This is a genomic window from Herbidospora yilanensis (genome assembly GCF_001570565.1).
Taxonomy (GTDB): Bacteria; Actinomycetota; Actinomycetes; order Streptosporangiales; family Streptosporangiaceae; genus Herbidospora; species Herbidospora yilanensis.
The window spans coordinates 1-56,430 of sequence record NZ_BBXE01000022.1 but is presented as its reverse complement, the minus strand read 5'-3'; the positions used below and the strand labels follow the sequence as shown (position 1 = coordinate 56,430).

The following is a 56,430-nucleotide window of genomic DNA, read 5'->3' as shown; positions in this document are numbered from 1 at the left end:
CCGGTCTGATGCGGGGCGAGTAGGCCGCGACGATGGTCGCGCCCCCGGCGCGGGTCGAATCGAGGAAGACCTTGCCCTCCCGGTCTTCGCGGATGAACGCGGTCGTCGCGATCTCGGGTCCCAGCCTCTCGGCCCGGACCGCCAGGGCGCGCGTGGCGGCGGCCACGTCCTCGAACGACGGGGCGCCGGCCAGCGGCACCAGGATGTGCACGCCCTTCGAGCCGCTCGTCTTCACCGCCGCTTCGAGGCCGTCGTCGGTGAGCGCCTGGCGTACCAGCGAAGCGGCCTTCACCACCACGTCGAAGCCCGCACCCTCGGGCGGGTCGAGGTCGAGGACCAGGTGGGTCTGGTGCGGCTCCCCCGACGACCGGTAGAGCTGCGCGTGGTATTCGACGGCGCGCTGGTTGCCGAACCAGAGCAGGGTGCGGCGGTCGTCGCAGACCGGATAGCGCACCTCGCGCTTGGACGCCTCAGCCCAGATCTCCTCGGTGCGGATCCACGCGGGGGCGTACTTGGGCAGGTTCTTCTGCATGAAGGGCGGCTGCCCCGGCCTGACCCGCATGACCGACAGCGGCCGGTCGCGCAGGCCCGGCAACATCCGCGCCGAGACGGCGTCGAGGTAGTCGATCAGGTCGCGCTTGGTGGCGTTCGCGCCGTCGAAGAGCCCCGCGTCGAGATTGCTCAGCTCGACGCCGTCACGTTCCTCACCCTTGGCCATCCGTCAACACTAGGTCGTCACGCACGCCCGATTCGAGCAGCACCTCCCGGTAGTGCGTGAGAAGTTCCGCGCAGACGGCGTTCCAGGTCCGGTCTTCGACCGACGCCCGCGCCGCCTCGCCCATCCGTCGCCGCGCGTCGGCGTCGGCGACCAGCCGCTCGACCGCGTCGCGCATGGCGGCGGGCTCGTCGGCCTGGTAGAGCAGTCCGGTACGGCCGTCGCGAACCAGGTCGAGCGGTCCGCCCGCGGCCGCCGCCACCACCGGCACCCCGGAGGCGAGCGACTCCTGGACCGCCTGAGAGAAGGTCTCGTTGCCGCCCGGGTGCACGAACACGTCGAACGAGGCGACCAGTTCGTGCAGTTCGGGGCCGGTCCTGAGCCCCGTGAAGACGGCGCGCGGGATGAGTTTCCCGAGCGCCTCCCTGGCCGGCCCGTCGCCGACCACCACGAGCTGCACGCCGGGGATGTCGGCGACCCCGGCCAGCAGGTGCACCCGCTTGTCGGCGGCGACCCGGCCGACGTAGCCGACGACGACCTCCCCGCCGGGCGCCAGCTCCCGGCGCAGCGTGTCGGAGCGGCGGCCGGGGTGGAACCCGGTCAGGTCGACGCCGCGCCCCCAGCGGGCCAGCCGCGGGATCCCGTTGGCGCGCAGCTCGTTCAGCGTCGCGCTCGACGGGGCGAGGGTGCGCGCGGCCGCGCCGTGGATGGCGCGCAGCCGGCGCCAGATGAACGGCCCGGCGACCCGCAACCCGTACTGGCGGGCGAAGCCCACCAGGTCGGTCTGGAAGACCGCGACGACCGGGATGCCGAGGCGGCCCGCGGCCCGGATCCCGGACGCGCCGAGCACCGCCGGGGAGGCGAGATGGATGATGTCCGGCCGGAACCGCTGCAACGTGCGCAGCACCAGGCGGCTCGGCAGCCCGGCGCGGAAGTCCCGGTAGAAGGGCAGGGCGAGGGCCGGCGTGGCCACGACGGGGAACCCCGCGTAGCTGGCCGGCCCAGGGTCGGGAGCCATGACGAGCGCCTCGTGGCCGTTGACGGCGAGGTGGTCGAGCAGGCGGCAGACGGAGTTCGTCACCCCGTTGACCTGGGGCAGGAACGATTCGGAGATGACGGCGACCCTCATGTCGAGTGCACCTTCAAGAATCCGGCCACCGAAGCGGCCCAACTGAAGCGTTCGGCGCGTCGCCGCGCCAGATCCCGGCGGTCGCCACGGCCGAGCAGATCCTGCACGGCGTCGGCGTAGGCCCCGGGATGACCGGAGACGCATCTCCCCGCGAGACCGATGACCTCCCCGAGGGCGCTGCGCCGATCGGCCACCACCGGGGTCCCTGAGGCCAGCGCCTCCAGGGCGGCCAGGCCGAACGTCTCGGCGGGGCCCGGGGCGATGGCGATGTCGGCGGTCGCCAGCAGGGTGGCGAGACCGGCCCGGTCGGCGAGATGACCGAGGAACCTGACCGGCAGTCCTTCGGCCCGGCGTTCCAGCCGGGCCCGCAGCGGTCCCTCGCCCGCCACCGCGAGCACCGCGTTCACCCCGCGGCGCCGCAACTCCGCGAGGGCGTCGACGGCCCGGTGGGGTCTCTTCTCGATCGACAACCGGGAGCAGACGACCAGCAGCACCTCGTCGGGGCGCGCCAGCCGGTCGCGGGTGGCCTGATCGAAGTTGTCGGGGGTGAACCGGTCGAGGTCCACGCCAAGGGGGACATGGGTGATGTTCGGCGCGCCGATCCGGCGAAACTCGGCCGCCGCCCAGTTGGTCGTGCAGACGACGGTGTCGTACGACCGCGCGGTCGCCCTGTTCAGCGGATCGGCGAGCGGCGGCAGCAGCGCGGCCAGGCTCTCGTGCGAGACCATGACCGACCCGACGCCGCGCTCCCGCGCCCAGCGCCCGGTCCACCGCAACGTCGACCGGTCGGAGACCTCGATCCGGTCGGGCTTGATCTGTTCGAGCACACGCCGGACCGCCCCGCGCGCGGTGATGACCTGATAGCCGCCGGTCCCCGGCACGATCCGTCCGGGGAGGGTGATGACCAGCCCCGCCTCCGACTCCCGGACCGACGCGATCGACCCGGGGACGACGAGGAACGGCTCATGACCCGCGGCGGCGTAGCCCGCCCCGAGCTCGGCCAGTGCGGTACGCAGCCCACCAGAGGTTGCCGTGACGAAGTTGGCGAGCCGCACGATCTTCACGGCAGAAGTGTGGCAATCGCGAGTAAATCACCCGAAAAGGGCGAATGACCGCAGCGAGGCTAAACGCCGGGTTTCTGGGCGAGCTGATCGAGCGCCTTCGCCATGTGCTTGACGTGGTCGTCGGTGAGCTCGTCAGGGGACATGCCGCCGGCGTCGAGCTTGTCGACGAGGGTCTGCTTCGTGACCACGACGGCGGCGTGGTGGGCGTGCTCTTCACTGACGATGCGCACCCGACCGTCTTCGACGACCAGCGCGGCGTCGGGAATCTCGGAGGCGAGCAGGGACCGGATGTCGTGGGGCTCAACCATGGCCATGATCCGATCTGTGCCCGACGGAAGCGCCGACGAACGTGGGAGACCAGCCGGAGGGGGAACACGCAGGCCATGGCGATGGTCCATCCGAACACTAAGTTCTTCTTGACAATAAAAGTTGTCGGTGAAAGGCTACGGACATCGGCCCCCGCAACGGGGACCACCTCTCAAGGAGCAGACATGCGGAAGATCGTCTCGGGCCTCTTCATCTCCCTCGACGGCGTCGTCGAGGCCCCCGACCAGTGGCACTTCCCCTACTTCAACGACGAGATGGGCGAAGCGGTCGACGCCACCGTCGCCAACGCCGACGCGGTCCTGTTCGGCCGCCGCACCTTCACCGACTTCCAGAGCTACTGGCCCGATCAGGGCCCGGAGGTGCCGTTCTCCAGCTTCATCAACAACGTCCGCAAGTACGTCGTGTCGACGACCCTGACGGAGACGACGTGGGCCGACTCGTCGATCATCTCGGGTGACGTGGCGGCTCAGATCCGTGAGCTGAAGGCGTCGGAGGGGAAGGACATCTCGATCACCGGGAGCGGGACGCTGGTGATGTGGCTGCTGCGGCAGGGGCTGCTCGACGAACTGCGGCTGCTGGTGCACCCGATCATCGTGGGCGAGGGGAAGAAGCGGCTGTTCGACGACGGGGAGCGGCTGGGGCTGGAACTCGTTGACCTGAAGGTCTTCAAGAACGGCGTGACGCACCAGATTTACGCCAAGGCAGACATTCCGGAGAACCCGATGGAGTTCTGAGCATGAGGACGAGCCATGGGTGGCGGCCGGCGCGGAGGACCTTGAACGGGGCGGCGGGGGTCCGCCCCTGGCGGCGGTGTCGGCCCCGAGCCGTTGAACGCCGCCGCCAGGTCACTCCTCTTTATGCCGGTAACAGCGTCTGGTTCCCGAAGTTCCCCGGCAGCCGTTCGTCGGCGGGCCCCTGGGTCACCGCGCGGACCAGCAGTTCACCCCCCACGAACGCCCCCCGCCACGACCCGCCGAACCCGCCGAACAACTCTTCACGGTCACCCCGCGAGCGGGGCGTGTTGTGCCCCACCTTGAAGGCCCGCACCTCGGAGGCGAGTCGTGACGCGGTGCGGATGTCGTCGCACGAGATGGTCGCGACCAGGGCCCCGTTGCTGGCGTTCATCGCCGCGAGCAGCTCGGCTTCGGTGTCGACGAGCACCACCGTGTCGACCGGGCCGAACGGTTCGGCGTGGAACAGCGGTGAGGAGCGAGGCGGCGCGAGGATCGCCACCGGGGCCATGTAGGCCGAGATGTCCTGCCCCGGCAGGAACCGCCCGTCATCCAGCGCTCCCCGGAACAGTGGCACGCCGCCCTTGGAAATCGCCTCGTCGACCTGGTCGGCCAGGTCTTTCACCTTGGCGTTGTTGATCAGCGGGCCGAAGTCGAGCTCCGGCAGCGGGTCGTCGGCCGACTCGACGGCGAGGGGATGCCCGAATCGCACCCCTTGCACGGCGGGCAGGTAGGCCGCCAGGAAGTGGTCGAACGCCGACCGCTGCACGATGAACCTCGGGTAGGCCGTGCACCGCTGTTTGGCGTAGTCGTAGGTCTTGCGGATCTGGCCGGTCAGGGTGGCCCAGTCGCTGTATTCCCAGACCCCCCAGCAGTTGAGGCCCTCCTGTTCGAGGATGTGCCGCCGCCCGAGGTCGGCCAGCGACGTGGCGACCTGGCCGCCGGTGTCGCGGCCGCCGACGAAGGACACGCAGCCGATCTCCTGGCCGCGCACCAGCACCCGCGACAACTCCGACCCGCTCCCCGACACGAGGGTCAGCGGGAGGCCTTCGCGGACGGCGAGCGCGGTCGCGAGGGTCAGGCAGGAAAGGCCGCCGTCAGTGGGGGTCTTGGCGATGGCGGCGTTGCCGGCCAGGACCTGCACCAGCATGGCGTGCATGAGCACGCTCATCGGGTAGTTCCAGCTCGCGATGTTGGAGACCGGACCGGCCAGGGGGACGCGGCCGTCGGTCATGCGGGCGATCTCGCCGACATACCAGCGGACGCCCTCGATGCACCGGTCGACGTCGGCGGTCGCGAGCTTCCACGGTTTGCCGATCTCCCAGACCAGCAGCAGCGACAGCAGGTCGCGGTGGGCCTCCATCGCGTCGAGCGCGGCCGACACCCGGGCGGCGCGTTCGGCCACGGGGGTGTGCCGCCAGCGGCGGTGTTCGTCGACGGCGGCGTGGACGGCCCGCGCGGCGGCCGAACGGTCGAGGCGGGGCGGCCCGGCGATGGACGTGCCGTCGACCGGGGTGACGGCGGGGGTGGTGCGGCCGTCGCGGTGCCAGATGCCTCCCCAGTGGTTGAGCACCCGGTCGTCGTTGAACGCCTCGGGGGCCAGGTCGACGCAGCGGCCGTAGGCGTCGGACCAGGCCGTGCCCGGTTTGAGCATGAGCGGCATGGCTGTCGTCCCTCTCAGTCGGACCAGTCGATGTCTTCGGCCAGCACGGGCAGCGGCTCGAACTCCTTGACGGCGTCGAGCGACGGGCCCATCGCGGCGTTGGCCTCGCGTTCGACCATGACCTCGACCAGCACCGGAAGCCGTGAGCGGTGGGCTTCGGCGGTGGCCCATTCGAGGGCGGGCCGGATGTCGCCGGGCTCCTCGACCCGGCGGGCCGGGCAGCCGAAGGCCTCCATGGCCTTCACGTGGTCGATGCCGCCCTCGCCGTAGTGGAGGTCGACGGCGAAGTTCATGTCGTAGGGGATCTCGGCCTGCCGGATCAGCCCCAGGTATTCGTTGTTGATCATGACGATGACGAACGGGATCTGGTATTGCGCGGCGACCGCGACCTCTTCCATCAGGAACTGGAAGGAGTAGTCGCCGACGACCACGACGACCTCGCGGTCGGGGTGGGCGCACTTCACGCCCATCGCCGCCGGCACCTCCCAGCCCAGCGGCCCGGCCTGGCCGCAGACGAGGTAGCGGCGCGGCAGGTAGGTCTTCTGGAACTGGCCCGACCAGATCTGGTAGAGCCCGATGGCGGTCACGAAGGTCGTGTCGGGGCCGTAGAACTCGTTGAGCTCCCGGAACACCCGCGGTGGCTTGATCGGCACCTCGTCGAAGTCGTCGCGGCGCGGGAGTGTCCGCCGTAGTTCGCCGACCCGGTGGGCCCACGCCGACGCGCGTCTGGCCTTGCCGCGGCTCTGCGCCTCGGTGGCCATCGCCGCCAGCGTCGGCCGGGCGTGCCCGACGACCCCGAGGTCGGGCTCGAAGACCCGGCCGATCTGGGTCGGCTCGATGTCGACGTGGATGAACTGGCGGCCCTTGCGGTAGACGTCGAGGTCGCCGGTGTGCCGGTCGCCGAATCGGGCGCCGACCGCCAGCACCAGGTCGCTCTCGAGGAACGCCGCGTTGCCCCACCGGGTCTGGGTCTGGATGCCGGCCATGCCGGCGAACAGCGGGTGGTCTTCGGGGAAGGCGCCCTTGCCCATCAGGGTGACCTGGACCGGCACCTGGAGGTGTTCGGCCAGCGCCCGCAGCTCGGTCGAGGCGTCGGCGATGACGACGCCGCCGCCCGCGAGGATGAGCGGGCGTTCGGCGGCCGACAACATGTCGACCGCCGCCGCGACGGCCTTGGGTAAGGGTTGCGGCACGTCGACGGGCAGCGGCGCGTCGAGCTCGGGGTCGTAGAGGCAGGTGCCGCGCTGGACGTCGATCGGCAGGTCGATCAGGACCGGCCCCGGCCGCCCCGACCGGGCGATGCGGAACGCCTCGCGGAACACCCACGCGGCCTGCGCGGGCTCTTTGAGCTGGACCGCCCACTTGGTCACCGGCTTGGCGATCTCGACGATGTCGACCGCCTGAAAGGCCTCCTGATGGAGCTTGCTCCGCGCGGCCTGGCCGGTGATGCAGATCATCGGGATCGAGTCGGCCAGCGCCGTGTAGAGCCCGGTGATCATGTTGGTGCCCGCCGGGCCGGAGGTGCCGATGCAGACGCCGACGTTCCCGGTGACCCGCGCCCAGCCGTCGGCGGCGTGGGTGCCGCCCTCTTCGTGGCGGACCGTGATGTGCTTGATCGAACTGTGCTGAAGGGCCGCGTAGAGCGGCAGGATCGCCGCGCCCGGGATGCCGAAGACGGTGTCGACGCCTTCGCTCTCCATCACCGCGACGGCCGCCTCCATGCAGGGGATCCGCTTCACGAATTGATCCTTTCGATCACTTTCAGCAGGGCGGAGTGGTCGAGCGCGCCGTGGCCCTGGGCCCTGGCCGCCGCGATGAGCTGGGCGACCAGCGCCGTCATGGGCAGCGCGACTCCGGCCTCGCGGGCGGCGGCGGTGGCGATGCCCATGTCTTTGTGGTGCAGGTCGACGCGGAAGCCCGGCTGGAAGCTGCGCTCGATCATGGAGTGGCGCTTGAGCTCCAGGATCCGCGACCCGGCCAGGCCGCCCGCGAGCACGTCGAGGCCCGCCTTCGGGTCGACGCCCGAGGCCTCCAGCAGCACGATCGCCTCGGCGACCAGGGCGTAGGTTCCGCCGACGACGAGCTGGTTGGCGGCCTTGACGGTCTGCCCGGCCCCGGCGGGCCCCACGTGGACGATCGTGGTGCCGAGCACCCGCAGGATCTCCCGGGCCGACTCGACGTCTTCGGCCCGGCCCCCGATCATGATCGACAGAGTGCCGTCGACCGCGCCCTTCTCCCCGCCGCTGACGGGCGCGTCGATGGCGTGTACGCCCTTCACCACCGCCGCCTGCGCGACCCGGCGCGAGGTCTCGGGACGGATGGTGCTCATGTCGATCAGGAGCAGCCCCGCCGGGGCGTGTTCGAGCACCCCGCCCTCGCCGAAGACGACCTCTTCGACCTGCGGGGAGTCGGGCAGCATGGTGATCACCACATGGGCCTGCGAGACCGCCTCGCCGATGCTCGCCGCGGCCTTGCCGCCGAGCTCGGCCAGTTCGTCGAGCCGGGTGGTGCTGACGTCGTAGCCGACCACGGTGTGCCCGGCCCGGACGAGGTTGACGGCCATGGGCGTGCCCATGATGCCGAGGCCGATGAAGCCGATGTTCATCCGTTCCTCCAGGCGAAACTGTCGGCGCTCGGGCCGACCGGACGGTATTCGAGGCCCACGTGGCCGTCGTAGCCGGTGGCCGCCAGCCGGGCGAAGATCCGGTCGTAGGGCATGGCGCCGGTGCCCGGCTGCCCCCGCCCCGGATCGTCGGCGATCTGCACGTGACCGAACCGCTCCCACTGGCGGCCGATCAGGTCGAGGACGTCTTCTCCCATGCGGTGCAGGTGGTAGAGGTCGGCCAGGAACCCGACGTTGGCCACGCCCACCTGGTCGAGCAGCCGGAACGCCTCCTCGGACGAGACGATCGGGTAGGCCGGGCTCTCATGGGAGTTGAGCGCCTCGACCAGCACCATCGCCCCGGCCTGGTCGGCCACCTCGGCGGCGTAGAGCAGGTTCTCCACCGCGATGGCCCGGTGGACCTCTACGGACACGTCGGGTTCGGCGTTGCCGTAGAGCGCGTTCAGCCGCCGGCACCCGAGCGACTCGGCCAGCCCCACGGCGACCTCGACGTTGGCCCGGAACCGCGCCGACCCGCCGGGGGAGGAGACCAGACCGCGGTCGCCCTGGGCCATGTCGCCCGCGTCGAAGTTGAGCCCGACGAGCCGGACCCCGGCATCGTCGACGGCCGTGCGCAGCCGGTCGAGTTCGAGCTCGGACGGTTGCGGACCGTCGAACGGCCACCACAACTCGACGGCGTCGAACCCGGCCTTCGCGGCGGCCTCGAACCGTTCGAGCAGCGGCAGCTCGGTGAACAGAATCGACAGGTTGACGTCGAACCTGAGCGTGTTCATGCGGCCTCCAGCAGCGCGCGCATGAGCCGGGCGGTCTCGCTGGGGGTGCGGCCGACGCTGACGCCGACCTTCTCCAGGGCCTCTTTCTTGGCCTGGGCGGTGCCGGCCGAGCCGGAGATGATCGCGCCCGCGTGGCCCATCGTCTTGCCCTCGGGCGCGGTGAACCCGGCGACATAGGCGACGACCGGCTTGGTGACGTGCTGCTCGATGTAGGCGGCGGCGCGTTCTTCGGCGTCGCCGCCGATCTCGCCGATCATGACGATCGCGTCGGTGTCGGGGTCGTCTTGGAAGGCGCGCAGACAGTCGATGTGGGTGGTGCCGATGACCGGGTCGCCGCCGATCCCCACCGCCGTGGAGAACCCGAGGTCGCGGAGCTCGTACATGAGCTGGTAGGTCAGGGTGCCCGACTTGGACACCAGGCCGATGCGCCCGGGCGCGGTGATGTCGGCCGGGATGATGCCGGCGTTGGAGGCGCCGGGCGAGATCAGGCCGGGGCAGTTGGGCCCGATGATCCGGGTCGTGCTCTGCCTGGCCAGGGTCAGGAACTCGAGACTGTCGTGTACGGGCACGCCTTCGGTGATCACCACGCACAACCCGATCCCGGCGTCGACCGCTTCGAGGACCGCGCCCTTGGTGAACCGGGGCGGCACGAACACCACCGACACGTCGGCGCCGGTCGAATCCATCGCCTCGGCGACCGACGAGAACACCGGGATGCCCTGATGGACCAGGCCGCCCTTGCCCGGCGTCACCCCGGCCACGACGTTGGTGCCCGCGGCGACCATGCGGGCGGTGTGCCTGCCGCCTTCGGCGCCGGTCATGCCCTGCACGACGACGCGGCTGTCCTTGCTCAGGAAGATCGACATTCTGGGGGTCTCCTCACGCGGCCGCGTTGGCCAGCCTGGCCGCCTCTTCGGCGGCGCCGTCCATGGTCGGGACCTGCCGGACGGCGGGGTGTGCGGCCTGATCGAGGATCCGGCGGCCCGCCTCGGCGTTGTTGCCGTCGAGCCGCACCACGATCGGGTGGGTCGCACCCTGCTCGCCGAGCGTGGCGAGGGCGGCCACGATGCCGTCGGCCACCGCGTCACAGGCGGTGATCCCGCCGAACACGTTGACCAGCACCGATTTCACGTCGGGGTCGGACAGGATGACGCCGAGGCCGTCGGCCATGACCTGGGCGGAGGCGCCACCGCCGATGTCGAGGAAGTTGGCGGGCCTGGCGCCGGCCTGCGCGACGACGTCGAGGGTGCTCATGACGAGCCCCGCGCCGTTGCCGATGACGCCGACGGACCCGTCGAGCTTGACGTAGTTGAGGCCCTTGGCCTTGGCCCGGCTCTCCAGATCGTCACCGCCCGTGGTTTCGCCGGCGGGGCGTTCGTGCCGGTAGTCGGCGTTCTCGTCGAGCGTGACCTTGCCGTCGAGGGCGAGCACGCGGCCGTCGGCGGTGCGGGCCAGCGGGTTGACCTCGACGAGCACGGCGTCTTCACCGGCCATGACCTTCCATAAGCCGACGAGGATGCCGGCCGCCTCGCCCGCGACGTCGGCGGGCAGGCCCGCCTCGGTGACGATGAAGGTCGCCGTCTCGTGGTCGACCCCGCGCAGCGGATCGATCGGCACTTTGACCAGCGCGCCCGGATCGGTGGCCGCCAGTTCCTCGATCTCCATGCCGCCCGAGGCCGAGCACATCGCCAGGAACGACCCGGCCGCGCGATCGACCAGGAAGGCCGCGTAGTACTCCTCGGCCGGCACGTTGGCCACCTCGACGAGGACCCGCCGGGTCAGGTGACCCTTGATGTCCATCCCGAGGATCGCCCGCGCGGCGTCTTCCGCCGCGGCCGGGCCGGGAGCGGGCTTGATGCCGCCGGCCTTGCCGCGGCCGCCCGTCTTCACCTGGGCCTTGACCACGACCGGCCCGGCCAGCTCGGCGGCTATGGCGCGCGCCTCCTCGGGCGTCGCCGCCACCGCCCCCTCGGGGACGGGAACGCCGTAGCGCGCGAACAGCTCCTTCGCCTGGTGCTCGAACAGGTCCATCGGGCCTCCCTCAACGCATCTTGTAGACGGTATACCGTATGGAACCGAGGTCGTAAACCCCTCTCGACAAGAGGCGATGCTTGGGATATTCCATACGGTATGCAGGATACATTGGAAGTCAGAGACTGGCGCGGACGGCTCTACCAGGTGGGCCCGGCGGCCCCACAGATCACCGGGCGTCCCAGATCGGCGATGGTGTGGCCCGCCATGGCGGCCATGGCCGCGGTCGGCCCGATGCAATACGGCTACGCCGCCCTCGCCCCGTCGATCGCCCGCGCCCACGGCACCTCCGCCGCCGAGGTCCTGCTTCCGCTGGCGGTCTGGCTCACCTGCCAGGCCGCCGTCGCGCTGCCCGCGACCCGCCTGCTCTCGCGCGGGGTCGTCGGCGTCCGCGTCGCCCTCTGGCTGGGCGCCCTCCTCTGCGCCCTGGCGATCCCGTCGCTCACCGCTCCGGGCGTCCCGCTGCTGGTGGGTTACGGCCTGCTCGGCGGCACCGGCGCCGGGCTCGTCTACGCCGCCTGCACCGAGACCATCGCCCGCTGGTATCCCGAACGCCCGGGGGTGCGGGTCGCCTTCGTGACCGGCGCCTACTCGTGCAGCGCGCTTCCGCTCGCCCTCGACCTGCGCTTATGGCCGGTCATGGCCGGCTTCGGCCTGGCCGCGATCGCGTGGGCGGCGGCCGTCCTCCGCACTCCGCCCGCCAATTGGTGGCCTCCGGAGATCGACCCGCGCGCGTGGGCGCTCGACCGGCGGGTCCTCCACCGCCAGCCCCGCGCCGCCCGCCAGTTCTCGCTGGGCGAGGCGGTCCGCACGCCGACGCTGGTCGTGCTGACCGTGATCCTCGTCGGCGCGGGCGCGGTCGCCATCTTCGACGTGATCGCCCTGGCCTTCCTCGGCCCCACGCCGCCGTGGCTCGCCCTGGCCGTCCTGCTGGCCCTGACCGGCGCCGGCCGGGCGGCGGCGGTCCCCCTGGCGGAGCACTTCGGCCGCGTCAAGGTGCTGGCCTCGGCCCTGGTGCTGCTGGCGCTGGCCCAGGGCATGCTGGCCGTCGCCGCCGCGGTCGCCGCGGCCCACATGGTCGCGGTGGCGGCCGCGATCCCGGCGGGCGTGGGCGGCGGCGCGATCTACCCGCTCATCGCGGCGCTGGTGCGGGAGTACTTCGGCGAAGACCGCGTCCACGGGATCCACGGCCTGGTCTACACGGCCAAGGCCGTGGCGGGCCCGGCCGGGGTGGGCCTGACGATCATGGCACTGCCCGGCCTGGCGGCCGGCGCGGGAGCGCCCGTCTTCGTGGCGGCGACCCTCATCGCCGCCACGACCGCCCTGCTCTGCACCACCCTGCGACGGCCGGGAGTGCCGGCCACTCTTCCCGCCCCGTCTCTGTAAAGACCGTTACGAATTGCGACAGGCCGATGTGAGCGATGTCACGGCCAGCGATAATGTCTGGAATGTATGCTGTAGGCAGTCGACGACAAACATTTTAGTGGTCGTTTCCAGGAGTTGAGAAACCCGATGCTCGCCAACCAGGGCTCCACCGCGAAGATCGTTCGTCCCACAACCCTGCGGGAGAGCGTTTTGGAGAGGATCCTCGAGCTCATCATCATCGGCAGCCTGAAGCCGGGTCAGCACCTGGTCGAGAACGAGCTTGCCGACAACCTCGGCGTCTCCCGCCAGCCGGTCAGAGAGGCCCTCCAGTTGCTGAGCGGCGAGGGCTGGGTCGACCTGCGGCCCGGCCACGGCGCCTATGTCCACTCCCCCACGGTCGAGGAAGCCGACCAGCTCCTCGCCGTCCGCACGCTGCTGGAAACGGAGTCGGCCCGCCTGGCCGCCCGCAACCCAGACAAGACCGACATCTCCGACCTGCGCGACATCTGCAACCGTGGCCTCGCCGCCTGCGTGGCCGACGACGTCGACGCCGCCGTCGCCGCGAACAGCGAGCTCCACACCGCCGTGGTGAACATGTCGGGCAACCGCGTCCTGGCCGACCTGACCTCACAGGTCGCCCGCCGGGTGCGCTGGTATCACACCCCCGTGGCCCGCCACCGAGGCCGGGCCTCGTGGGAGGAGCACGCCGCCCTGATCGACGCGATCGAGGCCGGCGACGAGGACGTCGCCGCCGACATCATGCGCCGCCACACCGAGCACACCCGTCAGTCCTACCTGGAGTCCCGCGCCCAGCACCCGGTGGAGGAGCCCCCGGCCCCCATCCGCCGCCGCCGGCCGCGCGCGGTATCCGGCTGAACCGACGTCGAGCGAGCCCGTCCAGGGAGGAAAGAATGGCCGGCCTATAAACCGGCCACTCATTCCCGAACGATGACCTCCAATCGGCGGAAGTGCGCCGAGCGTTCGAGAATGCGAGCTGAGGGCCGAAAGCGATCTGCGGCGGCAGACGCTCATCGGCAAGGCGGTGAGCCGTCCGGGCACCGAACCGCACGGACGGTGCAGCACACCCTGGGACCTCCGAAAGAAATCGTCGCTTGAAATCCAGGCGAACCCTATTCATCAGCACGGAGCGATACGTCGCGGCCGCCGTCGGCGCGTCACTTTCAGTAATCCGTGCCTGACGGAACAAAATCCGGGAATCGTCGGAATCACCGCAGTGTTTCCACGTGTGAAACCCGGCCCTAATGCCACACCGGGAAACTTGGCAGGGATTCCGGATATGGAATACCGCCAAGCCGTTCCGCACCATGACCCGCCGGTCGCCCGCACCGGGCAGCCGGCGCCCCCAGATTCCCCCGGACCTTCCGGGGTAGTGGAGACAGTCCCGAAGGAGGTGTATTCGCATGAAGTCGTTCTTCGAGAAGCTGCGCGCCTTCGAGGGCCCGCTGGGCGCCTCGGCCGACGGCCGCCCGATGGGGCTGGGCCTCGCCAGCGCGCTGCGGAAGGCGCGTTCCGCCGATGGCGTCGAGAGCCACGTCCGCCAGTGGGCCACCGAGCCCGTCAAGGCCGAGCAGCGCTGACCCGCCCCCAGCCTCCGGCGTCATCCGGGGGCGAAACCCAACACTGATGCACTGAGGTGAAGCGGCCCCCGTGGGGAGGAACCCACGGAGGCCGCGTGAAGCCGGGTGAAGCCGGGTGAAACGGGTCAGCCTTCGATGTCGGCCTTCGGGCGGTCCTCCTCGCCCGCGTCGTCTTTGGGGGCCGCGGGCTCGGCCGCGGCGCGGCGGTCGTCCATGCGGGTCTTGATCAGGCTGGCGACGGTGGTCACGATCAGGGTCCCGATGATCACTCCGAGGCTGACCACGATCGGCACCTCGGGCGCCCACGAGACGCCGTCGTGGTGCAGGGCCTCCATGATCAGCTTCACGCCGATGAAGGCGAGCACGACCGACAGGCCCTTGCTCAGGTAGACGAGCCGGTCGAGCAGGCCGCCGATCAGGAAGAAGAGCTGGCGCAGGCCCATCAGCGCGAACGCGTTGGCGGTGAACACGATGTAGGGCTCGCGGGTCAGGCCGAAGATGGCCGGGATCGAGTCGAGGGCGAACAACAGGTCGGTGGTGCCGATCGCCACCATGACGATCAGCATCGGGGTCACCACGCGGCGGCCGTCGACGCGGGCGGTCATCGCGGCGCCGTGGTACTTGTCGGTCGAGGGCAGGACCCGGCGGACCGTGCGCAGGGCGATGTTCTCGGAGAACTCGGCCTCTTCCTCCTCGTGGCCGATCAGCTTCCACGCCGTGTAGATCAGGAAGGCGCCGAAGATGTAGAAGAGCCAGTCGAACCGGGAGATCGCTCCGGCGCCGGCGGCGATGAAGCCGCCCCGCATGAACAGGGCGATGATGATGCCGATCAGCAGGACCTTCTGGCGATACTTCCGCGGCACCTGGAACCGGCTCATGATTATGAGGAAGACGAACAGGTTGTCGACGCTCAGTGAGTATTCGGTGATCCATCCGGCGAAGAACTCTCCGCCGTGGTCGCCGCCCCACAGGACCCAGAGGCCGATGCCGAACACGACGGCCAGGCCCACATAGAACAGGACCCAGCTCACGCACTCGCGGAAAGACGGTTCATGCGGGTTGCGTGCGACCAGCCAGAAGTCGAACGCGAGCACGAGGGCGAATCCCGCGACCGTGGCCACCCAGACCCAGGCGGGAAGGTTCATCGGACTCCTTTCGTCTGGCCCTTTCCACGTGCCTTCCGGTTACGGCGTTGGTGGTCGAGGGCCTCGGCGTGCTCGATATAGCGCTGAAGCAGGGTACGCGCCACGGGGTTGCGTCCTGCCAACCGGATCAGCCAATGGGGCATGAGCCGTTCGTGGAGCCAGACGAAACCGATCGCGAAACCCAGGCTGACCAGCGCCTGATAGGCGAGGAAGCCCGCCACGCCGCCCGCGAGGACGACCTGGCCGTCGATGACGAGTCCGGTGCCGACCTCCTGGGTCAGCCGGGAGAGCGGGAAGGCCAGCAGCCAGAACAGCCCGGCGGGGGCGAACAGGCCCGGCCGGAACGGGCCGCCGAGCCCGCACAGAGTGCTGAAGAGGCCGCCGAACAGGCCCAGCGGGAGGGCGAGCGTGAGCGCCGAGACGGCGGCCCAACCGGCGGGCTGCCCTGCGATGAGGGTCAGCCCGCCGGCCATGGCGCCGCCGACGGCTCCGATCGCGAAGCCGGGGAGGGCGAGCTCCGCGGCGTGCCGGATGGAGGGTCGGTCGGTCGCCATGTCAGCCGACCACGACGCCGTAGGCGAAGAGGCTGTAGAGGAGCATGCCGAGGTAGAAGACGGCGCCGAAGCCGATGATCAGGTTCGACCACCACTTGGGGCGGATCGGTTTCGGCAACATGCGGTTGTTCACCAGGAGCAGTGTCACGCAGTAGGCGCCCATGGCGAACGTCGACAGGAACGCCAGCGTGTCGAGGATGCCGCTCGGTCCGTCGGCCGGGCCGAACAGCAGGATCAGGATGCCGAACGCGATGACGCCCCACAGGAAGGCCGCGTAGAGGTGCGACATGCGCATCTTCTTGGCGCCCTTGACGAAGTGGTAGGTCATGTCGGCCTGGCCGCGCGAGAACGAGTCGAACAGGCCGAGGGTCGCGTTGAGACCGATGAGCGAGATGAAGCCGAGGAAGATGACGCCGAGGACCGAGCTGCCCGCCGAGGCGAACGAGTCGGCCATGGCCGACAGGGCGGCCTCGCGCTCACCGTTCGCGATGATCTCCTTGACGCCCGGCGTCTGCCGCGTCGCCGCCTGCGCGATCACCGTGAACGAGATGGTGACCAGCATGGTGACGCCCCAGAAGAGCAATAAGGCGTCGAAGGTGACCCAGCGGCGCCAGCCGCGCCACTTCTTCATCTCCTCGGGGTTGTTCGTGTCGAACATGAAGCCCCGCGAGGGCATCTGCTCTTCTTCGCCGGCGTGGCGCAGGCCGCGGATCTGCGGAATGTGCGCGCCCATGCCGGCGCCGGAGTCACGCAGGTGCAGGGTGTACCACATCTGCTGCATTCCGGACGGACCGGCGAAGGCGATCGACCCCACGATCACCGGGAACCACGCGGCCGACAACGCCCCGTCGGGGATGTAGCCGATGGCGAACATGCCCGAGACGGTGCTGACGACGTCGCCCCAGGTGCCGACCATGGCGGCGACGATCGCGGTGCCGATGACCAGCGCCCCGATCAGGATCGACAGCAGGCTTTCGAGCAGGCTGTAGATGACCTTGGCGAGGCTGAAGACCACCCCGACCAGGAGCAGGCCGCATACCGCGGTCACTGTCCATGGGATGCCGGTTATCTCCTCGAACGCCGCCGCGCCCGCCGACAGGTGGCCAGGCCAGATGTAGACGGCTATGGCGACGACGAAGAAGAACCACATCAGCGGCTTGAAGACCCGCGCCGCGCCGAAGAAGATGCTCTCGCCGGTCGCCATGGCGTAGCGGGCCATCTCCAGCATGACGACGGCCTGCAGGGTCACGCCGACGAGGAACAGCCAGCGGATCTCCGGCCCGAACAGCAGCACCAACCGGGGCCACATGTACGACTCGCCCATGCCCACGCCGAGCGCGACGAGGAACACGGTGGGTCCGAGGATGTGCACCGACGGGGGCGCGTCGGGCAGGGTGCGGATGGGCATCGGCTCCAGCTTGCCCGCCCGCCACACTTTCTCTTCTTGTCCTGCGGTGGCAGCCGTGGGTTCGGTCGCCGGTGTACTTGACGTGTCCACGTATGGACCTCCTCGGGAGTTGATTGGTCCCGCCTGTCCCCGATTCGCCCCCCTCTTGGGTCTCCGGCCCTGGTCACCGGAGCGTCGTGCGCCGGCCCGCCGTGCTCAGGTGCGGCGGGCCGCCGCGGTGGTGGTGCGGGTGGTGCGTCAGCCGGGCATGAGTCCCGCCGCCCTGGCCCAGCGGTATTTCGCGCCGAGCACGGCCACGGGCTTCTCCGTGGTGTAGGGGTAGGCGACCACGCCGTGGTCGAAGAGGTATTCGCAGGCCTCTTCGACCTCGGTGTCACCGGCCAGTGAGGCGACGACCGGCTTGTGGTTGCCCTTGGCCCTTTCCTCGGCCACGACGCGCGCGACCAGTTCGGCGAAGACCATCGGGGGGGTGACGATGGTGTGCCAGTAACCGAGCACGAGCGCGTGGATCCGGGGGTCGGTGAGGCCCAGCCTGAGAGTGTTCTCGTAGGTCGAGGGCGGCTCGCCGCCCGTGATGTCGATCGGGTTGCCCGCCGCTCCGAACGGCGGGATGTAGGCGCGGAACGCCTCGTCGAGGTCGGGCGGGATCTCCATGAGAGTCAGCCCGTTGTCGACGCAGGCGTCGGAGAGGAGCACACCGGAGCCGCCCGCTCCGGTGATGATCACGACGTTCTCTCCCTGCGGGGTCGGCATGATCGGCAGGGATCGGGCGTATTCCAGCATGTCGTTGAGCCCGGGGGCACGGACCACACCGGCGTGCCGGAGGATGTCGTCGTAGACCTTGTCGTCACCGGCGAGCGCGCCGGTGTGGGACCCGGCGGCCTTGGCGCCCATGGCGGTCCGGCCCGCCTTGAGCACGATCACCGGCTTCTCCTTGACGACCCGCTGGACGGCCTCGACGAAGCCTCTGCCGTCTTTGAGGTCTTCGAGGTGCATGGCGACGCACTTGGTGTTGTCGTCCTGCTCGAAGAAGGTGAGGAGGTCGTCTTCGTCGACGTCGGCCTTGTTGCCGACCCCGACGATCGCGGAGACGCCCATGCGGGTGGTGCGGCTGAAGCCCAGGATCGCCATCCCGATGCCGCCGCTCTGGGAGGTCAGCGCGACGTGTCCTTGCACGTCGTAGGGGGTGCAGAAGGTCGCGCAGAGGTTCTCGGGGGTGTAGTAGTAGCCGTAGATGTTGGGGCCCAGCATGCGTACGCCGTGCTTGCGGGCGATCTCGACGACCTCCTGCTGGCCCTCGACGTTGCCGGTCTCGGCGAAGCCCGAGGGGATCATGATGGCGCCGGCGACGCCCTTCTCGCCCGCGGCCTCCAGAGCGGCCGGCACGAACGCGGCCGGGATGGCGAAGACCGCGACGTCGATCTCGCCGGGCACGTCGGCGATGCTCGGGTAGGCGGGTAAGCCGAGGATCTCGGAGGACTTCGGGTTGATCGGGTAGATGTTGCCCCGGAAGCCGCCGTTGATCAGGTTGCGCATGACCGAGTTGCCGATCTTCCCGGTCTCGCCCGAGGCGCCGATGACGGCGACGGCGCGGGGGTGGAAGATGCGGTTCATCTTGGCGAGGATCTCCTCGCGCGGGATGCGCGGGGTCTCCACCGGCGGTTCGGCCGAGAGGATGATGCGCACGTCGGCGGCCACGGCGCCGTTCACGGACGCGAAGACGGGGTTGAGGTCGACCTCGGCGATCTCGGGGAAGTCGGCGACCAGCGCGCCGACGCGTTCGATCATGGTCGACAGAGCCGCCCGGTCGGCCGGTGCGGCTCCGCGGGCCCCACGCAGCACTTCGGCCGCCTTGATGTCGTCCAGCATCGCCAGGGAATCATGCACTGTTAGGGGGGCGAGCCGGAAGGTCACATCCTTTAACACTTCGACCAACGTTCCGCCGAGGCCGAACGCGACCACCTTGCCGAAGGTCGGATCGGTCACCGCGCCGATGATCACCTCGTGGCCGCCGCCGACCATCTGCTGCACCTGGACGCCGTCGATGACGGCCCCGGCGTCGTAGGCCTGGGCGTTGGCGATGATCTGGTCGTAGCCGGCGCGTACGGCCTCGGCCGAGCCCACGCCCACCAGGACGCCGCCGGCCTCGGTCTTGTGCAGGATGTCCGGGGAGACGATCTTCAGCACGACCGGGAACCCGATCGAGGTGGCCAGCTCGACGGCGTGGTCGGCCGACGTCGCCAGGCCCTCGCCGGGGGTGGCGATGCCGTAGGCGTCGCAGACGAGCTTGCCCTCGGGGGCGGTGAGCGCGGTGCGCCCCTCGGCCCGTGCCTTGTCCAGGATCTCCCGGACTTCTGCCGACATCTCAGATCACTCCGTTCGTCTTCAGCTCGGCCAGCTCCTCGGCCGTGACCCCGAGCCGCGTGTAGATCTCGTCGTTGTGCTCTCCGAGCAGCGGCGGCGTCGTGATGTCGACCGGGGAGTCGGAGAGCTGAAGGGGGCTGCCGACCGTCGTGAACTCCCCGCGCGCGGGGTGGGGGACGGTGACGACCGCGCCCTCGGCGCGCAGCGACTCGTCGTCGATGAGCTCGGCGGTGGACAGGATCGGCCCGCACGGCACGTTGGCCGCGTTGAGCCGGTCGAGGACGGTCCATTTGTCGTGCTGGCTCGACCACTCTTCGATGAGCTGGAACATCTTGTCGAGCTTGTTGAGCCGCGCCTCGGGGGTGGCCCACTCGGGGTCGTCGGCCAGCTCCGGGCGGCCGATGATCTCGGATACGGGCTTCCAGCCGACCGGCTGGACGATGACGTAGATGTAGTCGTTGGGCCCGCCGGGCGCGCACCTGACCGCCCAGCCCGGCTGACCGCCGCCGGAGGCGTTGCCCGACCGGGGCACCTCGGTGCCGAAGGTCCGGTTCGGATATTCCTTGAGGGGGCCGTGGGCCAGCCGCTGCTGGTCGCGCAGCTTGACCCGGCACAGGTTGAGCACGGCGTGCTGCATGGCGACCTGCACCCGCTGCCCCTGGCCGGTGGACTCGCGCTGGTAGAGCGCGGCCAGGATGCCGGCGACGGCGTGGACGCCGGTGCCGGAGTCGCCGATCTGCGCGCCGGTGGCCAGCGGCGGGCCGTCTTCGAACCCGGTGGTGGCCATCGAGCCGCCCATCGCCTGGGCGATGACCTCGTAGGCCTTGAACTTGGCGTACCTCCCGCCGCCGAAGCCCTTGATGGAGGCGTAGACGAGGCGGGGGTTGAGCTCCTGGAGCCGCTCCCAGGGGAAGCCCATGCGGTCGACCGCGCCGGGGCCGAAGTTCTCGACCAGGACGTCGGACTCCTGCACGAGCTTGACGAACAGCTCCTTGCCGCGCTCGCTCTTCATGTTCAGCGTGATGGAGCGCTTGTTGCAGTTGAGCATCGTGAAATAGAGGCTGTCGACACCGGGCACGTCACGCAGTTGGCTCCGGGTGATGTCGCCGGTGGGGGCCTCCAGCTTGACGACGTCGGCGCCGAGCCACGCGAGCAGCTGCGTCGCGGACGGGCCCGACTGCACATGGGTCATGTCGAGGACGCGAACGCCCTCCAAGGCCTTGGGCATGCCGCTCCCTACTTGTACATCGTCTGGTTCATGGTCCCGGGGGCGTAGACGTCGGGGTCGACCCACACGTTGATCAGCGCGGGCTTGCCCGACTCACGGGCGCGCTCCAGCGCCGGGCGGATGTCGGCGGGGTCGCGGACCTCTTCGCCGTAGCCGCCGAGCATGCGGGCGAACTCGTCGTAGCGGACGTCGCCGAGGGTGTTGCCGACACGGCCGCGGTCTTGCCCGTATTTGGCGGCCTGGCCGTAGCGGATCTGGTTCATCGACGAGTTGTTGCCGATGACGCCGATGAACGGCAGGTCGAAGCGGACCATCGTCTCGAAGTCCCACCCGGTGAGGGAGAAGGCGCCGTCGCCGAACAGGCACAACACCTCCTTGTCGGGCTCGGCGTACTTGGCGGCCATCGCGAAGGCGACGCCGACGCCGAGGGTGCCGAGGGGGCCCGGGTCCATCCAGTGGCCGGGCGACTTGGGCTGCACGACCTGGCCGGAGAAGGTGACGATGTCGCCGCCGTCGCCGATGTAGATGGTGTCTTCGGTGAGGAACTCGTTGATCTCGTGGACCAGCCGGTAGGGGTCGATCGGCGCGGCCGCCGAGAGCTGGCGCGGGAGCCGCTTCTCGAAGGCCTGGGTCTCGACCGCGCGCAGCTCCTCGATCCACTCCTTGCGCTTGGCGGCGCCGTTGTCGACCCGGCCGGAGGCGGCCTGCGCGGCGGCGGCCAGGATGAGCCCCGCGTCGCCGACGATGCCGAGGTCGATGTCGCGGTTCTTGCCGACGGTGCGGTAGTCGAGGTCGATCTGCACGACGTTGGCCGTGCTGGACAGCCGCTTGCCGTAGCCCATGCGGAAGTCGAACGGGGTGCCGACGATGATGATGAGGTCGGCCTCGTTGAACGCGTAGCGGCGCGAGAGCTGGAAGTGGTGGGGGTCGCCGGGCGGGAGGGTGCCCCGGCCGCTGCCGTTCATGTAGGCGGGCACGTTGAGTGCGCGGACGAAGTCGATCGCGGCGTCGGTGCCGCGGGTCGTCCAGACCTGGCTGCCGAGGAGCACGCAGGGCTTCTCCGAGTGGACGAGCAGGTCGGCCAGGCGCTCGATCGCCTCGGGGTCGCCGGCCTGGCGGGTGGAGGCGCGGTAGCGGCCGGCCTGGGGGATTCGGGCCTTGGCCACCGGGACGCTGGCGTCGAGCACGTCGCGCGGGATCTCGAGGAACGACGGGCCGGGCGCGCCGTTGTAGCACTCGCGGAACGCCATCGACACGATGTCGGCCACCCGCTCGGTGGAGGGCACCGTCGCGGCGAACTTGGTGATCGGGGTCATCATGTCGACGTGGGGCAGGTCCTGCAGCGAGCCCATCTTGTGCTGGCTCAGGGCGCCCTGGCCGCCGATGAGCAACATCGGGCTCTCGGCGCGGAAGGCGTTGGCCACGCCCGTCACCGCGTCGGTGGTGCCGGGCCCCGCGGTGACCACGGCGCAACCGGGCTTGCCGGTGATGCGCGCGTAGCCGTCGGCCGCGTGGGCGGCGACCTGCTCGTGGCGCACGTCGATCACGTCGATGCCCTCGTCGACACAGCCGTCGTAGATGTCGATGATGTGGCCGCCGCAGAGGGTGAAGATCACGTCGATCCCCTCCGCCTTGAGCGCCTTAGCGACCAGGTGACCACCGGAGATCTGGTCCGGGGCTGGTTCCGTCATCAGGGCCGTCCTCTCAAAGACGTTTCTGCTTGCGTCTACGCCATACTGCATACCGTATGAGGAACATGGTTACCCCCGGCTTCCGAGGATGTCCATACCTTTCCGGCGGGTTACAAGATTTCGAACCGGTTACCGCAGGGGCAGCGCGAGAAGCTCCACCGGGCCGCCCTCCCAGCCGGGCGGGATCACGGCCAGGGCGTCGGCCATCGCCGCACCTCGCAGCGACCCGGGCTGGTCGTGGCCCACCGGGATCGCGCCGCGCGCCGATCTCCAGACGGGCACCAGGCGGGTGTCGCGCCGATGAGCGCGCACCGGCCCGGCGACGGCGCTGAGCTCGCCTTCGGGCTCGGGCCGCCCGTCAAGGGCACGCAACACCGGCACCAGCAGCGTCATCGCGGCCGCCAGGGCGGCGAAGGGATTGCCGGGCAGCCCGACCACCAGCCGCCCTCCCGGAAGCCGGGCGAGGGCCTGCGGATGGCCGGGCCGCACCGCGACGCCGTCGACCAGGACCGCCGCGCCGAGCCGGCCGAGCACGCCGCGCAGGTGATCGGCCGGCCCCTTCGACGACGCGCCGCAGACCACGACGACGTCGGCCCCTGGTTCCCCGAGGGCGGCCTCCAGCACCCCGGCCCCGTCGGGCAGGTGGCGCGGCGGCAGCGCCTCGCCCCCGGCCGAGGCGATCAGCGGCGGCAGCATCGGCCCCATCGCGTCGCGCACGAGCCCGGCCCCCGGAACCCCCGAGCCCACCACCTCGTCACCGGTGACCAGCACCGACACGACGGGCCGCGGCCGCACCCACAGGGTGTCGTGGCCGAGCCCGGCGGCCAGCCCGAGCACCGCCGGCGTGACCAGTGCCCCGGAGGTCAGCACGACCTCGCCCTCGGAGACGTTCTCCCCCCGCCGCCTGATGTGCCTGCCCGGCTCACACGGCCCGCCGATCACCGGCCCGGCCCGCTCCGTCTTTTCGTACGGCACCACGCAGACCGCCCCCTCGGGCACGGGCGCCCCCGTGGCGATCTCCACGGCCTCGCCCGGACCGAGTTCCCTCGGGAACGGCGCACCCCCGGCGAGCACGCCGCCGACGACCTGCCACGGGCCGGGGCCGCCGACCGCGTAGCCGTCCATCGCCGACAGGTCCGCGCCCGGCAGGGCCACGAGCGCACGCAGCGCGGCGGCGAGCCGGCGGCCGTGGGCGGACGACAGCGGGACCTCCGCCGCGACCAGCGGCAGCGTGGCCGCGGCGGCGAGCCGGCGGGCGTGATCCCAGGGCAGGTCGGCGTGCCCGGCGGCGTGTTCGGGCCGGGTATGCGACAACACGGTCATCGGTCGACCTCCTTGACGACACCGTTGCCATACCGTATACCGAATGCACTGTCGACGCGAGAACGGAGCTAGTGTGAAGGTCGCTGTTCTTGGCGCCGGCGCCATCGGCGCGTATGTGGGGGCCGCCCTGCATCGCGCCGGCGTCGAGGTGCATCTGATAGCCCGCGGGGAGCATCTCGCGGCCATGCGGAAGTCAGGCGTGCGCGTGCTCAGCCCGCGCGGCGACTTCACCGCCCACCCGCACACCACCGACGATCCCCACGAGGTCGGCCCCGTCGACCACGTCTTCCTCGGCCTGAAGGCCAACTCCTACGCCGCGGCCGGTCAGATGATCGCGCCCATGCTCCACGAGTCCACCAGCCTCATCGCCGCCCAGAACGGCATCCCGTGGTGGTATTTCCACCGGCTCGGCGGCCCCTACGACGGCTACCGCATCGAGAGCGTCGACCCTGGCGGCTCGGTGACCGAGGCGCTCCCGCTGGAGCGCGCCATCGGCTGCGTCGTCTACGCCGCCACCGAGATCGAGGCCCCCGGCGTGATCCGCCACCTCGAAGGAACCCGCTTCTCCATCGGCGAGCCCAGCGGGCGGTTGTCGCCCAGGTGCGTCGAGTTCAGCAACGCCATGGTCGCCGGCGACCTCAAATGCCCGGTCGAAGCCGATCTGCGCAAAGACATCTGGGTCAAGCTGATGGGCAACGTCGCGTTCAACCCGATCAGCGCGCTCGCCCGCGCGACGATGGCCGGCATCTGCCGCCACACCGGCGCCCGCGAGCTCGTCAGAACCATGATGGAAGAGACGGTCGCGGTCGCCCAGGCGGTCGGCTGCAACCCCCACATCTCGATCGAGCGGCGGCTCGCCGGGGCCGAGAAGGCCGGCGAGCACAAGACCTCCACGCTCCAGGACCTGGAGAAGGGCAAGCCCCTCGAACTCGACGTGCTGCTGTCGGCGGTGGTCGAACTGGCCGGCCTGACCGAGACCCCGGTGCCCACGCTCCGGGCGATCCATGCCGTCACCGATCTGCTCGACACCCAGACCCGGCTTGTTGGCGCCGCATGAGCGGGCATACCGTAGTCTGCATACAGAATGCGAAAGGGTGAGGTCAATGAAGAGGAAGAAGGCCGAGCACTACGACCGGCTGACCCATCCCCTGGTGCGCGAGAACGGTGTGCTGCGGCGGGCCACGTGGGATGAGGCGCTCGACCGCGCGGCCGAGGGGTTCCGGCGCAACGTGGCGGCCCACGGGCCCAACGCCTTCGCCATGTTGTCGTGCGCCCGGTCGACCAACGAGATGAACTACATCGGCCAGAAGTTCACCCGGGTGGTCATCGGCACCAACAACGTCGACTCGTGCAACCGCACCTGCCACGCCCCGAGCGTGGCGGGCCTGTCGGCCGTCTTCGGCAGCGGCGGCGGCACCTCCTCCTACCAGGAGGTCGAAGACGCCGACGTGATCCTGATGTGGGGTTCGGCGGCCCGCAACGCCCACCCCATCTTCTTCCAGCACGTCCTCAAGGGCATCCGCAAGGGCGCCAGGATGTTCGCCGTCGACCCCCGCCGGACCGGCACCGCCCAGTGGGCCGACCGCTGGCTGGGGCTCAACGTCGGCACCGACATCCCGCTCGCCCACGCCGTGGCCCGCGAGATCATCCACGCCGGTCTCCACAACACGACGTTCATCGAGCGCGCCACCGAGGGTTTCGCCGAATACGCCGCCAGCGTCGAACCGTGGACTCTGTCGGCGGCCGAGCAGGTCACCGGCGTGCCCGCCGAGGCGATCCGCGAGATGGCCCACGCCTACGCCCGCGCCGACCGCGCGCAACTGGTGTGGACGCTCGGCATCACCGAACACCACAACGCCACCGACAACGTGCGCGCCCTCATCAACCTGTCCCTGCTGACCGGCCACGTCGGCCGCTACGGCTCGGGCCTGTCGCCGCTGCGCGGCCAGAACAACGTGCAGGGCGGCGGCGACATGGGCGCCATCCCCAACCGTCTCCCCGGCTTCCAAGACATCCTCGACCCCGCGATCCGGGCCCGCTTCGAGTCGGCCTGGCAGGTGCCCATCCAGCCCCGCTACGGCCTCAACCTGACCGAGATGCTCGAGGCCATGGCCGAGGGCGAGGTCACCACCTGCTATCTGATCGGCGAGAACCCGGTCCAGTCCGAGGCCGACTCGCTGAGCTGCGTCAAGCGGCTCAGCATGCTCGACCACCTGGTCGTCCAAGACATCTTCCTGACCAAGACGGCCCAGATGGCCGACGTGGTGCTGCCCGCCGGGGCGGCCTGGTGCGAGTCCGACGGCACCTTCACCAACAGCGAGCGCCGTGTCCAGCGGGTGCGCGCCGCGCTGGTGCCGCCGGGCGAGGCCCGCGACGACATCTGGATCCTGTGCGAGCTGGCCCGCCGGCTCGGCCACGACTGGAACTACTCCGGCGCCGAAGAGGTCTGGGACGAACTGCGTTCGGTCTCGCCCGCCCACTACGGCATGACCTACGAGCGGCTGGCCGAACACCAGGGCATCCAGTGGCCCTGCCCCTCGACCGAGGAGCTCGAACCCCCGTTCCTCCACGGCCGGCTGTGGGAGACCGACCCCGGCAAACGTGGCAGACCGGCGCCGTTCGCGATCCTGCGCCATTCGCCACCGGTCGACCTGCTCGACGACGAATACCCGTTCCGGCTCACCACCGGCCGCCGCCTCGACTCCTACAACACGGGGGTGCAGAGCTCCGGCTTCGCCTCCCCGCTGCGGCGCGGCGAGAACATCGAGTTGTCCCCGGAAGACGCCGCCACGCTGGGCGTCACCGCGGGCGAAGAGGTCCGCGTCTCCTCACGGCGGGGCACCGTCGTGGCCCCGGTCTACATCGACCCGGCGCTGCGTCCCGGCCTGGTCTTCATGACGATGCACTTCCCCGACGAGGTCGACACCAACGCCCTGACGATCGAGGCGACCTGCCCGATCGCCGGAACGGCGGAGTTCAAGGCCGCGGCGGTGCGCATCGACCGCCTCGTTCCCGCGAAGGCCGGGTGACCGACGCATGGATCTTCGGTTCCGCGACGCCGAACCGACCGCCGAGGAGCGCGCCGCAGTCGACGCGCTCCTCGGGGCGCCCTCGTCCGCCTGGGACGGCGGCGACCGCACCGAGTTCGACCTGCGCTTCGCCACGCAGGCCCCCCGGGTGGCACGCGACCGCCGCGACCTGCTGCTGCCCGCCCTCCACGCGGTCAACGACCGGGTCGGCTGGATCAGCGAGGGCGCGCTCGACTACATCTGCCGCCGTCTGACGATCCCGCCGGCCGAGGCCTATTCGGTGGCGACCTTCTACTCGCTGTTCTCCGTCAAGCCCCGCCAGGCGCGGGTGCTCCACGTCTGCACCGACCTCGCGTGCGCGGCCAAGGGCGCCGATGCGGTCCGCCGCGACGTCGAGGAACGCTTCGGCCCACCCGGGGTCTCCTGGCAGCCCAGCCCGTGCCTGGGCCTGTGCGAACGTGCTCCCGCCGCGTTGGCGATCGAGGCGGGCGATCCCCCGGCGAACGCGGTCTACGGGCCGTGCGCCGTCGGGCAGGAGTGGCCGACCACGACGGAAGAACCTCCGGTCGAGGCCGCGGTGCCACAGACCCGACCGCGCGGGCAGACAGGCCCGGATGCCGTTCCGGGTGAGGGCGGCCGGTCGCCCCGGCCCGACGATCTGGTCCTGCTCAGGCGCATCGGCGTCGTCGACCCCCTGAGCCTCGACGACTACCGGGCGACCGGGGGCTACACCGGCTTACGCCGGGCCTTCGAGCTCGGTCCCAACGGGGTCATCCGCGAGGTCCTGGAGTCCGGGCTCGTCGGGCGGGGCGGCGCGGCCTTCCCCACCGGCCGCAAGTGGGAGGCGACCGCGCGGCAGCTCGACCGGCCCCACTACCTCGTCTGCAACGCCGACGAGAGCGAGCCGGGCACCTTCAAAGACCGGGTCCTGATGGAGGGCGACCCGTTCGCCCTGATCGAGGCCATGACCATCGCGGGTTACGCCAACGGCTGCGCCCTCGGCTACCTCTACATCCGGGGCGAGTACCCGCGCGCGCTCAAACGGCTGGAGAACGCGATATCCGTCGCGCGGTCGCGGGGCCTGCTGGGCGACGACATCCTCGGCCAGGGGTTCTCCTTCGACATCGAGATCCGGCGGGGCGCGGGGGCCTACATCTGCGGCGAGGAAACCGCGATCTTCAACTCGATCGAGGGGTTCCGGGGCGAGCCCCGGACCAAGCCCCCGTTCCCGGTGGAGAAGGGCCTGTTCGGCAAGCCCACGGTCGTCAACAACGTCGAGACCCTCGTCAACGTCCCCCACATTCTTGAGATGGGCGCCGCCGCCTACGCGGCCGTCGGCACGTCGTCGTCGACCGGCACCAAGCTGTTCTGCGTCTCGGGCACGGTCGATCGGCCGGGCATCTACGAGGTTCCGTTCGGCGCCAGCCTGCGCGACCTGCTCGACCTCGCCGGGGGCGCGACCGGCGAGCTCCGGGCGGTCCTGCTCGGCGGTGCGGCCGGGGCGTTCGTGCGGGCCGACGAGCTCGACATCCCGCTGACCTTCGAGGGCACCCGCGCCGCCGGGGCCACGCTCGGCTCCGGGGTCGTGCTGGTGCTGAACGACACGGTCGAGCTGCCCGGCGTGCTGCTGCGCATCGCCGAGTTCTTCCGCGACGAGTCGTGCGGCCAGTGCGTGCCCTGCCGGGTCGGCACGGTCCGCCAGGAGGAGGCCCTCCACCGGCTCTCCAAACGGCGCAGCGAGGGCGATCTGGTGCTCCTGCGGGAGGTGGGCCAGGCCATGCGCGACGCCTCGATCTGCGGCCTGGGCCAGACCGCCTGGAACGCCGTCGAATCGGCCATCGACCGGCTTGGAGTGTTCACGGCTAAGGAGAGCTCATGAGCGTCCCCCTGCGTCCGCCACGGCGGCTCATCGAGATCACCGTCGACGGCGAGGCGATGCGCGTCCCCGAAGGCGACACCCTGCTCGACGCCTGCCAGACGGCCGGCAAGGACATCCCGACCCTCTGCTACGGCGACACCCTCAGCCCGAAGAACGCCTGCCGGGTCTGCGTCGTCGAGGTCGAGGGCGCCCGCACCCTCGCCCCGGCGTGCTCCCGCAAGGCCGAACCCGGCATGGTCGTGAAGACCGATTCCGACCGCGCCCGCCACAGCCGCAAGGTGGTGCTGGAGCTGCTCGGCTCCTCGGTCGACCTGTCGACCACTCCCAACGCCAAGGAGTGGATGGCCGAATACGGGGCCGACCCGGCCCGCTTCGGCGAAGACGCCGCCACGGTCGCCGAGCCCCCGAAGGTCGACAACGACCTCTACGTGCGCGACTACGCCAAGTGCATCCTGTGCTACAAGTGCGTCGACGCGTGCGGCGAGCAGTGGCAGAACTCCTTCGCCATCTCGGTCGCCGGGCGCGGCTTCGACGCCACGATCTCCACCGAGTTCGACGCCCCCCTGACCGACTCGGCGTGCGTGTTCTGCGGCAACTGCGTCGAGGTCTGCCCGACGGGCGCGTTGTCGTTCAAGAACGAGTTCGACATGCGCGAGGCCGGCACCTGGGACGAAGATCGGCAGACCCAGACCACCACGATCTGCAGCTACTGCGGCGTGGGCTGCAACCTGACCCTCCACGTGCAGGACAACACGATCGTGAAGGTCACCTCCCCCCACGACAACCCGGTGACCCACGGCAACCTGTGCATCAAGGGGCGGTTCGGCTTCCAGCACGTCCAGAACGTGGCCTCCGATGGGTAGGGTCACCGTCCAGCGGCGGATCCTGCGGCTCCGGGAGACCGGGCACAACCACCGGGTCGACGTGCTGGCCGCCGAGGAACCGCTGGAGATCCGGCTCAACGGCAAGCCGCTCACCATCACGATGCGCACCCCCGGCGACGACTTCGACCTCGCCGCCGGGTTCCTCGTCAGCGAGGGCGTCATCGGCAAGGCGAGCGACATCGAGGCGATCCGCTACTGCGCGGGGGCCCTGGAGAACGGCCAGAACACCTACAACGTGCTCGACGTGCGGCTCACGACGGGCGTACGGCCGCCGGCCACCTCCCTGGAGCGCAACTTCTACACGACCTCGTCGTGCGGCGTCTGCGGCAAGGCCTCGCTCGACGCGGTCCGGACCGTCGCCCGCTGGGACGTCGCCCCCGACGACGTCACGTTCTCCGAAGAGGTCATCGCCGAGTTGCCCGAAAGGCTGCGTACCGCCCAGAAGGTGTTCGACCGGACCGGCGGCCTGCACGCCGCCGGGCTGTTCACGCCGGCCGGGCGGGCGCTGGCCGTCAGAGAGGACGTCGGCCGTCACAACGCGGTCGACAAGCTCGTCGGGTGGGCGCTGCGCGACGACCGGCTGCCCCTTCGGCAAACGGCGCTCATGGTGTCGGGCAGGGCCTCGTTCGAACTCGTCCAGAAGGCCGTCATGGCGGGCGTTCCGGTGCTGGCCGCGGTGTCGGCGCCGTCAAGCTTGGCGGTGGAACTGGCCGCCGAATCCGGGTTGACCCTGCTCGGGTTCGTGCGTGGCCGGTCCATGAACGTCTACTCCGGAGAGGAGCGGATCAGCACGTCATCGTGATACCGCCGCCCGAGGTCAGGGGCATGGCCGGTGGCGTCTTCACGATGGCGGACGGGATGCCGGTCGGTGACACTTCGCCCCCTCACCACCGGCATCCCGAATGCCACATTTCGCCCTGTACGTGAACTTTAAAATCTCTTAGCCGTCTTCGTCCTCACCTAAGGGGATCACTCTCCGTGTCAATGACATGACTTATCGGAGGGGCACCAGAGATGAGAGCCGCGGCGACTGTCGGATTGATCGTGCTGGCCGGGTGTGTGGCATGTGGCGCCAACCAAGGCCAGAAGCCCGCTACGGCGGTCGAGGTCAAACCGGCGGCCATCAAGCCGGTGAGCGCGGCCAACGCGAAGGCGGTCAAGGCCAACGAACTGGGTCAGATCCCGGTCCTGATGTACCACCGCATCATCGAGAACCCGACCACCCAGGACGACCGCACGCCCAAGCAGTTCCGCACCGAGCTCGAACGGCTGGCCAAGGAAGGCTACGTGCCGATCACCGCCGCCGAGTACGTGACCGGGAAGATCGACATTCCGGCCGGGAAGCACCCGGTCGTGCTGACCTTCGACGACTCGTCGCCGTCGCAGGTCACCCTTGACGGGACCGGCACCCCGGCCAAGGACACGGCGGTGGCGATCCTGCTGGAGGCGGGTGCGAAGTACCCGGGCTTCCGCCCGGTGGCCACCTTCTACGTGACGCGCGACATGTTCGGCAAGAGCAGCCCGGCCGAGCAGGCGCAGATCGTCGCCTGGCTGAAGCAGCACGGCATGGAACTCGGCAACCACACGAAAGACCACACCAACCTGATGGGCAAGCCCAAGCAGGTCGTGCTCGACGAGGTCACCGCCGGGCACAAGCTGATCACCGACCTCAACGGCGGCGAGGTCGTCACCTTCGCCCTCCCCTACGGCAACCAGCCGAAGACCAAGGAGTGGGCGCTCAAGGGCTCCGACAAGGGGGTGAAGTACAACTACTCCGGCGTGTTCCTGGCGGGCTACATGCCGGCCCAGTCGCCGTTCAGCGGAGCGTTCGACCCGCTGGGCATCCCGCGCATCCGGTCGATGGACAAGAAGGGCGACTGCGCGAAGTTCTGCTCGACGGGGTGGCTCGACTGGCTGAAGGAGAACCCGGGCGAGCGCTACACCAGTGACGGCGACGCGCGCACGGTCGCGTTCCCGAAGTTCCAGGAGACGATGCTGGCCCCGAGCGCCAAGACAAAGGCACTCGCCTATTAAAAGATCATCTTTCCATCAAGATCGCCTAAGTCCGGTCTGTCCGGGGATCATCGTGGGAATTTCGCCCCCATGCGGACATATATGGTCGTCGGCCTCGGATTCGGGCTGGCGCTGATCACCGGGTCGGCGGCCTTCGCCGACTCGGCGGATAGAAAGCACGGCAACCAGGCCGTGAAAGACCGGCACCACAAGCACGTACAGGAGAACAAGCAGCACGGGCGCCCGACCGTGAACCGTGACCACACACGGGACCGGCGCCCGGTTGCCACCCGCGCCAGCATCCAGCGGCGCGCCGCCATGGGCACGGCCCACCAGCGCGCGGCCTACGCCGCACTCCAGCGGCACGCGGCCCGGGACACCGCCGCCGGGCGCGCGGTCGCCCACCCGGCCGACCAGCACGCCGCTCCCGCGGCGGCACAACGGCGCGCGGCCAACGGCGGGGCGCAACGCCGTGTGGCCCCGAGCACGACGGCCCGGCGCACGGTCACCGGCACGACCGTCCAGCGCGCGGCCTACAACACCACGAACGCACGCACGGTCCTCGGCCACCGCCACTCCGAGGCGAATCACCGGCGCTCGATGACGCCCCGCAGACACCCTGACGGCCGGGACGGCCGCCAGCACATGCGGTTCCACTACACCGACCGCCCGGACGCGCACGACCGACACCATGACGGGCATCCGCGACATCACGACGTCCACGGCGACCGCGCGAACGCACACGGCCGACACCATGACATGCGCGGCGGCCGCCACGACGCGCACGGCCGGCACCACGACATGGACGACAGACGTCATGAGGTGGACACCCGCCACCACAGCACGCACGGCCGGCATCACGACGCGCACGGTCGGCATCACGAGCACCCGAACGCGCACCATGCCCACGCCGCCGCCCACCCCGCCGCCCACAACGGCACGCACCACGCCCACCAGGTCGGCCACCAGCGGCACGAACGTCAACGGCCCCGCCGTCCCGAGGTCATGAAGTTCGGCGACAAGAGCTACCAGATCCGCGCGATGAAGCAGCGCCTGCGCGAGCTCGGCTTCGACTCCGGCGTCGACGACGGCCGTTACGGCGAGACGACCCGTTACGCCGTCTGGGCCTTCCAGAAGGTCAACGGCCTGCGCATGACCAACCGCATCGACCGGGACACCTTGTGGGCGCTCCGCCACCCGCGTCGGGTCAAGCCGCTGGTCCGGCCCAGGGCCACCGACCGGGTCGAGATCGACGTACGGCGTCAGCTTCTCACCGTCTGGCGGGACGGCAAGCCCGATCTGACGACCCACATCTCGACGGGCGCGAACCGGTCGTACTGCGACAACGGTCACTGTGGCTTCGCCCGCACCCCTGCCGGCGACTTCCGGGCGGGGACGCGGGCGCCGGGCTGGACGACGAGTCCGCTCGGCACGATGTTCAACTCGATCTACTTCAACGGCGGCATCGCCATGCACGGATCCTCGGAGGTACCGAAATATCCGGCCTCACACGGATGCATCCGGATTCCGATCCACACCTCAAAGATCATCTACGCCATGGTCAACTCCGGCGAACCGGTCTACGTCCGTGGCGCGCAGAGCAAGTACACCTAAGCCGGTCAGTTCTGATAGGGATCGTGCTCAGCGAGGAGCCGGTCGAGTCTCGCCTGGTCGACCCGGGCCACCACGGCCGACTCCTCCTGCCGGTCGCGGATCACCTTGGCCAGCGTGAACGACGCGGTCACCAGATAGAAGACGCCGACGGCGAAGAACGACCTGATCCAGGGATCGACGGGCAGGTAGGCGACCCCCAGTGTGAGGGCGCCGAGCGCCAGCCCGAACGAGATGACGGACTGCGCGAAATAGGCGGATGTGGTCTTGTTTGGCACGGGCTTGTTCATGGGGCAATGCTGGAGGCCCAGCCTGGGGCCCGACCTGAGCCCCGCAGCCCAAGTTACCGGTGAGTAGCACATGAGTATCCGAGCCGAACTCCGCGCGTACGCCCTCACCCTGCCCGAGGCGTTCGAGGACTTCCCCTGGGACGACGACGCCGTCGTCAAAGTGAACAAGAAGATCTTCCTGTTCCTCGGTTCCCCTGATCGGGGCACGGGCTTCGGCATGAAGCTGGTCGTCGCCCACGGACACGCGCTGAGCGTGCCGGGCGCCATCCCGAGCCGCTACGGCCTGGGCCGGCATGGCTGGGTGACCGTCCCCTACGAGGGCGATCTGCCCGAGATCGACGTGCTCCAGGACTGGGTCGAGGAGAGCTACCGGCTCGTCGCGCCGAAACGGCTCGGCAAGTTGCTCTGACCCAGATGACAACCTAATGTTGTCGATATGGAGCCATCAGAGTTACTCGCCCGCGCACGCAAACGCGCGGCCAACCCCTCTGACCCGCTGGACACCCTGGCCGCAGCCAACGAGCTGAGCCAGGAGATGACCCGCGACGCCGACGCCCTGATCGATCTGGCGGTCCGCGACGCCCGCGCCGCGGGCACCTCCTGGACGGCCATCGGCGACCGCCTCGGCGTGTCGAAGCAGGCCGCCCGTAAGCGCTTCACCCGCAACTTCACCCACCCGTTCTCGGCCCGCAAGACGCGGCGCGCGGCGGCCTGCTCGTTCTGCCGCAAGCCGCCGAACCCACACCTGCACATGGTCTACGGCGAGGGCGGCCGGATCTGCGCCGAATGCGTCGCCTTGGCCGCCGAGATCGTCGCCGACAAGGCCAAGACGCGTTAGGTGACCGTCACCCGGCGCTGATAACGCTCGTCCCGCCAGATGCCCTTGCCGATGATCTCGGCGAGGGTGTCGGCGGCGTCGTACACGTCGACGTAGCGCAGGTAGAGCGGGGTGAACCCGAACCGCATGATGTCGGGGGCGCGGAAGTCGCCGTGCACCCCGTGGTCGAGCAGAGCCCGCATGATCGGGTAGCCGTGCTCGTGCCGGAAGCTGATCTGGCTGCCGCGGGCGACCGGGTCGCGCGGGGTGGCCAGGTCGAGCCCGAGCGGCTCGGTCAACGCGATGAACAGTTCGGTCAGCGCCACGCTCTTGGCCCGCACCGACCTGATGTCGACCTTCTCCCACAGTTCCAGCGAGGCGCCGAGCGCGCTCATCGACAGGATCGGCGGGGTGCCGGCGCCGAAGCGGCGAACGCCGTCGGCGGGCCGGTAGTCGGCCTCGAAGGCGAAGGGCGCGGCGTGCCCGTGCCAGCCGCGCAGCACCGGCTCGGCCTCCGCCAGGTGCGCGGGCGCGCAGTAGAGATAGGCCGGCGCTCCGGGCCCGCCGTTCAGATATTTGTACGTGCACCCGACCGCGAAGTCGGCCGCGCCCACCTCCACGGGCAGCGCCCCGGCGCTGTGGCAGAGGTCCCAGATCACCAGCGCCCCGGCGGCGTGCGCCGACGCGGTGTCGGCGGCCAGGTCGCGCAGCGCGCCGGTCCGGTAGTCGACGTGGGACAGCAGCACCACGGCCACGTCGTCGTCGAGGCGGTCGGCGAGCGAATCGTCGGGACCGAAATCTCGCACGTTCAGGTCGAAGCCCGCCGCGAGCCCCTGGACGGCGTACCGATCGGTCGGAAAGCCCTCCGACTCGACGACGACAGTGCGGCGGCCCGGACGCAGCCGGACGGCCGCCGACATCACTTTGAAGATCGAGACGGAGGTCGACTCTCCGGTGAGCACCGTGCCGGGCCCGGCGCCGATCAGGTTCCCGATCCGGTCGCCGATCACCTCGGGCAGGTCCCACCATCCGGCGGTGTTCCAGCTCTGCCCCAGGTCACGACCCCATTCGGTGGTGACCGTGTGGGAGACGGCCTCGATCGTGCGCCGCGGCAACGCGCCGAGCGAGTTGCCGAGCATGTAGACCACGTTCTCCGGCAGGACGAACTCCGCACGGAAACCGCGAAGGGGGTCGGCGGAGTCGAGCGCGGCACAGCCGGCGCGGGTGATGCTCATGCCAGACATCATCTCCAGAAATATCCTGACTCGGCAGCCCAATGCGTCACCAAGGGTCGGCTTCCCAATGGGCCACCTTCTGGTGACCGTTTACGGCTAAGTTCTTTGTCGCATTTAGACCTGACCGCAAATGCCATGGGGTGTCCGGAACAACGGGCCCGATGGATGCCAAAAAGGACACAGTCATGTTGCTGGCGTGGGATCTATGGGGACATGTCGTCATCGCCACCCTCTTGACCATTCCCGCCGGATGGGGTGTCGCCCACCTGCTCACTCGGCTCCGGGAGCGTTCCAACCACCCGGAACCTGCGCGGACGGCGTACGCGGACGTCTTCATCGTGATCGGCACGGCGCCCTGGCTCTGGATGATCCTCACTCCCGGTGACCCGTCGGCTCCTGACCGGGCGGTCGGTCTGGTCCCGTTTCACGATCTTGCACAGGTTGTGACGGGACCGGCCGGGACGGCGTTCGTGCAGGTCGGAGGCAACCTGCTGGTGTTCGCCGCACTGGGCGCGCTTTTGCCCCTCAGGTCTCAAAAGTTGGCTCGTTTGAAGATCGTCGCGGCCGTCGCGGCGGCCGGATCTCTTACCGTCGAGTTACTTCAATACGGCCTGGAGCTCCACCGTGTGTCGTCAGTCGATGACATCCTGCTGAACACGACAGGTGCGGTCCTGGCTGCGGTCATGACGCAGCGTTGGTGGGCCGGGTGAATAGCGGCTAGGACCGTTCCAGGGTAATGGGCTGCACTAACCGCTGAAGATCGCCACAGGGGCACGATCCGCTCAAATTAGGCTCGGGACCAACCATTCTCTCTGTGCGATCGTGGACAAGACGGGGCAAGTTCTCTGGAGACGCTAACCCCCCGTTGGTGACAGAGGGTGATCAAACGTGACCGAGTCCCCGGTGCATCACGAGCCCCCCATTTACCGGCGTATCGCCGACAGGCTGCGCACGCAGATCCTGTCCGGTGAACTCCGCGATGGGGAGCGGCTACCGGGCGAAAACGCCCTCATGACCGAGTACGGCATCGCCCGCGCCACCGCACGGCAGGCGCTGGCCGTACTCATCAATGAGGGCCTGGCTGTTCCGCGGCGAGGTTCGGGGGTATACGTGAGGCTGTTTCGACCCATCAGGCGACATGGGTCACGCCGTCTGTCCCGTGAACAGTGGGGGCAGGGGCGGGCGATCTGGGATTCCGACACCCGGGGTCGTGCTTACACCGTCGACGAGGTCCACATCGAACGGTTGCCGGCGAGCGAGGACATCGGGCGCGTCCTCGACGTCGACGAGGTCTGGATCCGCCGACGGCGCTACAACGTCGACGGCAGGCCCGTGCAACTGGCCGTCTCCCACTTCCCCGCCGACCTGGTGGAGGGGACCGCCATCACCCTGCCCGACACCGGTCCCGGCGGCGTCTACGCCCGGCTGGGCGACCTCGGATATCTTCCGGCCCACTTCACCGAGGAGTTACGCGCACGCATGCCCCAGCCGCAGGAGGCCGAGCTCCTGCATCTGCCACCGGGGAACCCGATCATCGTCGTCGTGCGCACGGCGTACACCTCGGGAGGCATACCGGTTGAGCTGAACGAGATGACACTCGACGCCGCGTCGTATGTACTCCAGTACGACTTCGATGCGTAGTTCAAGTTGAAAAATCGGACGATAGGTGGACCTGTCCTCCCAGGATCTTGTCTTCTCTAGAGATGTCCCGCACCTTGATAGGGAGACGTCAAGGAGATCGGGGTACACCCGGGGCGGCTCGGCGAGGGAAAGGTGGGCAGATGTCCTTTGACCGGCATCTTGCCGAAATTGCCCGCGAGTATCCGGAATGGACTATCTGGCGGAGCGATGCGGGACGGTGGTGGGCAACCCGCCACCATCCCCTCAGTTCCGCCCAGCGGGAGGCCGGCTGCGCGATGACCATCGACGCGGACGAGCCGGAAGGATTACGCCAGTTGTTACGCGATCAGGAGGAACGTGCCAACACGGCGGATCCTTGACGTGTCTGTCGGACAGATTCCCACCGCAAGCGCGGAAGCCTCCGACCCTATCGGGGGCGGAGGCTTCCGCTTTCTCGTACACAAATTAACCACAGACCCCCGTGGGGGCGCTTTCCACTGGTGCCAGCCAACGAAGAGGCGCTCTCACGGGGCACCACACCGGCCGCCGACGACGCCGGCCGGAGTCGAACAGCGGGTACGACCGGCAGCCGTCCCCGCTCACGATCGGCGATGGGCCCGCCGCCACCCCATTGGCGGGCCCATCTCCACCGCTCACGCGCCGCGGGCATCCATCGGAGGCAGCCCGCGTCGCAGGTCAACCGGCGCGGCCTCGACGGCCGGGTCGTGATCGACGATCACGTGCTCGTCTTCGGAGTCATCCTCCTCGGCGGCCTGATCGGCCAGCACGGCGGGACCGGCGGCGGCCGGGGAAGGCGCGGCTGCCGGCTGCGCGGCCGACGCCGGAACCTCGTCCTCTTCCACCCGCTCGACCGGGAGCTCCTCGTCGATCGACGGAGCCGGCGGCAGCACCGACGCCTCGTCGATCAGCGCACCGGCGGCCTGCTCCCGGTGCAGCAGGTCACCCAGCACGGCGCCGATCTCGTTCAGCCGGCGCATCACCTCGGTGTGGGTGTCGGTCAGATAGACCACACGCCGACCGGTGTGCTCGTCAAGGTAACCCGCACGCTGCTTGGCCGAAGTCAAGGTCTGCTCCGACACCGCGTTCGCCTCGGCCACCAGCTTCTCGGCCTCCAGCGTCGCGGCGGTCACCCGCCGGTCGGCCTCGGCCCGCGCGTCCCGCAACGTCTCCTCGGCCTCGGCGTTGGCCGTCGCCACCTTCTCCTCCGCCTCGGCCCCGGCCTGCGCCAGCAGCCGCTCGGCCGACGCCGTCGCGTCGTGGATGCGCCGCTCGGCCTCCTCCTGCGCCGCCGACCTGATCGAGTCGGCCTGCTCCCGCGCCGTCGACACCACACGGTCGGCCTCGGTCGCCGCCTGGTCGCGCATCTGCGAGGCCGCGCTCTCCGAGGCCTCCTTGTTCGCACGCGCCTCTTCGTGGGCCAGCTTGAGAATCTGGCTCAGTCGCTCGCCCAGCTCGTCGGGGCTCTGCGGAGCCTCGGTCAGCTTCCGGCGGGCCTCGGCGAGCTCCAGCCGGCTCTGCTCGGCTTGGTCGATGGTACGTGCCAGACGCTCCTCAAGATCACGAATCTGGTTCCGGGTGCGGATCATGTAGTCATGCACCTGACGGCGGCTGTATCCACGCATGACGACTTCGAACGAGTCGTCGCTCATGAGGTCGGGGAAACTGTCAGTCTGGTTCGTCATGAAGAGCCTTGGGGGAGATGGCGGGAAGACGTATCAAGACACGACTTTCCTGCCATCAGCGGCGAGGCGCAACCCGAACCCTGTTATTGGCCGAGCCCTCCGGGCTCGGCGGACGCGGGCGCCCTCATGCCCGCGTCTTCCCTCGTCACTACGGTTCGCTTCGCTCTCCCGCGTTCCTCGGTCCGGACGCGGGCGCGCCCGCGTCGGTACCAAAGCGACAAATGTGTGACAGTCGGGCGTGGATGATCAGGACACCGGGTTAGTCACCAGCGGCGGGCTCGGGCGTGACGCCTTGCCTTCTCCATATAGCGGTCTGGGGTTTCCGCGAACGTCGCGACGTCGTCTTCGTCCAGATCTCGGATGATCTTCGCGGGTGAGCCCGCCAACAGCACGCCGCCGGGGAATCGTTTGCCCGGGGTCACCAGTGCGCCCGCGGCCACCAAGGTGCCCGCGCCGATGTAGGCGCCGTTCAGGAGGATGGCGCCGATGCCGATCAGGGCGCCCGTCTCCACGTATGCGCCGTGGACCACCGCCTTGTGGCCGACGCTGACCCTTGGTTCGAGGACCGCGGGGAAGCCGGGGTCGGCGTGGAGGCAGCACAGGTCCTGGACGTTGCACTGGGCGCCGACCTCGATGGACTCGTCGTCTCCCCGTAGCACGCTGCCGTACCAGACGTTCGCGTGCGTGCCGACGCGGACGCGGCCGGCCACGACCGCGCCCGGCGCGATCCACGCCGTCGGATCGATCGACGGCAGGTCGTCGTCCAGAGCGAACACCTCAGCCAACCCAGGCCCCCGTGGTGAAGTTTCCTACATTGATCGCCATGACCGGCGCCGCCACCGCGACATACGCCATGAACGCCCATTTGTTGCGCGCCGCGGCGATGCCGACCCCGATGTAGAGCGGCCACCACAACAACGATGCCCGCCCGACCGACATGTAGAACGAGGACATCGCCAGCAACGCGACCGCCTGGGGTGCCAGGTAGGCGAACTCCGCCCATCTCCGCCGCACCAGTTGCCAGACGATCAGGATGACCAGCACGAACGCCGCGATGATCTCCTCACGATACGACGTCGCGAGCACCGGCTCCTCCAGCGACCGGTTCCAGGTGTTCGTCAGCACCTCGACCGGGTCGACGGGATAGCGCCCCCAGTACTGCGCCTGGGCGGCGTTCCAGGCCATCCAGTCGCCGACCCGGATCTTCAGGAAGATCATGTACGCCAGCACCGGCAACCCCGGCACCACGAGCCAGAACAGCTTCCGCCAGTCGGCGCGCAGCCCGTTCTCCGAGACCAGGAACATGACCGCCAGGCCCAGCGCGAGGAACAACCCGGTGATCCTGATCGACGAGGCGAACGCCGCGCAGACGGCCGCCCACTCCCAGCGGCCCTGACGGGCCAGCAACCAGGCCGGGATCGCCAGCGCCAGGAACGGGGCCTCGGAGTAGCCCGCCCACATGAACACCGCGAACGGCGACAGGAAGAACGCCAGCACCGTCCAGGTGCCCGTCCCCTCCTTGTACGACTCGCTCAGCCGCGACAGGAACACGGCGACCACCGCGCTCCCCACGACCGACACCAGCACGATCAGCAGGTCATAGTTGGGCACCAGCCAGTTGAGATCACGCAGCAGCAGCGGCAGCCCTGGGAAGAACGCCACCAGCTTGGGCGCGTCGGTCATCCCGGGAGCGCCGTCGTAGCCGTATTGGGCGATCGTGATGAAGTTCTCGGCGTCCCAGGGCGTCAGCCGGTCGAGGAGGGGCGCCTCGGTCCGGCCGGGGGCGGCCAGAACCATGTAGACGTACGTCGCGACGTGCCAGCAGAACCAGATGCCCAGCGCGGTCAGGTCGCCTGGTTGGCCGAGCCATCTCCGCCTGGCGGAGGGAACGTTTTCCGGCTGGTCCGCGTCGGTCTTGGCCTGCTGGGTGTCCGTCACGAAGACCATCGAAGTGGAACAACAGCGGACATGCCAAGAGGTTGTGCCGCAGGTCCCCCAGCTCAGAGCCATTTATCCAGCTCAGGCGGGTGAAAGTTTCACATGTTCTAGCATGTGGCTCGTGCAGTTTGACGGTTTCGCGGCCGTGGAGCAGGACGTCCGGGCGATGGTGGCCGACCCGCAGTGGTCGCTCCGCCGGATGGAGTCACGCGCCGAGGCGCTCGCCCGCCGTGGGCTGTCGGCCCACGACGGCTCGTGCTGGATCTTCGGGCTGGGCGCGCGCTGGTACCGGCGCGACGCCGACGGCCAGTGGATGCTGGCGCCGCCCCCGGCCGAGCCCGGGGTGCGCAACACCTGTGTACGCGTCAACCCCGCCATCCCGTGGTGGCTGGTGCCGCAAGGCCCCGACTTCGCGGCCGACCGGGGATCGACGCAGGGGTTCGTGGGGCCCGACGTGCTGCCGGAGGTGGCCGAGCGGATCAGGGCCATCCTGGCGGCCCACCGGGGGCTGAGCCAGGACGACTTCCCGCTCGTCCCGGGCCCGCTGAAAGACCTGTTCGCCCCCGAGGTGACCTCGCCCGTGGCGGTGGTGTGGGGCGTCGTCATGTGGTGCGCCTACGCGCCGGCCTTCGACGGCAACGAGCAGTTGCTGACCATGTTCGGCGAGTTCCTGGGCCGGCCGCTGCCGGGAGACGACTGGGTCAGGTGGCTGCCGGGGGTGCGGCTGGAGTCGTTGCTGGAGCCGTACAGGGAGAGGCTGGCCGCCGGGGCCCACGAGACCGCGCTGCGCCTGGCCGGGCTGGCGGCGGAGGTCGCGACCGTGCTGAGCGACGACCCGCGCTTCCGGCCGCGCGCCCAGGCCCTCACGGTGATGATCGAGCCCCTGCTGCGGCAACCCTGGCTCGACCACGGCCACGTCGACCGGGTGTCAGACCTGGCCAGACACTGGCTGCACCGGTTGCCACCCCATCTGACCAGTACGACCATCCACGAGACCGCCCCGAAGGACCACTTCCAGCACACCTTCTACGACCTGACCGAGGCACTGGGCTACCTGGCCGGCCGGGGCGTCGACCCGCGCCTGGCCGCCGCGAGCCTCCTCGCCTGTGACCTGTCAACGGTGGCTGACGCTCAGGTGACAGATGTCTTCCCCCTGCTCGACGACGAGGTGCGCCGGGCCGCGCGCGAGGCCCTTGACGATTCGGCCCACCCGCTGAGGGCCCTGTGGCCCGCAGAAGGCGCCCTGCCCGACGTGTTGTCCCCGCCGGGCCGCGAGGCCGCCTCGACACTGCTCGGCGCGGCCTACGCCACAGGTCTGGCATGGTCTGCCATGATCGGCACGGCGGTGCCGGAAAGAGGATTCCCGTTGGCTTCCGCGGTCTCTGGGAAGTTGATTCACGAGCGCGACGACACGGTTCCTTCGCCGTTGCGGATGCCCGGAAGGCCCGTCTCGGAGATCACCTCGGAGTGGTTGTACCACTCCTGACCGCCAGATCCCCCTTACCCCGCAAAGACCGACAAATCATCCTTTAGCAATCAGGTCCCACCCACCTTGGGAAATTGACCGAATTGTGATCGCGCTTAGCGGGAAATGGTTAGTCGAGGGGGGTCCGGTGGCGGGAATGGTCCCGATGGGCCATGTCGCCGAAACCGACGCGGACGTAACCTCGAAGAGGGTGTGGGCTGCGGAAGGAAGGACGACGCGGTGGGGCACGACGACTTGGACTCCCGGGTCCATGACCGTGTCGCGTTGGACGAAATCGCGCTTTACGCCGAGGTTCTGGAGGCCGTCAACTTCACGGATGACCGACTGACCTTGGAGGAGCTCGACAACGCGCTCGGGTTGCGGACTTCGGCGAGTCGCTGAAGCTGAAGATCACAGTCCCGGGCTTCCGGATTTGGGGGCTCGGGATCTGTTATTCCACGGGGGTCAGGCTCTGGAGCGCAAACCATACATCAAGTCCTGCCAGCGGGCGGCGATGGCGATGGCGGCGCGCTGCGTGGCCGATTCGAGCGCCCCGGCGGCCAGCGTCATACGTTTGCGCTCGTCGTCGACCAGCGAGAGCAACGCCCCCGCATAGGCCTCGATCTCCCCGGTCCCCTCGCTGACCAGCACGCTGTCGACCCCGGGACGCACGAACTGGGCCAGCCCCTTCGGGCCGTCGAAGCCCACGATGGGCACCCCCGTGCTGAGCGCCTCGTTCACGGTCATGCCGAGCACCTCGTGGCGCGACGGGACGGCCACGATCGACGCCTTGGCGAACTCGCCGGGCAGGTCGGGAGTGGTGCCCATGAAATAGACGTGGTTGTGCAGGCTGAGCTCGGCCACCAGGGCGCGCAGCCGCTTCTCCTCCGAGCCGGCGCCGTAGAGGCGCAGCCGCCAGTCGGGCCGCTTGTCGGCGACCATCGCGAAGGCCCTGATCAGCCGGTCGAACGCCTTGTCGGCCACCCACCTGCCCCCGGCGCTGATGATCCGGTTGTCCATGCGCGACCTCGGCCACGGGCCCTTGGGCAGCGGGTCGGGGATGGTGTGCACGCTGAGCTCGTCGTCGAGCAGCCGCGTCCACTCGCAGCGCCCGGCGTCGGTGCTGGTCACCACGGCGTCGAGGCGCGGGTAGTAGCGCTGGACGGGGGTCGGCACGGCCGGCCGGGTCCACTCGCGGGCGATCCTGACCACCTCGCGGGGGGCATAGCGGGCCGACTGCACGCTCAGGCCCGGCCGGGCGGTGACCAGCACGTCGGAGCGGATGGCACGCAGCGCCCGCCAGAGGGCGACCTCGGTGCGCACCTGGCCGCGCGGCAGCAGGTGACGGCCGGGCCGGGCGTCGACCAGCCAGCGCAGCCTGATCGCGGGGTCGACGGGGAAGAACGGGGCGTCCCTGGTGCGCTTGACGCTGACCACCTCGACCTGGTGCCCGCTGGTCAGGGCGGCCGCGAGGTTCAGCATCGCCCGTATGTCTCCGCGCATCCCGTACGCGGACGGCACCAGGAACGTGATCTTCACGCCGTGCCCACCTCGAGCCGGAGATGGTCGGCGGGCGAGAAGCTCGGTTTGATCGGGACACCGTCGATCTTCGTCGCCGGATAGTGGACGCGGCGGCGTTTGCCCTCCACGTCGTCGAGGAGCGCTCCCAAAGCCATCGGGCCGTCGACCCCGTCGACTTCGAGGGAGGGCTCCCACACCCCCTCGGAGTCGGGGGTGGCGGCCAGGACGTCGCACAGGGAGAGGGCGGCGTGAAACCGTACACCCTGGACCGTGGCCGTCGCGGTCACGGTGGCGTCACTGTGCCTCAGGGAGAGCCGGGCGCGGTGGTGCTGGTCGTCGTCTCCCAGCCCCGTGTACGCCAGCAGCCCCGTCACCTCGAACCGGCCCTCGCGGAACCAGACCGCCCGCACGTCGGCGACCGGCTCGGCATCGGCGATCTTGATGGCCAGGAAGCCGTTGCGGGTGCGGTAGGCCCGGTAGGACATGGTCCGGCGGCCGAGCGCGTAGGCGTCGAGGCGGTCGAGCGAGAAGCCCGGGTCGACGCTCTGCATGCGGGTGCGGGGACCACTCTGCTGAAGGTAGGCGTCCCAGCGGCCGGGGGTGAGCTTCAATCCCGCCAGCGAGACGGCGACGGTGGCGTCCTTGGCCGGGCGGCCCGGGGTCCCGAGCCGCACCTTCCGTTCCGAGCCGGTGCCGCGGTGCCGGAGCACCAGATGCGTGCCCGCCTCCAGCGGATGGTCGATCGCCATCCGCAGGGAGAGCACGTCGGCAAGAGTCACTTCCGCGTCTGTGACGACCACGGCCACCGTTCAGCCCCCTCCCCGTTGATTGAGCCAACGTTGAGGCTACCGTGATTCTCCCGTTATGTGGAGAACAGGGTGGCGCGCATGTGGCCCTGACCAGCGGATTCGACAATCGATCAATGGTCTAGTCAGCCCTTGATGGATTTGATCAAGAGCTGGGCCACGTCGACGACTTCCAGCGTCTCCTTCGCCTTGCCGCTGTTCTTCTTCTCGTTGATCGCGTCGCCGAGCATCACGAGACAGAACGGGCAGGCGGTGGACACCGTGTCGGGATCGGTGGTGAGCGCCTCGTCGACCCGTTCGGTGTTGATGCGCTTGCCGATGCGCTCCTCCATCCACATCCGCGCACCGCCGGCGCCGCAGCAGAAGCCGCGGTCCTTGTGGCGGTGCATCTCCTGCGTCGTGACGCCGGGCACCTTGGCCATGATGTCGCGCGGCTGCGAGTAGACCTTGTTGTGCCGCCCGAGGAAGCACGGGTCGTGGTAGGTGATCTTCTCCTCGATCGGCGTGATCGGGGTCAGCTTCCCGGTGTCGACCAGATGAGACAACAACTGCGTGTGGTGTACGACCTCGAAGTGCCCGCCGAGCTGCGGATATTCGTTGGCCAGGGTGTTGAAGCAGTGAGGACAGGTGGCCACGATCTTCTTGACCCCGGCCTCGTTGAGCGTCTCGATGTTCTGCTGGGCCAGCATGTTGAACAGGAACTCCATGCCCAGGCGGCGGGCCGGGTCGCCCGTGCACGCCTCCATCGGCCCGAGCACCGCGAACTTCACGCCCGCGATGTGCAGCAGTTCGGCGACCGCCTTGGTGGTCTTCTTCGCCCGGTCTTCGAGCGCGCCCGCGCAGCCGACCCAGAAGAGGTATTCGGTGTCTTCCGGCATCTTCTCGTCGATCATCTCGACCTCGAAGTCGAGCTCCTCGATCCACTCGGCCCGCTTCATCTCGGGCATGCCCCACGGGTTGCCCTTGTTCTCCAGGTTCTTCAGCATCACGCCGGCCTCGGACGGGAAGGCCGACTCGATCATGACCTGGTAGCGGCGCATGTCGAGGATGTGGTCGATGTGCTCGATGTCGACCGGGCACTGCTCGACGCAGGCCCCGCAGTTGGTGCACGACCAGAGCACGTCGGGGTGGATGACGCCCTGCTCGCCGACGAGGGGCTTCTCCAGCAGGGCCAGCACGTCCTGACCGGCGTGGGCGCGCTGCTCCTCGCTCATCAGCAGGTAGGGCGCGACCGCGAAGGCGTGGTCACGCTGGTCGAGGATGAGCATCTTGGGCGACAGCGGCTTGTCGGTGTTCCACGCCGGGCACTGCGACTGGCAGCGGCCGCACTCGGTGCACGTGTAGAAGTCGAGGAAGCCCTTCCAGCTCGTCTCCTCGATCTTGCCGCGGCCGAAGACGTCGGTCTCCGGGTCGGCCTCCTCGAAGTCGAGCACCTTCCCGCCGCTGCGCATCTCCTGGGCCGCGCCCAGACCGTCGGGACGACGGGAGAACAACACGTTCAGCGGGGCGGTGAAGATGTGCAGGTGCTTGGAGTTGACCACGATCACCGCGAAGACCAGCATCAGGCCGATGTGCAGCAGCAGCGCGATCTCTTCCAGCAGTGACGACGTCGGCAGGATCCGCGCCACGAGCTCGGAGACGAACGCCCCCGACTCGTAGGGGAAGTTGCCGGTGTTGATCGCGGCGCCCCGGAACAGGAACAGCGACCAGATGATGTTGAAGATCATGAACAGGATGAGCCACGCGCCGCCCAGGTGGGACCCCGAGAAGCGGGAGTCGCGGCCGAGCTTCGAGGGCGCGTTCCTGATCCGGATCACGGCGAAGGCGACCAGGCCGAGCAGCGCGGCCAGCGCGATGAAGTCCTGCAGGAAGCCCAGCACCGGCCAGCGGCCGATCAGCGGGATGTGGAAGTCGGGCCGCCCGGTGACGGCGCCCTGGATCATCGCGCCGTAGGCTTCCAGATAAACGGTCAAAAGAATGAAAAACGCCCACATGACAAAGAAGTGGGCGATGCCCGAGGGCGTCCACTTGAGCAGCTTCTTCTGCCCGAACACCTCGACCAACTGGGCCTTTATCTCGGTCCCGATGTTCGCGCGGGCGTATTCGATACGTTCGGGCGCCGGTTCGCCGACAGTGGCGAGCCGATAGAGGAAGCCCACCCGCCTGGCCACCACCGCGATCGTCAGCGCCGTCATCAGCAGCCCGATTATGCAGACCAGCAACATTGGGGCCTCCTCATCGCCATCGTGGTCACCATAATCAGACCCTAGAACAAACCTCTAGAAGGCGCTCCGTCAGGGGTCGACATATCGCTGCAACGTGGGCGCGAGCAGGGCGACCAGCTCGTCGGGCGTCGCCGACGCGATCGGCTCGATCTTGACGATATACCGCAACATCACCACGCCGATCATCTGCCCGAAGGCCGCCTCGATCCTGATCGGATCGATGCCCAGCCCCTGGGCGAGCCGCTGGAGCACCGCCTCGCCGAGGAACTCGCGCACCATCGTGGCGGCCTGCTCGTTCGACATCGCCGACCGGATCATCGCGATGATCGGGGCCCGCCGGTCTTCGTCGGAGGCGACCGTCAGGATGAACCTGATCAGCCGCTCCCCCAGCTCCTCGCGCGGCCCGGCCAGGATCATCGGCACCGCCACGCTCGGCTCGACCGGGAACTGCATGGCCGCGACGAACAGGCCCTCCTTCGTGTCGAAATAGTGGTGGACCAGGGCCGGGTCGACGTTCGCCGCACGGGCGATGCCCCGGACCGTCGCCTTGTCGAACCCCTTCTCCGCGAAGACCCCCCGGGCCGCGGTGATGATCTCACCCCGGGTGTCGAGTGATCCGGGCCGTCTGCCGGGCCTGCGCCGCCGCTGTTCCGTCATCCGGCGGGCTCTTTCCTGCCGACCGCGAGGTAAACGCGCATCGGCACGACAAGATCACCACCAGGGCGGACGCGCAGGAGTTCGGCCCGCTCGCGCTCGATCAGCTCGTCGGCCCTTTCCGGGTCGAGCCGGGCCATGTAGGAGTGGGAGCGCAGGTTGGTCAGGAAGACGTCGAGCCGCACGTGACGGGTCCAGTGGACCCACCGGTCGCGGACGTCGAGCCCGCCCTCGGTCATCGCCCGCGCGATGGCCGGCAGGTCCCGGCCCTCGGGCCCGGTGTAGCCCGGCACGTCGGACAACCTGATCTGACATTGGGCCAGCCAGTCGGCCTTGCCGGTGTCGACGGAATTCCACCATCCGGCGACGGCCGTCCTGCTGACCCGCTTGGCCTCCTCGATCGACCGCGCCGGGTCGAGCCAGTGCCACGCCTGGGCGTAGGTCACCAGGTCGGCCGAGCCGTCGCGGAAGGGCAACACGTTGCCGTCGGCCAGCACGGAGGCGCCGTCGTGATAGGCCAGCATGTGCCCGGCGAGATCGGCGGCCACCACCCGGGCGCCCCGCCGCTGCATGCCGCGGGAGGAGATGCCGGTCCCGGCGCCGACGTCGACCACGGTGGCGCCGTCGAGCGTCGTGCCGGACAGTTCGGACAGGGCGTCGTAGAGCGCGGCGGGGTATTCCGGTCGGGCCGCGTCGTACGCCTCGGCCACCCTGGGCGCGTCGAAGACCAGGTGACTCATGGGGTTGTAGCGCTCATTTCCTCGCGGACGAGGCGGCGAAGTTGAGCCGGGCGAAGGCCAGCGCCTCGGCCAGGTCGTCGATCCGCTCGGTGCGGGTCGCCGCCCTCCGCGTGTTGATCTCCAGCACGATCAGCCCACCATAGCCCGCGTTGGCGAGGCGCTCCAGCATGGGAGCGCAGGGCTGGTTGCCCCGTCCCGGTACGAGGTGTTCGTCCTTGTTCGTGGTGCCGACGCCGTCGGCCAGATGAAGGTGGGCCAGCCGGTCGCCCAGCTTGGTGGCCATCTCCATGGCGTCCGACCCGGACACCGCCGTGTGGGACAGGTCGAGGGTGACGTTGGGGAAGTCGTAGTCGAGGGGGTTCCAGTCGGGTGAGTAGGGCACGACCTCGTTGCCCCGGGCCCGGAGGGGGAACATGTTCTCGACCGCGAAGACCACGTCGGTCTCGTCGCGCATGCGGGCCAGCCCGATCTCGAAGTCACGGGCGTAGTCACGCTGCCAGCGGAAAGGGGGATGCACCACGACGGTGCCGGCGCCCAGCCGCTCGGCGGCGGCCTGGGCCTTGCGCAGCTTGAGCCACGGGTCCTTGCCCCACACCCGCTGGGTGACCAGCAGACAGGGCGCGTGGATCGCGAGGATGGGCAGCTCGTAGTGGTCGCGGAGACGCTGGAGCACGTCGACGTCCTGACTGACCGGATCCTGCCCGACCATGATCTCGACGCCGTCGTAACCCAGGCGTGCCGCGAGCTCGAAGGCGTCGGGGGTTCGCTCGGGATAGACCGATGCGGTCGACAACGCGATCTTCGCATTGGGCACCCGGACGACCTCGCTCCTTCCGATATATGTACGCTCGCCACGACTCTTGCTCACCCTGCCAGCCTAAGCGGGCGCGTGTCCGGTCGAGGCGAACCTAGGGTTGCGTCATGGCCAGCATCGTCAAGGGCGCCGTGCCGAGCCCCAACATCTGGAACACCCCCGCCGTCTACGAGCTGGAGAACCACGCGGTCGACCCCGACCGGCAGGTCGAGTCGGCCATGCGCGCCCTCCGCCCGTGGACCGGCGCCACCGTCCTCGACATCGGCTGCGGCACCGGCTACCACCTGCCCGGCCTCGCCCTGGAGGCGTCGTCGGTGATCGGCGTCGAACCCCACGGCGACCTGGCCGCCCTCGCCCGCCGCCGCTGCGCCCGCGTGCCGAACGTGACGGTTCACACGGCGACCGCCCAGGAGATCCCCCTCCCCGACCACTCGGTCGACGTGGCGATGGCCCGCTGGGCCTACTTCTTCGGCCCCGGCTGCGAACCGGGCCTGGCCGAGTTGTCACGGGTCCTGCGAAAGGGCGGCGCGGCCTTCATCGTCGACCTGGACGCGACACGGGGCTCGTTCGGACGCTGGTTCTCGGCAACGGTGCCGACCTACTCACCGGAGGCCGTGGAGGCCTTCTGGGCCCGGCAGGGGTGGTCCCGGCAGGAACTCGACCTGCGGATGGTCTTCGAACGCCGCGCCGACCTGGAAGCGGTCCTGAAGATCGAGTTCGCCCACACGGTCGCGAGGGCGGCCATCGCCGAGACCGAGGGCCTGGAAATCGCCTACCCGAACATCCTGAGATGGCGGCTCTTCTGACCGTCTTGAGATGGCCGCCCTGCTCAGCGTCCCGACATGACCACCCTGCTCAGCGTCCCGGCATGACCGCGCGCTCTGCCCAGCGTTCTGAGACGGTCGCTCTGCTCAGCGGAAGCGGAGCTTTCCTGATTCGCGCGAGCTCACCCCCGGACGCTGGTAAGAGAGGCCCCGTGCGGGTGGCCGGTGACGTTGCGGTTGCCGAATCTGTCGGGGGGCGCCGGTAGCCTGCGGCTCGTGGCTAAAGCGACCAAGGTGTCCTATCGGTGTGGCGAGTGCGGCTGGGTGACCGTCAAATGGGTCGGCCGGTGCGGGGAGTGCCAGGCGTGGGGCACGGTCGAAGAGGCCGGGGTCCGGGCCGGGGTGACCGAGGTCAAGGCGGGCGCGATCACCTCGCCGGCCATCCCGATCGGGCAGGTCAAGGCCGAGGTCGCCCATGCCAGGCCGACCGGGGTGAGCGAGCTCGACCGGGTGCTCGGGGGCGGGCTGGTGCCCGGCGCGGTGGTGCTGCTGGCCGGGGAGCCGGGCATCGGCAAGTCGACGCTGCTGCTTGAGGCTGCGGCCCATGCCGGGCGGCGCGAGACCGTGCTCTATGTGACCGGTGAGGAGTCCGCTTCGCAGGTGCGCATGCGGGCCGACCGAATCGGCGCCGTGGTCGACCACCTCTACCTGGCCGCCGAGACCGATCTGGGCGCCCTGGTCACCCACGTCGAGCGCGTCAACCCGAAGCTGCTGATCGTCGACTCGGTCCAGACCATCGGCTCCACCGAGGCGACCGGCGTGCCGGGCGGGGTCACCCAGGTCCGCGAGGTCGCCGGGAACCTGGTCCGGCTGGCCAAGGAGCGCGGCATGGCGACCGTCCTGGTCGGCCACGTCACCAAAGACGGCTCGATCGCCGGGCCGCGTGTGCTGGAACACCTCGTCGACGTCGTCCTCCACTTCGAGGGTGACCGCAACTCGCGGCTGCGCATGGTCCGGGCGATCAAGAACAGGTTCGGCCCGATCGAAGAGGTCGGCTGCTTCGACCTCCATGAGAAGGGCATCACCGGCATCACCGACCCGAGCGGCCTTTTCGTCTCCCGCCACCCCGAACCCGTGCCGGGCACCTGCGTGACCGTGACGATCGAGGGCACCCGCCCCATCCCCGCCGAACTCCAGGCCCTCGTCGGCCCCACCGAGGCCCCCCAGCCCCGGCGCACCTCCTCCGGCCTCGACTCCTACCGCGTCGCGATGGTCCTGGCCGTCATGGAGCGCCGCCTCAACGCCAAGATCGGCCGCTGTGACGTCTTCACCGCCACCGTCGGCGGCATCCGCCTCACCGACCCGGCCGTCGACCTGGCCCTGATGCTCTCGGTCGTCAGCGCCGCCGGAGACAACCCGCTCCCCCAAGGCCTGATCGCGATGGGCGAGGTCGGGCTGGCCGGAGAGCTGCGCCCGGTCCGGGAGGTCCGCCGCCGCCTCGCCGAGGCCGCCCGCCTGGGCTTCACCCGCGCGCTGGTCCCGGCCGGCTCGATGGAGGTCGTCACCCCGCCCCGCCTCGACCCCGCGCCGAGAAGCCGGCGCGGTGAGGTCGTGGCCGTCCGCGAACCGCTGCGCACCTCCACCTTCGCCCCCGGGTTCACCGTCACCGAGGCGGAGAACGTCTGGGACGCTCTGACACACATCCGGTGAGGAGCCGGTTACGTCGGTAAACTGCGTACTAGCCGTGTGAACCAGCGGGGGTCACTTACGTGCAAAACGACAAACAAGCCGACGAGCGCAGGCGCGCCGTCCTGGCGACGCTCGCCCCGGGAACCATGTTGCGCGACGGGCTCGAGCGCATCCTCCGGGGCCATACCGGCGGTCTGATCGTGCTCGGATACGACCCGACCGTCGAAGAGCTGTGCACCGGAGGGTTCCAGCTCAACGTCGAGTTCACCGCCACGGGCCTGCGGGAACTCGCCAAGATGGACGGCGCGATCGTGCTCGGCGAGGGTGATCACCGCATCCTCCGGGCGGCCGTCCACCTGGTTCCCGATCCCGGCGTGCCCACCGACGAGTCGGGCACCCGCCACCGCACCGCCCAGCGGGTCGCCCGCCAGACCGGCTACCCGGTCGTCGCGATCAGCAAATCCATGCGCATCATCGCCGTCTACCTCGACGGTGTCAGACACGTGCTCGAAGAGTCGGCCGCGATCCTGTCGAAGGCCAACCAGGCGCTGGCCACCCTTGAGCGCTACAAGATGCGCCTCGACGAGGTCTCCGGCACCCTTTCCGCGCTGGAGATCGAAGACCTGGTCACCGTGCGCGACATGGTCGCCGCCGTGCAGCGCATGGAGATGGTCCGGCGCATCGCCCGCGAGATCGAGGGCTACGTCGTCGAACTCGGCACCGACGGCCGCCTGATCTCCCTGCAGCTCGACGAACTGGTCGCCGGGGTCGAAGACGACCGCGCGTTCATCGTCCGCGACTACCTGCCCGACGCCCTCGGCCCCAAGCAGCGCGGCTTCAGCGACGCCCTCCGCGAGCTCGACGACCTGAGCTCCACCGACCTGCTCGACCTGTCACGAGTGGCGGCCATCCTCGGCAGCACCGGCCCCGAGGCCCTCGACTCGCCCGTGAGCCCCCGGGGGTTCCGCCTGCTGGCCCGGGTGCCCCGCCTGCCGGCGTCGATCGTCAACCGTTTGGTCGACCACTTCGGCGGTCTGCAGAAGCTCCTGGCCGCCAGCATCGTCGATCTGCAGATGGTCGGCGGGGTGGGCGAGACGAGAGCCCGCAGCGTGCGGGAGGGCCTGTCCCGCCTGGCCGAGTCCTCGATCTTGGAACGATACGTGTAGATTGCCGCGCCTCCGGCGCGGCGGCTCGGGCCTGTTTGATCGCCGCGCCTCCGGCGCGGGGGCTCGGGCGCCTCCAGCCCCCGTCTTCCCTCGTCACTCCGGTTCGCTTCGCTCTCCTGCGCTCCTCAGTCCAGACGGGGGCGCGCCCTCGCGGGCCATACGACTTATCTCAGGTGGAAGACGTTCTTCTTGCTGCGTAGGCTGCCTGACCTGGCTATTGCCACGTAGGTGCCTTTGCCGGCCACGCTTGATCTTGTGGTGCAGCTTTCGCCTGAGCGGTTGCGGTCCCATTCGATCGAGCGGACGTAGGGGATGCCGCGCTTCAGGGTTTGGCGGTCGACGCCTGAGCCGCTGACGCAGTCGGCGGTCGACCAGATGCGGGCCGGGCCCGAGGTGATGCGCATCTCCAGGGCCCGGGGGCCGACGTCGACCTTGCACGGGGTCTTGGCCGTGTTGACGACGGTCAGCATGAACCCGGGGCGGTCGGCGCCGGTGTAGATCTCGCGGCCGGCGGTCAGGTTGACGACCAGGTCCTTCGGATTACAGGTGCCGCTCTCGCGTTTCGCCGGGGCGCGCGACGGCGTCGGGGTGGCAGACGGCGTGGGCGTACCGGAGGAAGAAGGGCTTGGGGCGGGTGGTGAGGGCAGCGAGACGATCAGCGCGTCGGACCCGCCCTTGGCGGGAGCGGCGCCGGCCAGCGGCGTGTCGGGGCCACTCGTGAAGGCCCAGGCGATTACGGCCCCCACGACGAGCACGCCGGTCAGCACCAGCACTCGGCGCCGCCAGTAGACGTCCGGGCCCTCGACTACCTCACCACGGAAGGTGTCCGGATCCATACTCACAGTATTAATAGACCTGATGGTCTCGGCGGACGCGCCTCGCCGGGGAGCGAGGTCAACTACAGTGCGGAAACGTGGCTCATCCGCTTCACTCCCCCATCCTCGACTGGTATGCCGAGCACAACCGCGACCTCCCCTGGCGCCGCCCCGAGGCGACCCCGTGGGGCATCCTGGTCAGCGAGATCATGCTCCAGCAGACGCCCGTGGTGCGTGTGCTCCCGATCTGGGAGGAGTGGATGGCCCGCTGGCCGACCCCCGAGGCCCTGGCCAAAGAGGCGCCGGGCGAGGCGGTGCGGCACTGGGGCCGCCTCGGCTACCCCCGGCGGGCGCTGAACCTGCACGCCTGCGCCAAGGCGATCACCGCCGATTTCGCCGGTACGGTCCCCGCCACCTACGACGAACTCCGCACCCTCCCCGGCATCGGCGACTACACGGCCGCCGCGGTCGCCAGCTTCGCCTACGGGAAGAGCCACGCGGTCCTCGACACGAACGTCCGCCGGGTCCTGGCCCGCACGATCCGCGGCGAGGAATATCCCCCCAAGGCGACGACCACCCCGGAGAAGCGCCTGGCCGAGTCGCTGATCCCCCCGGTCGGCGCCCCCCGCTGGGCCGTCGCGGTGATGGAACTGGGCGCCCTCGTCTGCACCGCCCGCTCTCCCCGCTGCGCCGACTGCCCGGTCGCCTCCCGCTGCGCCTGGCTGCTGGCCGGAAAGCCCGCCCACGACGGCCCGGAGCGCAAGGGCCAGACCTACGCCGGCACCGACCGCCAGTGCCGCGGCCGCCTGCTGGCCGTCCTGCGCGACGCGCCGGGTCCGGTGGAGAAGGCGCTGCTCGACGCGGTGTGGGCCGATTCGGTCCAGCGAGAACGCGCCCTGGACGGCCTACTCGCCGACGGCTTGGCCGAACTGGTCGACGACGACCTCTACGCCCTGCCCGGCTGACCTGACCCGACGTTCCTCAGGCGGGATCCGGGAAGCGCAGCAGCACCATGGGGTCCTGCTCGTGCCACTCGGCACGGTTGCGGGGCGGCGGCAGCTCGACGCCCGCGATCCCCGCCTCTGCGGAGAGTTCCTCGCGGAGACGATCGAGAAGCTCCTCCGCCTGGGCGATCACCGTGTGGAGATCGTCTGCGGCGTGCACGCTGAGGCCGAGAACAACGGCGCCTTCGTCGGTGAAGGCGATGATCGGGCCGTGTGGCCCCCGGCCCTTGAGGTACAAGGTGAACGAACCGTCGCCGGTACGCAGTTCGTCGAGCACCGCCCAGTCGTCGCCGTCGGCCGCTCCTAAGACGTAGGCACGCCGAAACGCCAACAGATAACGCGCGCTGTGCCCGTCTTCGGCCGCGTAGCGCGCGATGAACCCGCCGAGCAGGCTCGGCCGCGGATCGGCCACCCACACATAAGCGTCGAGGTTCGGCGGCACGGAAACCTCTCGGGAGGGTCAGGCGGCGAGTTTGAGGCCCAACGCCGTCAGGTTGCGTCTGGTCCAGTCGAGGTCGTCGGCCAGGCGGGCCACCAGGGCGGCCGGGCCCTTGGTCTTCGGGGCGACCCACTCGTGGGCCTCGACCTCAAGGTGGGCGCTGCCGTGGACCGCGCCCGACAAAAGCGCGTTGAGCGTGTTGGGGATCTCGTCCATGTTGTTGTGTACGTGCCCCAGTTTGACGACAGGCGCCCCCGCCTGCGCCAGACCGAGGAGAGCCTTTCCGGCCTCCTCCGCGCCGCCACAGGTCAAATGACAGGCGTCCAGGCACACGCCCAGGTGTTCGGAGTCGATGCCGCAGACCCGCTCCAGCGCCTGCTCGGTCGTTTCGAGCACGCAGCCGGGCCACGGCTCGAAGCCGACCCGGATGTGCTTGCCGGTCACGCTGTAGATCCCGCGCAGCTCCCGGGACAGGCGCTCCAGCCGGCGGGAGGCGATGGCGTGCAGGTCGGCGGGCCAGTCGCGGCGCCAGCCGATCGGGATGGTGGAGATCGAGCCGAACCGGACGTCGTCCGGCAGCAGGAAGGCGAGGATCTTGGCCAGCGACATCGTGTAGCGGTAGCGCTCCGGCTTGGCCCAGTCGGGGCCGGGCGTCTCCTGGTGGCGGCCTCCGGTTCCGTTGAGGCTCACCACCTCCAGGCCGCGTTCCTCCAGCGACCGCCGGAGGCGGACCAGCTCGATCCGGTCGGAGACGAGGTGGTCGGCGACCGTGGGCGCCAGCCAGAGGCCGATGCCGAGCCGGTCGACGCCGAGTTTCTTCCGGACCGGCACGGCGTAGCGGGTCAGGTGGGCGATCAGGTTCTCCAGATCTTCCGCCGGGTGAACGCCCGCGTTGTAGGCCAGGTGGACGACGGTTCCGTCGTCGTGGCGCAGCCGCATCGATGCCTCCAAAGGTCCGACTCAGATCCACCCATGTCAGTTGTCCTGATCGCATGGGCCCTGAGTCCCGGGACGCCGGGATTCCAGAGCATGCCGTCGTACGGCACTCCGGAGCGTCCACCCCGCAGTTGATTCGGAGGTACGCCTGCAGGAGGACGTCCCTTCGCTCTACGCAGTGTAGTACTACCTTTGGTGGCGCTGCCACGTAACTTCACCCAGTTGTGACGTGAACGTAAAACAGCGGGCCGCCCCCGGAGGGACGGCCCGCTGGTGAACCGTGTGGCCTACGCGCCCTTGGTGATCGCGTCGACGATCGCGGCGGCGCTGTCGGGAACACCTTCGGCCTTCGCCTCGCCGACGAAGGTGAACTTGGCGGCCTCGCCCTCACCCTCGACGTCGACCTTGACGACCTGGCCGGGGCGCAGCTCGCCGTAGAGGATCTTCTCCGACAACGAGTCCTCCAGCTCACGCTGGATCGTGCGACGGAGCGGGCGAGCGCCGAGCACCGGGTCGTAACCCCGGTCGGCGAGCACCTGCTTGGCGGCCGGGGTCAGCTCCAGGCCCATGTCCCGGTCCTTCAGGCGGGCGTCCACCTGCGCCAGCATCAGGTCGACGATGCGGATGATCTCCGTCATCGT

54 protein-coding genes (1 of these 54 only partly in view) are annotated in these 56,430 nt (G+C 69.6%); 22 read left to right on the top strand and 32 right to left on the bottom strand.

The features are described from left to right. The 4 genes in view from AW273_RS16595 to AW273_RS16580 are tightly spaced (at most 59 nt apart) and all read right to left on the bottom strand, a layout consistent with a single transcriptional unit that may run on beyond the window. Positions 1-718: the 5' portion of a DNA polymerase domain-containing protein gene (locus AW273_RS16595; protein WP_062349229.1), read on the bottom strand. It extends 227 nt beyond the left edge of the window; 718 of the gene's 945 nt are visible here — the first part of the coding sequence; the start codon lies at positions 716-718; its stop codon lies beyond the left edge, outside the window. Continuing rightward, positions 705-1,844, bottom strand: coding sequence for a glycosyltransferase family 4 protein (locus AW273_RS16590; RefSeq protein ID WP_062349228.1), 1,140 nt, complete (start codon positions 1,842-1,844; stop codon positions 705-707). Before AW273_RS16590 ends, AW273_RS16595 begins: the two co-directional genes overlap by 14 nt. Continuing rightward, positions 1,841-2,908 (bottom strand): glycosyltransferase, encoded by a 1,068-nt coding sequence (locus AW273_RS16585; RefSeq protein ID WP_062349227.1) that lies wholly within the window; start codon positions 2,906-2,908, stop codon positions 1,841-1,843. Before AW273_RS16585 ends, AW273_RS16590 begins: the two co-directional genes overlap by 4 nt. Before the next feature lie 59 nt (positions 2,909-2,967). Further along, complete coding sequence (locus AW273_RS16580; RefSeq protein ID WP_062349226.1) at positions 2,968-3,216, bottom strand: hypothetical protein; 249 nt, start codon at positions 3,214-3,216, stop codon at positions 2,968-2,970. A 183-nt stretch (positions 3,217-3,399) separates the two neighbouring features. On the opposite strand from AW273_RS16580, the gene AW273_RS16575 reads away from it, so the two are divergent. Beyond that, entirely contained in the window at positions 3,400-3,969 is a 570-nt protein-coding gene (locus tag AW273_RS16575; protein WP_062349225.1) for a dihydrofolate reductase family protein, read from the top strand. Positions 3,970-4,090: 121 nt separating this feature from the next. Here the strand turns inward: AW273_RS16575 and AW273_RS16570 are convergent, their stop codons facing one another. The 6 genes from AW273_RS16570 to sucC are packed head-to-tail and all read right to left on the bottom strand — an operon-like array spanning position 4,091 to position 11,056. Further along, positions 4,091-5,629, bottom strand: a complete 1,539-nt coding sequence (locus AW273_RS16570) for an aldehyde dehydrogenase family protein (RefSeq protein ID WP_062349224.1) — start codon at positions 5,627-5,629, stop codon at positions 4,091-4,093. Positions 5,630-5,643: 14 nt separating this feature from the next. Further along, positions 5,644-7,368, bottom strand: a complete 1,725-nt coding sequence (gene gcl, locus AW273_RS16565) for a glyoxylate carboligase (RefSeq protein WP_198168182.1) — start codon at positions 7,366-7,368, stop codon at positions 5,644-5,646. Beyond that, the gene (locus AW273_RS16560) at positions 7,365-8,234 is read right to left on the bottom strand and encodes a 2-hydroxy-3-oxopropionate reductase (RefSeq protein WP_062349223.1); all 870 of its coding nucleotides are present in this window, start codon (positions 8,232-8,234) and stop codon (positions 7,365-7,367) included. The genes gcl and AW273_RS16560 overlap by 4 nt, the downstream gene beginning before the upstream one ends. Next, positions 8,231-9,025 carry a hydroxypyruvate isomerase family protein gene (locus AW273_RS16555; RefSeq protein WP_062349222.1) on the bottom strand — a complete coding sequence of 265 codons (795 nt, stop codon included), beginning with the start codon at positions 9,023-9,025 and terminating at the stop codon, positions 8,231-8,233. Before AW273_RS16555 ends, AW273_RS16560 begins: the two co-directional genes overlap by 4 nt. After that, the gene (sucD, locus tag AW273_RS16550) at positions 9,022-9,891 is read right to left on the bottom strand and encodes a succinate--CoA ligase subunit alpha (protein ID WP_062349221.1); all 870 of its coding nucleotides are present in this window, start codon (positions 9,889-9,891) and stop codon (positions 9,022-9,024) included. The genes AW273_RS16555 and sucD overlap by 4 nt, the downstream gene beginning before the upstream one ends. A gap of 13 nt (positions 9,892-9,904) precedes the next feature. After that, positions 9,905-11,056: an ADP-forming succinate--CoA ligase subunit beta gene (gene sucC / locus AW273_RS16545; protein ID WP_062349220.1), complete on the bottom strand. Its 1,152-nt coding sequence runs from the start codon at positions 11,054-11,056 to the stop codon at positions 9,905-9,907. Between the two features lie 99 nt (positions 11,057-11,155). Here sucC and AW273_RS16540 point away from each other — a divergent pair, with 99 nt between their 5' ends. The 3 genes from AW273_RS16540 (at position 11,156) to AW273_RS37240 (ending at position 14,019) form a co-directional block, all read left to right on the top strand. Further along, on the top strand, positions 11,156-12,442 hold the full coding sequence (locus tag AW273_RS16540; RefSeq protein ID WP_083949815.1) for an MFS transporter: 1,287 nt from the start codon (positions 11,156-11,158) through the stop codon (positions 12,440-12,442). Positions 12,443-12,568: 126 nt separating this feature from the next. Beyond that, complete coding sequence (locus tag AW273_RS16535; RefSeq protein ID WP_062349218.1) at positions 12,569-13,297, top strand: GntR family transcriptional regulator; 729 nt, start codon at positions 12,569-12,571, stop codon at positions 13,295-13,297. A gap of 545 nt (positions 13,298-13,842) precedes the next feature. Further along, entirely contained in the window at positions 13,843-14,019 is a 177-nt protein-coding gene (locus AW273_RS37240) for a hypothetical protein (RefSeq protein ID WP_157555852.1), read from the top strand. A 125-nt stretch (positions 14,020-14,144) separates the two neighbouring features. Here AW273_RS37240 and AW273_RS16530 read toward each other — a convergent pair whose 3' ends face one another. The 7 genes from AW273_RS16530 to AW273_RS16500 all read right to left on the bottom strand — a co-directional run bounded on the left by AW273_RS16530 (position 14,145) and on the right by AW273_RS16500 (position 23,732). Then, on the bottom strand, positions 14,145-15,164 hold the full coding sequence (locus AW273_RS16530) for a TerC family protein (protein WP_062349217.1): 1,020 nt from the start codon (positions 15,162-15,164) through the stop codon (positions 14,145-14,147). Next, positions 15,161-15,718 carry a hypothetical protein gene (locus tag AW273_RS16525; protein ID WP_062349216.1) on the bottom strand — a complete coding sequence of 186 codons (558 nt, stop codon included), beginning with the start codon at positions 15,716-15,718 and terminating at the stop codon, positions 15,161-15,163. Before AW273_RS16525 ends, AW273_RS16530 begins: the two co-directional genes overlap by 4 nt. A gap of 1 nt (position 15,719) precedes the next feature. Next, positions 15,720-17,126 carry an Nramp family divalent metal transporter gene (locus tag AW273_RS16520; protein ID WP_062349369.1) on the bottom strand — a complete coding sequence of 469 codons (1,407 nt, stop codon included), beginning with the start codon at positions 17,124-17,126 and terminating at the stop codon, positions 15,720-15,722. Positions 17,127-17,363: 237 nt separating this feature from the next. After that, positions 17,364-19,490: an acetate--CoA ligase family protein gene (locus tag AW273_RS16515; RefSeq protein ID WP_062349215.1), complete on the bottom strand. Its 2,127-nt coding sequence runs from the start codon at positions 19,488-19,490 to the stop codon at positions 17,364-17,366. Between the two features lies 1 nt (position 19,491). Continuing rightward, positions 19,492-20,718, bottom strand: a complete 1,227-nt coding sequence (frc, locus tag AW273_RS16510; protein WP_062349214.1) for a formyl-CoA transferase — start codon at positions 20,716-20,718, stop codon at positions 19,492-19,494. Between the two features lie 8 nt (positions 20,719-20,726). Beyond that, positions 20,727-22,409 carry a thiamine pyrophosphate-binding protein gene (locus AW273_RS16505; RefSeq protein ID WP_062349213.1) on the bottom strand — a complete coding sequence of 561 codons (1,683 nt, stop codon included), beginning with the start codon at positions 22,407-22,409 and terminating at the stop codon, positions 20,727-20,729. A gap of 129 nt (positions 22,410-22,538) precedes the next feature. Further along, the gene (locus tag AW273_RS16500; RefSeq protein ID WP_062349212.1) at positions 22,539-23,732 is read right to left on the bottom strand and encodes a molybdopterin molybdotransferase MoeA; all 1,194 of its coding nucleotides are present in this window, start codon (positions 23,730-23,732) and stop codon (positions 22,539-22,541) included. Between the two features lie 73 nt (positions 23,733-23,805). Here AW273_RS16500 and AW273_RS16495 point away from each other — a divergent pair, with 73 nt between their 5' ends. From AW273_RS16495 to AW273_RS36285, 7 genes are all read left to right on the top strand, one after another. After that, positions 23,806-24,789, top strand: coding sequence for a 2-dehydropantoate 2-reductase (locus AW273_RS16495; protein ID WP_062349211.1), 984 nt, complete (start codon positions 23,806-23,808; stop codon positions 24,787-24,789). A 46-nt stretch (positions 24,790-24,835) separates the two neighbouring features. Then, positions 24,836-26,761 carry a molybdopterin oxidoreductase family protein gene (locus AW273_RS16490; RefSeq protein ID WP_062349210.1) on the top strand — a complete coding sequence of 642 codons (1,926 nt, stop codon included), beginning with the start codon at positions 24,836-24,838 and terminating at the stop codon, positions 26,759-26,761. Between the two features lie 7 nt (positions 26,762-26,768). Then, complete coding sequence (locus AW273_RS16485; RefSeq protein ID WP_062349209.1) at positions 26,769-28,640, top strand: NAD(P)H-dependent oxidoreductase subunit E; 1,872 nt, start codon at positions 26,769-26,771, stop codon at positions 28,638-28,640. Further along, on the top strand, positions 28,637-29,503 hold the full coding sequence (locus AW273_RS16480) for a 2Fe-2S iron-sulfur cluster-binding protein (RefSeq protein ID WP_062349208.1): 867 nt from the start codon (positions 28,637-28,639) through the stop codon (positions 29,501-29,503). The genes AW273_RS16485 and AW273_RS16480 overlap by 4 nt, the downstream gene beginning before the upstream one ends. Further along, positions 29,496-30,326: a formate dehydrogenase accessory sulfurtransferase FdhD gene (gene fdhD / locus AW273_RS16475; RefSeq protein ID WP_062349207.1), complete on the top strand. Its 831-nt coding sequence runs from the start codon at positions 29,496-29,498 to the stop codon at positions 30,324-30,326. Before AW273_RS16480 ends, fdhD begins: the two co-directional genes overlap by 8 nt. 212 nt (positions 30,327-30,538) lie before the next feature. Continuing rightward, positions 30,539-31,558, top strand: a complete 1,020-nt coding sequence (locus AW273_RS16470) for a polysaccharide deacetylase family protein (protein ID WP_062349206.1) — start codon at positions 30,539-30,541, stop codon at positions 31,556-31,558. A gap of 69 nt (positions 31,559-31,627) precedes the next feature. After that, positions 31,628-33,151 carry a L,D-transpeptidase family protein gene (locus AW273_RS36285; RefSeq protein ID WP_157555851.1) on the top strand — a complete coding sequence of 508 codons (1,524 nt, stop codon included), beginning with the start codon at positions 31,628-31,630 and terminating at the stop codon, positions 33,149-33,151. Between the two features lie 5 nt (positions 33,152-33,156). Here the strand turns inward: AW273_RS36285 and AW273_RS16460 are convergent, their stop codons facing one another. After that, positions 33,157-33,438 carry a YiaA/YiaB family inner membrane protein gene (locus AW273_RS16460; RefSeq protein WP_062349204.1) on the bottom strand — a complete coding sequence of 94 codons (282 nt, stop codon included), beginning with the start codon at positions 33,436-33,438 and terminating at the stop codon, positions 33,157-33,159. 70 nt (positions 33,439-33,508) lie between these two features. On the opposite strand from AW273_RS16460, the gene AW273_RS16455 reads away from it, so the two are divergent. Both AW273_RS16455 and AW273_RS16450 read left to right on the top strand, forming a co-directional pair. Beyond that, positions 33,509-33,847 (top strand): MmcQ/YjbR family DNA-binding protein, encoded by a 339-nt coding sequence (locus AW273_RS16455; protein WP_062349203.1) that lies wholly within the window; start codon positions 33,509-33,511, stop codon positions 33,845-33,847. A gap of 27 nt (positions 33,848-33,874) precedes the next feature. Further along, complete coding sequence (locus AW273_RS16450) at positions 33,875-34,276, top strand: ClpX C4-type zinc finger protein (RefSeq protein ID WP_030454867.1); 402 nt, start codon at positions 33,875-33,877, stop codon at positions 34,274-34,276. Here AW273_RS16450 and kynU read toward each other — a convergent pair. Continuing rightward, positions 34,273-35,490, bottom strand: coding sequence for a kynureninase (gene kynU / locus AW273_RS16445; protein WP_062349202.1), 1,218 nt, complete (start codon positions 35,488-35,490; stop codon positions 34,273-34,275). The two genes, AW273_RS16450 and kynU, sit on opposite strands and share 4 nt — an antisense overlap. Positions 35,491-35,651: 161 nt before the next feature. Here kynU and AW273_RS16440 point away from each other — a divergent pair, with 161 nt between their 5' ends. The 3 genes from AW273_RS16440 (at position 35,652) to AW273_RS36280 (ending at position 37,490) form a co-directional block, all read left to right on the top strand. Beyond that, positions 35,652-36,200 (top strand): VanZ family protein, encoded by a 549-nt coding sequence (locus AW273_RS16440; protein ID WP_198168181.1) that lies wholly within the window; start codon positions 35,652-35,654, stop codon positions 36,198-36,200. Positions 36,201-36,378: 178 nt separating this feature from the next. Then, positions 36,379-37,131, top strand: a complete 753-nt coding sequence (locus AW273_RS16435; RefSeq protein WP_030454864.1) for a GntR family transcriptional regulator — start codon at positions 36,379-36,381, stop codon at positions 37,129-37,131. A 140-nt stretch (positions 37,132-37,271) separates the two neighbouring features. Beyond that, complete coding sequence (locus AW273_RS36280; RefSeq protein WP_083949814.1) at positions 37,272-37,490, top strand: hypothetical protein; 219 nt, start codon at positions 37,272-37,274, stop codon at positions 37,488-37,490. A gap of 273 nt (positions 37,491-37,763) precedes the next feature. On the opposite strand, the gene AW273_RS16430 is transcribed toward AW273_RS36280, so the two are convergent. The 3 genes from AW273_RS16430 to AW273_RS16420 all read right to left on the bottom strand — a co-directional run bounded on the left by AW273_RS16430 (position 37,764) and on the right by AW273_RS16420 (position 40,751). Further along, a complete protein-coding gene (locus AW273_RS16430; RefSeq protein ID WP_198168180.1) occupies positions 37,764-38,813 on the bottom strand; it encodes a coiled-coil domain-containing protein in 1,050 nt (349 codons plus the stop codon). A gap of 263 nt (positions 38,814-39,076) precedes the next feature. Beyond that, a complete protein-coding gene (locus AW273_RS16425) occupies positions 39,077-39,589 on the bottom strand; it encodes a gamma carbonic anhydrase family protein (RefSeq protein WP_232327459.1) in 513 nt (170 codons plus the stop codon). 1 nt (position 39,590) lies between these two features. Next, the gene (locus tag AW273_RS16420; RefSeq protein ID WP_198168179.1) at positions 39,591-40,751 is read right to left on the bottom strand and encodes a mannosyltransferase family protein; all 1,161 of its coding nucleotides are present in this window, start codon (positions 40,749-40,751) and stop codon (positions 39,591-39,593) included. Between the two features lie 121 nt (positions 40,752-40,872). Here AW273_RS16420 and AW273_RS16415 point away from each other — a divergent pair, with 121 nt between their 5' ends. Both AW273_RS16415 and AW273_RS38640 read left to right on the top strand, forming a co-directional pair. Then, entirely contained in the window at positions 40,873-42,237 is a 1,365-nt protein-coding gene (locus tag AW273_RS16415) for a hypothetical protein (protein WP_157555849.1), read from the top strand. A 219-nt stretch (positions 42,238-42,456) separates the two neighbouring features. Beyond that, the gene (locus AW273_RS38640) at positions 42,457-42,618 is read left to right on the top strand and encodes a hypothetical protein (RefSeq protein WP_169806330.1); all 162 of its coding nucleotides are present in this window, start codon (positions 42,457-42,459) and stop codon (positions 42,616-42,618) included. Positions 42,619-42,681: 63 nt separating this feature from the next. Here the strand turns inward: AW273_RS38640 and AW273_RS16410 are convergent, their stop codons facing one another. The 6 genes from AW273_RS16410 to AW273_RS16385 all read right to left on the bottom strand — a co-directional run bounded on the left by AW273_RS16410 (position 42,682) and on the right by AW273_RS16385 (position 48,976). Then, positions 42,682-43,755, bottom strand: coding sequence for a glycosyltransferase (locus AW273_RS16410; RefSeq protein WP_062349198.1), 1,074 nt, complete (start codon positions 43,753-43,755; stop codon positions 42,682-42,684). Then, positions 43,752-44,516 carry a hypothetical protein gene (locus AW273_RS16405; RefSeq protein ID WP_232327458.1) on the bottom strand — a complete coding sequence of 255 codons (765 nt, stop codon included), beginning with the start codon at positions 44,514-44,516 and terminating at the stop codon, positions 43,752-43,754. The genes AW273_RS16410 and AW273_RS16405 overlap by 4 nt, the downstream gene beginning before the upstream one ends. A gap of 152 nt (positions 44,517-44,668) precedes the next feature. Continuing rightward, positions 44,669-46,768, bottom strand: coding sequence for a (Fe-S)-binding protein (locus AW273_RS16400; RefSeq protein ID WP_062349196.1), 2,100 nt, complete (start codon positions 46,766-46,768; stop codon positions 44,669-44,671). 69 nt (positions 46,769-46,837) lie between these two features. Further along, positions 46,838-47,425, bottom strand: coding sequence for a TetR/AcrR family transcriptional regulator (locus tag AW273_RS16395; RefSeq protein ID WP_062349195.1), 588 nt, complete (start codon positions 47,423-47,425; stop codon positions 46,838-46,840). Beyond that, a complete protein-coding gene (locus tag AW273_RS16390; protein WP_062349194.1) occupies positions 47,422-48,162 on the bottom strand; it encodes a class I SAM-dependent methyltransferase in 741 nt (246 codons plus the stop codon). Before AW273_RS16390 ends, AW273_RS16395 begins: the two co-directional genes overlap by 4 nt. 13 nt (positions 48,163-48,175) lie before the next feature. Continuing rightward, positions 48,176-48,976: a sugar phosphate isomerase/epimerase family protein gene (locus AW273_RS16385; RefSeq protein WP_232327457.1), complete on the bottom strand. Its 801-nt coding sequence runs from the start codon at positions 48,974-48,976 to the stop codon at positions 48,176-48,178. 107 nt (positions 48,977-49,083) lie between these two features. Here AW273_RS16385 and AW273_RS16380 point away from each other — a divergent pair, with 107 nt between their 5' ends. The 3 genes from AW273_RS16380 to disA all read left to right on the top strand — a co-directional run bounded on the left by AW273_RS16380 (position 49,084) and on the right by disA (position 52,595). Beyond that, the gene (locus AW273_RS16380) at positions 49,084-49,782 is read left to right on the top strand and encodes a class I SAM-dependent methyltransferase (RefSeq protein ID WP_062349193.1); all 699 of its coding nucleotides are present in this window, start codon (positions 49,084-49,086) and stop codon (positions 49,780-49,782) included. Positions 49,783-50,016: 234 nt separating this feature from the next. Beyond that, positions 50,017-51,450, top strand: coding sequence for a DNA repair protein RadA (gene radA / locus AW273_RS16375; protein ID WP_062349192.1), 1,434 nt, complete (start codon positions 50,017-50,019; stop codon positions 51,448-51,450). A gap of 59 nt (positions 51,451-51,509) precedes the next feature. Then, entirely contained in the window at positions 51,510-52,595 is a 1,086-nt protein-coding gene (gene disA / locus AW273_RS16370) for a DNA integrity scanning diadenylate cyclase DisA (RefSeq protein ID WP_062349191.1), read from the top strand. A 164-nt stretch (positions 52,596-52,759) separates the two neighbouring features. On the opposite strand, the gene AW273_RS16365 is transcribed toward disA, so the two are convergent. Next, positions 52,760-53,431, bottom strand: coding sequence for a hypothetical protein (locus AW273_RS16365; RefSeq protein WP_062349190.1), 672 nt, complete (start codon positions 53,429-53,431; stop codon positions 52,760-52,762). Between the two features lie 77 nt (positions 53,432-53,508). Between AW273_RS16365 and AW273_RS16360 the strand changes: the two genes are divergently transcribed. Then, entirely contained in the window at positions 53,509-54,375 is an 867-nt protein-coding gene (locus tag AW273_RS16360; protein WP_062349189.1) for an iron-sulfur binding domain-containing protein, read from the top strand. A 16-nt stretch (positions 54,376-54,391) separates the two neighbouring features. On the opposite strand, the gene AW273_RS16355 is transcribed toward AW273_RS16360, so the two are convergent. The 3 genes from AW273_RS16355 to AW273_RS16345 form a co-directional block, all read right to left on the bottom strand. After that, positions 54,392-54,856 carry a hypothetical protein gene (locus AW273_RS16355; RefSeq protein WP_157555848.1) on the bottom strand — a complete coding sequence of 155 codons (465 nt, stop codon included), beginning with the start codon at positions 54,854-54,856 and terminating at the stop codon, positions 54,392-54,394. 18 nt (positions 54,857-54,874) lie between these two features. After that, entirely contained in the window at positions 54,875-55,792 is a 918-nt protein-coding gene (locus AW273_RS16350; protein WP_062349187.1) for a TIM barrel protein, read from the bottom strand. Between the two features lie 284 nt (positions 55,793-56,076). After that, a partial coding sequence (locus tag AW273_RS16345) for a ClpB D2-like domain containing protein (RefSeq protein ID WP_500778874.1) occupies positions 56,077-56,430 on the bottom strand: 354 nt, incomplete at its 5' end.

Excerpts from the sequence above, each read along its gene's own strand:
- sucD (WP_062349221.1), bottom strand. The coding sequence starts at position 9,891 with ATGTCGATCTTCCTGAGCAAGGACAGCCGCGTCGTCGTGCAGGGCATG.
- AW273_RS16455 (WP_062349203.1), top strand. The coding sequence starts at position 33,509 with ATGAGTATCCGAGCCGAACTCCGCGCGTACGCCCTCACCCTGCCCGAG.
- sucC (WP_062349220.1), bottom strand. The coding sequence starts at position 11,056 with ATGGACCTGTTCGAGCACCAGGCGAAGGAGCTGTTCGCGCGCTACGGC.
- AW273_RS16520 (WP_062349369.1), bottom strand. The coding sequence starts at position 17,126 with ATGCCCATCCGCACCCTGCCCGACGCGCCCCCGTCGGTGCACATCCTC.
- AW273_RS16525 (WP_062349216.1), bottom strand. The coding sequence starts at position 15,718 with ATGGCGACCGACCGACCCTCCATCCGGCACGCCGCGGAGCTCGCCCTC.
- AW273_RS16540 (WP_083949815.1), top strand. The coding sequence starts at position 11,156 with ATGCAGGATACATTGGAAGTCAGAGACTGGCGCGGACGGCTCTACCAG.
- AW273_RS16470 (WP_062349206.1), top strand. The coding sequence starts at position 30,539 with ATGAGAGCCGCGGCGACTGTCGGATTGATCGTGCTGGCCGGGTGTGTG.
- AW273_RS16570 (WP_062349224.1), bottom strand. The coding sequence starts at position 5,629 with ATGCCGCTCATGCTCAAACCGGGCACGGCCTGGTCCGACGCCTACGGC.
- AW273_RS16590 (WP_062349228.1), bottom strand. The coding sequence starts at position 1,844 with ATGAGGGTCGCCGTCATCTCCGAATCGTTCCTGCCCCAGGTCAACGGG.
- AW273_RS16480 (WP_062349208.1), top strand. The coding sequence starts at position 28,637 with ATGAGCGTCCCCCTGCGTCCGCCACGGCGGCTCATCGAGATCACCGTC.
- kynU (WP_062349202.1), bottom strand. The coding sequence starts at position 35,490 with ATGAGCATCACCCGCGCCGGCTGTGCCGCGCTCGACTCCGCCGACCCC.
- fdhD (WP_062349207.1), top strand. The coding sequence starts at position 29,496 with ATGGGTAGGGTCACCGTCCAGCGGCGGATCCTGCGGCTCCGGGAGACC.
- AW273_RS16530 (WP_062349217.1), bottom strand. The coding sequence starts at position 15,164 with ATGAACCTTCCCGCCTGGGTCTGGGTGGCCACGGTCGCGGGATTCGCC.
- AW273_RS16575 (WP_062349225.1), top strand. The coding sequence starts at position 3,400 with ATGCGGAAGATCGTCTCGGGCCTCTTCATCTCCCTCGACGGCGTCGTC.
- AW273_RS16460 (WP_062349204.1), bottom strand. The coding sequence starts at position 33,438 with ATGAACAAGCCCGTGCCAAACAAGACCACATCCGCCTATTTCGCGCAG.
- AW273_RS16490 (WP_062349210.1), top strand. The coding sequence starts at position 24,836 with ATGAAGAGGAAGAAGGCCGAGCACTACGACCGGCTGACCCATCCCCTG.
- AW273_RS16365 (WP_062349190.1), bottom strand. The coding sequence starts at position 53,431 with ATGGATCCGGACACCTTCCGTGGTGAGGTAGTCGAGGGCCCGGACGTC.
- AW273_RS16450 (WP_030454867.1), top strand. The coding sequence starts at position 33,875 with ATGGAGCCATCAGAGTTACTCGCCCGCGCACGCAAACGCGCGGCCAAC.
- AW273_RS16430 (WP_198168180.1), bottom strand. The coding sequence starts at position 38,813 with ATGACGAACCAGACTGACAGTTTCCCCGACCTCATGAGCGACGACTCG.
- AW273_RS16440 (WP_198168181.1), top strand. The coding sequence starts at position 35,652 with ATGGATGCCAAAAAGGACACAGTCATGTTGCTGGCGTGGGATCTATGG.
- frc (WP_062349214.1), bottom strand. The coding sequence starts at position 20,718 with ATGCCCAAGGCCTTGGAGGGCGTTCGCGTCCTCGACATGACCCATGTG.
- AW273_RS16380 (WP_062349193.1), top strand. The coding sequence starts at position 49,084 with ATGGCCAGCATCGTCAAGGGCGCCGTGCCGAGCCCCAACATCTGGAAC.
- AW273_RS36280 (WP_083949814.1), top strand. The coding sequence starts at position 37,272 with ATGTCCTTTGACCGGCATCTTGCCGAAATTGCCCGCGAGTATCCGGAA.
- AW273_RS16485 (WP_062349209.1), top strand. The coding sequence starts at position 26,769 with ATGGATCTTCGGTTCCGCGACGCCGAACCGACCGCCGAGGAGCGCGCC.
- AW273_RS36285 (WP_157555851.1), top strand. The coding sequence starts at position 31,628 with ATGCGGACATATATGGTCGTCGGCCTCGGATTCGGGCTGGCGCTGATC.
- AW273_RS16560 (WP_062349223.1), bottom strand. The coding sequence starts at position 8,234 with ATGAACATCGGCTTCATCGGCCTCGGCATCATGGGCACGCCCATGGCC.
- AW273_RS16350 (WP_062349187.1), bottom strand. The coding sequence starts at position 55,792 with ATGCGGCTGCGCCACGACGACGGAACCGTCGTCCACCTGGCCTACAAC.
- AW273_RS16390 (WP_062349194.1), bottom strand. The coding sequence starts at position 48,162 with ATGAGTCACCTGGTCTTCGACGCGCCCAGGGTGGCCGAGGCGTACGAC.
- AW273_RS37240 (WP_157555852.1), top strand. The coding sequence starts at position 13,843 with ATGAAGTCGTTCTTCGAGAAGCTGCGCGCCTTCGAGGGCCCGCTGGGC.
- AW273_RS16515 (WP_062349215.1), bottom strand. The coding sequence starts at position 19,490 with ATGTCGGCAGAAGTCCGGGAGATCCTGGACAAGGCACGGGCCGAGGGG.
- AW273_RS16535 (WP_062349218.1), top strand. The coding sequence starts at position 12,569 with ATGCTCGCCAACCAGGGCTCCACCGCGAAGATCGTTCGTCCCACAACC.
- AW273_RS16500 (WP_062349212.1), bottom strand. The coding sequence starts at position 23,732 with ATGACCGTGTTGTCGCATACCCGGCCCGAACACGCCGCCGGGCACGCC.
- AW273_RS16555 (WP_062349222.1), bottom strand. The coding sequence starts at position 9,025 with ATGAACACGCTCAGGTTCGACGTCAACCTGTCGATTCTGTTCACCGAG.
- AW273_RS16505 (WP_062349213.1), bottom strand. The coding sequence starts at position 22,409 with ATGACGGAACCAGCCCCGGACCAGATCTCCGGTGGTCACCTGGTCGCT.
- AW273_RS16400 (WP_062349196.1), bottom strand. The coding sequence starts at position 46,768 with ATGTTGCTGGTCTGCATAATCGGGCTGCTGATGACGGCGCTGACGATC.
- AW273_RS16580 (WP_062349226.1), bottom strand. The coding sequence starts at position 3,216 with ATGGTTGAGCCCCACGACATCCGGTCCCTGCTCGCCTCCGAGATTCCC.
- AW273_RS16395 (WP_062349195.1), bottom strand. The coding sequence starts at position 47,425 with ATGACGGAACAGCGGCGGCGCAGGCCCGGCAGACGGCCCGGATCACTC.